General features: G+C 68.2%; 54 protein-coding genes and 1 pseudogene (2 of these 55 running past the window's edge). 30 read left to right on the top strand and 25 right to left on the bottom strand.

The window, feature by feature from the left end; translation table 11 throughout:
- Positions 1–2,160, top strand: the 3' portion of a protein-coding gene (locus KOF26_RS08645; protein WP_216323287.1) for a thiamine pyrophosphate-binding protein. The gene continues 186 nt to the left of window position 1, outside the view; only the last 2,160 of its 2,346 coding nucleotides appear in the window; its start codon lies beyond the left edge, outside the window; the stop codon is at positions 2,158–2,160.
- On the opposite strand, the gene KOF26_RS08650 is transcribed toward KOF26_RS08645, so the two are convergent.
- Positions 2,157–3,440: an NAD(P)/FAD-dependent oxidoreductase gene (locus tag KOF26_RS08650; RefSeq protein ID WP_253201283.1), complete on the bottom strand. Its 1,284-nt coding sequence runs from the start codon at positions 3,438–3,440 to the stop codon at positions 2,157–2,159. The genes KOF26_RS08645 and KOF26_RS08650 overlap by 4 nt on opposite strands.
- 2 nt (positions 3,441–3,442) lie before the next feature.
- Entirely contained in the window at positions 3,443–5,356 is a 1,914-nt protein-coding gene (locus tag KOF26_RS08655) for an NAD(P)-binding protein (protein WP_216323289.1), read from the bottom strand.
- 97 nt (positions 5,357–5,453) lie between these two features.
- On the opposite strand from KOF26_RS08655, the gene gabT reads away from it, so the two are divergent.
- Positions 5,454–6,716, top strand: a complete 1,263-nt coding sequence (gene gabT / locus KOF26_RS08660) for a 4-aminobutyrate--2-oxoglutarate transaminase (protein ID WP_216324019.1) — start codon at positions 5,454–5,456, stop codon at positions 6,714–6,716.
- A 143-nt stretch (positions 6,717–6,859) separates the two neighbouring features.
- Positions 6,860–7,936 (top strand): ABC transporter substrate-binding protein, encoded by a 1,077-nt coding sequence (locus tag KOF26_RS08665; protein ID WP_216323291.1) that lies wholly within the window; start codon positions 6,860–6,862, stop codon positions 7,934–7,936.
- A 3-nt stretch (positions 7,937–7,939) separates the two neighbouring features.
- Here the strand turns inward: KOF26_RS08665 and KOF26_RS08670 are convergent, their stop codons facing one another.
- Complete coding sequence (locus KOF26_RS08670) at positions 7,940–8,260, bottom strand: hypothetical protein (protein ID WP_216323293.1); 321 nt, start codon at positions 8,258–8,260, stop codon at positions 7,940–7,942.
- Between the two features lie 346 nt (positions 8,261–8,606).
- Between KOF26_RS08670 and KOF26_RS08675 the strand changes: the two genes are divergently transcribed.
- From KOF26_RS08675 to KOF26_RS08690, 4 genes and pseudogenes are all read left to right on the top strand, one after another.
- Entirely contained in the window at positions 8,607–8,864 is a 258-nt protein-coding gene (locus tag KOF26_RS08675; RefSeq protein ID WP_216323295.1) for a hypothetical protein, read from the top strand.
- A gap of 95 nt (positions 8,865–8,959) precedes the next feature.
- The gene (gene xylB, locus KOF26_RS08680) at positions 8,960–9,718 is read left to right on the top strand and encodes a D-xylose 1-dehydrogenase (protein ID WP_216324021.1); all 759 of its coding nucleotides are present in this window, start codon (positions 8,960–8,962) and stop codon (positions 9,716–9,718) included.
- Positions 9,719–9,721: 3 nt separating this feature from the next.
- A complete protein-coding gene (locus KOF26_RS08685) occupies positions 9,722–10,603 on the top strand; it encodes an SMP-30/gluconolactonase/LRE family protein (protein WP_216323297.1) in 882 nt (293 codons plus the stop codon).
- A gap of 33 nt (positions 10,604–10,636) precedes the next feature.
- Positions 10,637–12,058: pseudogene (locus KOF26_RS08690) on the top strand (sugar porter family MFS transporter); the annotation flags it as partial.
- Positions 12,059–12,186: 128 nt separating this feature from the next.
- On the opposite strand, the gene KOF26_RS08695 reads toward KOF26_RS08690, so the two are convergent.
- A complete protein-coding gene (locus tag KOF26_RS08695; RefSeq protein WP_216323302.1) occupies positions 12,187–13,965 on the bottom strand; it encodes an IlvD/Edd family dehydratase in 1,779 nt (592 codons plus the stop codon).
- Positions 13,966–14,031: 66 nt separating this feature from the next.
- Positions 14,032–15,111, bottom strand: a complete 1,080-nt coding sequence (locus KOF26_RS08700; protein ID WP_216323305.1) for a LacI family DNA-binding transcriptional regulator — start codon at positions 15,109–15,111, stop codon at positions 14,032–14,034.
- A 168-nt stretch (positions 15,112–15,279) separates the two neighbouring features.
- On the opposite strand from KOF26_RS08700, the gene manD reads away from it, so the two are divergent.
- The 4 genes from manD to KOF26_RS08720 are packed head-to-tail and all read left to right on the top strand — an operon-like array spanning position 15,280 to position 20,631.
- Complete coding sequence (manD, locus tag KOF26_RS08705) at positions 15,280–16,491, top strand: D-mannonate dehydratase ManD (protein WP_216323310.1); 1,212 nt, start codon at positions 15,280–15,282, stop codon at positions 16,489–16,491.
- Positions 16,492–16,493: 2 nt separating this feature from the next.
- Positions 16,494–17,774 carry an MFS transporter gene (locus KOF26_RS08710; protein WP_216324024.1) on the top strand — a complete coding sequence of 427 codons (1,281 nt, stop codon included), beginning with the start codon at positions 16,494–16,496 and terminating at the stop codon, positions 17,772–17,774.
- On the top strand, positions 17,771–19,186 hold the full coding sequence (uxaC, locus tag KOF26_RS08715; protein WP_216323313.1) for a glucuronate isomerase: 1,416 nt from the start codon (positions 17,771–17,773) through the stop codon (positions 19,184–19,186). Before KOF26_RS08710 ends, uxaC begins: the two co-directional genes overlap by 4 nt.
- On the top strand, positions 19,183–20,631 hold the full coding sequence (locus KOF26_RS08720) for a mannitol dehydrogenase family protein (protein ID WP_216323315.1): 1,449 nt from the start codon (positions 19,183–19,185) through the stop codon (positions 20,629–20,631). The genes uxaC and KOF26_RS08720 overlap by 4 nt, the downstream gene beginning before the upstream one ends.
- A gap of 82 nt (positions 20,632–20,713) precedes the next feature.
- Here KOF26_RS08720 and KOF26_RS08725 read toward each other — a convergent pair whose 3' ends face one another.
- The 5 genes from KOF26_RS08725 to KOF26_RS08740 all read right to left on the bottom strand — a co-directional run bounded on the left by KOF26_RS08725 (position 20,714) and on the right by KOF26_RS08740 (position 24,798).
- Positions 20,714–22,231, bottom strand: coding sequence for a fumarate hydratase (locus tag KOF26_RS08725; protein ID WP_216323319.1), 1,518 nt, complete (start codon positions 22,229–22,231; stop codon positions 20,714–20,716).
- Positions 22,232–22,312: 81 nt separating this feature from the next.
- Entirely contained in the window at positions 22,313–22,891 is a 579-nt protein-coding gene (locus tag KOF26_RS08730) for a hypothetical protein (protein WP_253201285.1), read from the bottom strand.
- Between the two features lie 10 nt (positions 22,892–22,901).
- Positions 22,902–23,216, bottom strand: a complete 315-nt coding sequence (locus KOF26_RS17125) for a tetratricopeptide repeat protein (RefSeq protein WP_253201286.1) — start codon at positions 23,214–23,216, stop codon at positions 22,902–22,904.
- Positions 23,213–24,088: a M48 family metallopeptidase gene (locus KOF26_RS08735; protein ID WP_253201287.1), complete on the bottom strand. Its 876-nt coding sequence runs from the start codon at positions 24,086–24,088 to the stop codon at positions 23,213–23,215. Before KOF26_RS08735 ends, KOF26_RS17125 begins: the two co-directional genes overlap by 4 nt.
- Positions 24,085–24,798 (bottom strand): hypothetical protein, encoded by a 714-nt coding sequence (locus KOF26_RS08740; RefSeq protein ID WP_216324026.1) that lies wholly within the window; start codon positions 24,796–24,798, stop codon positions 24,085–24,087. Before KOF26_RS08740 ends, KOF26_RS08735 begins: the two co-directional genes overlap by 4 nt.
- A 377-nt stretch (positions 24,799–25,175) precedes the next feature.
- Here KOF26_RS08740 and KOF26_RS08745 point away from each other — a divergent pair, with 377 nt between their 5' ends.
- Positions 25,176–27,071, top strand: a complete 1,896-nt coding sequence (locus tag KOF26_RS08745; RefSeq protein WP_216324029.1) for a ribonucleoside-diphosphate reductase subunit alpha — start codon at positions 25,176–25,178, stop codon at positions 27,069–27,071.
- Here KOF26_RS08745 and KOF26_RS08750 read toward each other — a convergent pair.
- The 5 genes from KOF26_RS08750 to KOF26_RS08770 all read right to left on the bottom strand — a co-directional run bounded on the left by KOF26_RS08750 (position 27,044) and on the right by KOF26_RS08770 (position 35,080).
- Positions 27,044–29,485 (bottom strand): hypothetical protein, encoded by a 2,442-nt coding sequence (locus KOF26_RS08750; protein WP_216323325.1) that lies wholly within the window; start codon positions 29,483–29,485, stop codon positions 27,044–27,046. The two genes, KOF26_RS08745 and KOF26_RS08750, sit on opposite strands and share 28 nt — an antisense overlap.
- Entirely contained in the window at positions 29,485–30,423 is a 939-nt protein-coding gene (locus tag KOF26_RS08755) for a hypothetical protein (protein ID WP_216323328.1), read from the bottom strand. Before KOF26_RS08755 ends, KOF26_RS08750 begins: the two co-directional genes overlap by 1 nt.
- Positions 30,420–31,430, bottom strand: coding sequence for a hypothetical protein (locus KOF26_RS08760; RefSeq protein ID WP_216323330.1), 1,011 nt, complete (start codon positions 31,428–31,430; stop codon positions 30,420–30,422). Before KOF26_RS08760 ends, KOF26_RS08755 begins: the two co-directional genes overlap by 4 nt.
- Positions 31,431–31,513: 83 nt before the next feature.
- Positions 31,514–32,980, bottom strand: a complete 1,467-nt coding sequence (locus KOF26_RS08765; protein WP_216323333.1) for an MBL fold metallo-hydrolase — start codon at positions 32,978–32,980, stop codon at positions 31,514–31,516.
- A 3-nt stretch (positions 32,981–32,983) separates the two neighbouring features.
- A complete protein-coding gene (locus KOF26_RS08770) occupies positions 32,984–35,080 on the bottom strand; it encodes a gluzincin family metallopeptidase (protein ID WP_216323336.1) in 2,097 nt (698 codons plus the stop codon).
- 229 nt (positions 35,081–35,309) lie between these two features.
- On the opposite strand from KOF26_RS08770, the gene KOF26_RS08775 reads away from it, so the two are divergent.
- The 4 genes from KOF26_RS08775 (at position 35,310) to KOF26_RS08790 (ending at position 38,404) form a co-directional block, all read left to right on the top strand.
- On the top strand, positions 35,310–35,867 hold the full coding sequence (locus KOF26_RS08775; protein ID WP_216323340.1) for a peroxiredoxin: 558 nt from the start codon (positions 35,310–35,312) through the stop codon (positions 35,865–35,867).
- Between the two features lie 52 nt (positions 35,868–35,919).
- Positions 35,920–37,164, top strand: coding sequence for a protein-disulfide reductase DsbD family protein (locus tag KOF26_RS08780; protein WP_216323342.1), 1,245 nt, complete (start codon positions 35,920–35,922; stop codon positions 37,162–37,164).
- A gap of 93 nt (positions 37,165–37,257) precedes the next feature.
- Positions 37,258–37,782 carry a sigma-70 family RNA polymerase sigma factor gene (locus tag KOF26_RS08785; RefSeq protein ID WP_216323345.1) on the top strand — a complete coding sequence of 175 codons (525 nt, stop codon included), beginning with the start codon at positions 37,258–37,260 and terminating at the stop codon, positions 37,780–37,782.
- 28 nt (positions 37,783–37,810) lie between these two features.
- The gene (locus tag KOF26_RS08790; protein WP_253201288.1) at positions 37,811–38,404 is read left to right on the top strand and encodes a DUF1109 domain-containing protein; all 594 of its coding nucleotides are present in this window, start codon (positions 37,811–37,813) and stop codon (positions 38,402–38,404) included.
- 16 nt (positions 38,405–38,420) lie between these two features.
- On the opposite strand, the gene KOF26_RS08795 is transcribed toward KOF26_RS08790, so the two are convergent.
- The 3 genes from KOF26_RS08795 to leuA form a co-directional block, all read right to left on the bottom strand.
- Positions 38,421–38,603: a hypothetical protein gene (locus tag KOF26_RS08795; RefSeq protein WP_216323351.1), complete on the bottom strand. Its 183-nt coding sequence runs from the start codon at positions 38,601–38,603 to the stop codon at positions 38,421–38,423.
- Positions 38,604–38,827: 224 nt separating this feature from the next.
- Positions 38,828–39,412 carry an outer membrane protein gene (locus KOF26_RS08800; RefSeq protein ID WP_216323354.1) on the bottom strand — a complete coding sequence of 195 codons (585 nt, stop codon included), beginning with the start codon at positions 39,410–39,412 and terminating at the stop codon, positions 38,828–38,830.
- 172 nt (positions 39,413–39,584) lie between these two features.
- Positions 39,585–41,246, bottom strand: a complete 1,662-nt coding sequence (gene leuA, locus KOF26_RS08805; protein ID WP_216323357.1) for a 2-isopropylmalate synthase — start codon at positions 41,244–41,246, stop codon at positions 39,585–39,587.
- Positions 41,247–41,520: 274 nt separating this feature from the next.
- Between leuA and KOF26_RS08810 the strand changes: the two genes are divergently transcribed.
- The 4 genes from KOF26_RS08810 to KOF26_RS08825 all read left to right on the top strand — a co-directional run bounded on the left by KOF26_RS08810 (position 41,521) and on the right by KOF26_RS08825 (position 44,618).
- Positions 41,521–42,519, top strand: coding sequence for an acyltransferase family protein (locus KOF26_RS08810; RefSeq protein WP_216323360.1), 999 nt, complete (start codon positions 41,521–41,523; stop codon positions 42,517–42,519).
- Between the two features lie 131 nt (positions 42,520–42,650).
- A complete protein-coding gene (locus tag KOF26_RS08815; protein ID WP_216323362.1) occupies positions 42,651–43,703 on the top strand; it encodes a ribonucleotide-diphosphate reductase subunit beta in 1,053 nt (350 codons plus the stop codon).
- 50 nt (positions 43,704–43,753) lie between these two features.
- Complete coding sequence (locus KOF26_RS08820; protein ID WP_216323366.1) at positions 43,754–44,083, top strand: hypothetical protein; 330 nt, start codon at positions 43,754–43,756, stop codon at positions 44,081–44,083.
- A 115-nt stretch (positions 44,084–44,198) separates the two neighbouring features.
- The gene (locus KOF26_RS08825) at positions 44,199–44,618 is read left to right on the top strand and encodes a glycine zipper 2TM domain-containing protein (protein ID WP_216323370.1); all 420 of its coding nucleotides are present in this window, start codon (positions 44,199–44,201) and stop codon (positions 44,616–44,618) included.
- Positions 44,619–44,661: 43 nt separating this feature from the next.
- On the opposite strand, the gene KOF26_RS08830 is transcribed toward KOF26_RS08825, so the two are convergent.
- Positions 44,662–45,255: a YdeI/OmpD-associated family protein gene (locus tag KOF26_RS08830; RefSeq protein WP_216324032.1), complete on the bottom strand. Its 594-nt coding sequence runs from the start codon at positions 45,253–45,255 to the stop codon at positions 44,662–44,664.
- Positions 45,252–45,473 (bottom strand): hypothetical protein, encoded by a 222-nt coding sequence (locus KOF26_RS08835; RefSeq protein ID WP_216324034.1) that lies wholly within the window; start codon positions 45,471–45,473, stop codon positions 45,252–45,254. Before KOF26_RS08835 ends, KOF26_RS08830 begins: the two co-directional genes overlap by 4 nt.
- A 275-nt stretch (positions 45,474–45,748) precedes the next feature.
- Between KOF26_RS08835 and crcB the strand changes: the two genes are divergently transcribed.
- The 6 genes from crcB to KOF26_RS08865 are packed head-to-tail and all read left to right on the top strand — an operon-like array spanning position 45,749 to position 49,385.
- Positions 45,749–46,126, top strand: a complete 378-nt coding sequence (crcB, locus tag KOF26_RS08840) for a fluoride efflux transporter CrcB (protein ID WP_216323373.1) — start codon at positions 45,749–45,751, stop codon at positions 46,124–46,126.
- Positions 46,123–47,226 (top strand): RluA family pseudouridine synthase, encoded by a 1,104-nt coding sequence (locus KOF26_RS08845; protein WP_216323376.1) that lies wholly within the window; start codon positions 46,123–46,125, stop codon positions 47,224–47,226. Before crcB ends, KOF26_RS08845 begins: the two co-directional genes overlap by 4 nt.
- Positions 47,226–47,822, top strand: coding sequence for an FMN-binding negative transcriptional regulator (locus tag KOF26_RS08850; RefSeq protein WP_216323379.1), 597 nt, complete (start codon positions 47,226–47,228; stop codon positions 47,820–47,822). Before KOF26_RS08845 ends, KOF26_RS08850 begins: the two co-directional genes overlap by 1 nt.
- Positions 47,819–48,481, top strand: coding sequence for an HAD-IA family hydrolase (locus tag KOF26_RS08855; protein ID WP_216323382.1), 663 nt, complete (start codon positions 47,819–47,821; stop codon positions 48,479–48,481). Before KOF26_RS08850 ends, KOF26_RS08855 begins: the two co-directional genes overlap by 4 nt.
- A complete protein-coding gene (locus KOF26_RS08860) occupies positions 48,478–48,702 on the top strand; it encodes a hypothetical protein (RefSeq protein ID WP_216323385.1) in 225 nt (74 codons plus the stop codon). Before KOF26_RS08855 ends, KOF26_RS08860 begins: the two co-directional genes overlap by 4 nt.
- Positions 48,699–49,385: an ATP12 family chaperone protein gene (locus tag KOF26_RS08865; protein ID WP_216324039.1), complete on the top strand. Its 687-nt coding sequence runs from the start codon at positions 48,699–48,701 to the stop codon at positions 49,383–49,385. Before KOF26_RS08860 ends, KOF26_RS08865 begins: the two co-directional genes overlap by 4 nt.
- On the opposite strand, the gene KOF26_RS08870 is transcribed toward KOF26_RS08865, so the two are convergent.
- From KOF26_RS08870 to KOF26_RS08890, 5 genes are read right to left on the bottom strand one after another with little or no spacing between them, the layout of a single operon-like run.
- Positions 49,371–49,955 (bottom strand): hypothetical protein, encoded by a 585-nt coding sequence (locus KOF26_RS08870; protein ID WP_216323388.1) that lies wholly within the window; start codon positions 49,953–49,955, stop codon positions 49,371–49,373. The genes KOF26_RS08865 and KOF26_RS08870 overlap by 15 nt on opposite strands.
- Before the next feature lie 34 nt (positions 49,956–49,989).
- Complete coding sequence (gmk, locus tag KOF26_RS08875; RefSeq protein ID WP_216323391.1) at positions 49,990–50,667, bottom strand: guanylate kinase; 678 nt, start codon at positions 50,665–50,667, stop codon at positions 49,990–49,992.
- A gap of 45 nt (positions 50,668–50,712) precedes the next feature.
- The gene (locus KOF26_RS08880) at positions 50,713–50,919 is read right to left on the bottom strand and encodes a hypothetical protein (RefSeq protein WP_216323394.1); all 207 of its coding nucleotides are present in this window, start codon (positions 50,917–50,919) and stop codon (positions 50,713–50,715) included.
- A 59-nt stretch (positions 50,920–50,978) separates the two neighbouring features.
- Entirely contained in the window at positions 50,979–52,370 is a 1,392-nt protein-coding gene (gene fumC, locus KOF26_RS08885; protein WP_216323396.1) for a class II fumarate hydratase, read from the bottom strand.
- Positions 52,371–52,407: 37 nt separating this feature from the next.
- A complete protein-coding gene (locus tag KOF26_RS08890; RefSeq protein WP_216323399.1) occupies positions 52,408–52,887 on the bottom strand; it encodes an SspB family protein in 480 nt (159 codons plus the stop codon).
- An 87-nt stretch (positions 52,888–52,974) separates the two neighbouring features.
- On the opposite strand from KOF26_RS08890, the gene hisB reads away from it, so the two are divergent.
- The 4 genes in view from hisB to hisF are tightly spaced (each overlapping or abutting the next) and all read left to right on the top strand, a layout consistent with a single transcriptional unit that may run on beyond the window.
- A complete protein-coding gene (gene hisB / locus KOF26_RS08895) occupies positions 52,975–53,571 on the top strand; it encodes an imidazoleglycerol-phosphate dehydratase HisB (RefSeq protein WP_216323403.1) in 597 nt (198 codons plus the stop codon).
- The gene (hisH, locus tag KOF26_RS08900) at positions 53,568–54,182 is read left to right on the top strand and encodes an imidazole glycerol phosphate synthase subunit HisH (RefSeq protein ID WP_216323406.1); all 615 of its coding nucleotides are present in this window, start codon (positions 53,568–53,570) and stop codon (positions 54,180–54,182) included. The genes hisB and hisH overlap by 4 nt, the downstream gene beginning before the upstream one ends.
- Positions 54,179–54,904, top strand: a complete 726-nt coding sequence (hisA, locus tag KOF26_RS08905) for a 1-(5-phosphoribosyl)-5-[(5-phosphoribosylamino)methylideneamino]imidazole-4-carboxamide isomerase (RefSeq protein WP_216323409.1) — start codon at positions 54,179–54,181, stop codon at positions 54,902–54,904. Before hisH ends, hisA begins: the two co-directional genes overlap by 4 nt.
- On the top strand, positions 54,901–55,257 hold the 5' portion of the coding sequence (gene hisF / locus KOF26_RS08910) for an imidazole glycerol phosphate synthase subunit HisF (RefSeq protein WP_216323412.1). It continues 408 nt past the right edge of the window; 357 of the gene's 765 nt are visible here — the first part of the coding sequence; it begins with the start codon at positions 54,901–54,903; the stop codon falls past the right edge of the window. Before hisA ends, hisF begins: the two co-directional genes overlap by 4 nt.

Below are 55,257 nucleotides of genomic sequence, written 5' to 3' on the forward strand. Positions count from 1 at the left end.
GCGCTCTATTTCCACGCGCTCCGCCCGCAGGACAAGGTGGCGGTCAAGCCGCATGCCGGGCCGGTGCTGCACGCCATCCATTATCTCCTCGGCAACCAGACGCTCGATCAGTTGCAGCGCTTCCGCGGCTTCGGCGGCGCGCAAAGCTATCCGTCGCGCACCAAGGACAAGATCCCGGTCGATTTCTCCACCGGTTCGGTCGGCCTGGGCGTCGCCGTCACCGCCTTCGCCAGCCTTGTGCAGGATTATCTGATCGCGCACGGGGCGATGGCCGAGGCGGATGCCGGGCGCATGGTGGCGCTGATGGGCGACGCCGAACTTGACGAAGGCAATATCTACGAATGCCTGATCGAGAGCTACAAGCACGATATCCGCAATTGCTGGTGGATCGTGGATTACAACCGGCAGTCGCTCGACGCGACGACGGCGGACCGTATGTTCAGCCGCTTCGACGACATCTTCCGCACCTGCGGCTGGCGGGTGGTGACGCTGAAGCACGGCAAGCTGCAGCGCGCCGCCTTCCGCCGCCGCGGCGGGCCGACGCTGGCGGCATGGATCGATCATTGCTCCAACGCGGATTATGCTGCGCTCACCTATCAGGGCGGCGCGGCATGGCGCGAACGGCTGCGGCGTGATCTCGCCGATGACGGACCGGCGCTCAGGCTGGTCGACAGCTATGACGACGACGCGCTCGCCGCCCTGATGACCAATCTCGGCGGCCATTGCCTGGAAAGCCTGGTACAGGCCTTTGCCGAAGCGGACGACGATCGCCCCACCTTGTTCATCGCCTATACGATCAAGGGCTTCGGCCTGCCGCTGGCCGGCCACAAGGACAATCATGCCGGCCTGATGAACCCCGGCCAGATCGACGCGCTGCGCCAGAGCATGGGCATCGCCGAGGGCGCGGAGTGGGAGGCCTATGGCGGGCTCGGCGACAATGCTGCGGCTATGCTGCAGGCGTTTGTCGCCGCATCACCCCTCGCCCGCGGGCCGGCGGCGCCCGCCGCCGAGGCCGTCCCCGTGCCCGACGCCTTGCCGGTGCCGGAGGGCAAGGAGCAATCCACCCAGGCGGCGTTCGGACGCATCCTGCTCGATCTCGCCAAAACCGGCCACCCGCTGGCGCAGCGCCTCGTCACCACCTCGCCGGATGTCACCGTGTCGACCAACCTCGGCGCGTTCGTGAATCAGTGCGGCCTGTTCCGCCGGCAGGAATTGAAGGACGTGTTCCTCGCCGCCCGCATCCCGTCCGCGCAGAAATGGGTCGGCCACAGCGCCGGTCAGCATATCGAGCTCGGCATCGCTGAGAGCAATCTGTTCCTGATGCTGACGGCCCTCGGCCTGTCGGCCCCGGTCTTCGGCACCCGGCTGCTACCGATCGGCACGGTCTATGATCCGTTCATCGCGCGCGGCCTGGATGCGCTCAACTATGGCTGTTACCAGAATGCCCGCTTCCTGCTGGTGGCGACGCCCTCCGGCCTCACGCTGGGGCCGGAAGGCGGCGCCCATCAGTCGATCCACTCGCCGCTGGTCGGCATCGGCCAGCCTGGCCTGACCTATTTCGAGCCGGCCTTCGTCGACGAGCTGGCGCTGATGATGCACTGGGCGTTCGGCCACATGCAGGCGCCCGACGGCGGCGCCGTCTATCTTCGCCTGACGACGCGGGCCATTGATCAGGTCGCCCGCGACGACGATCGCTGGAAGGCGGATGCGCTGCGGGGCGGCTATTGGCTGAAGCCGCCCGGCCCCGGCGCCGCCGCTGCCATCCTGTTCACCGGCGCGATCGCGCCCGAAGCGCTGGCGGCGTGGGAGAGCCTGCTGCCCGATCTGCCCGGCCTCGGCCTGCTCAACGTGACCTCCCCGGACCTGCTGCATCGCGGCTGGTCGGCCGCGCAGGCCGATCGCTGGACGACCGGGAGCCACGCCCCGAGCCATGCCGAGACGCTGCTTGGCGCGCTCGATCCCGGCGCCGGCCTGATCACGGTCGTCGACGGATCGCCCTCGACCCTGTCCTGGCTCGGCGGCGTGCGCGGCATGCGGGTCAGCCCGCTCGGCGTCGACCGCTTCGGCCAGACCGGCGACCTGCCCGACCTCTATGCCGAATACCGCCTTGATCCGGACGCCATCATCGACGCTGCCGCCAACCTGTTCCTCGCGCCCTAAAGCCGATCGCGCAGCGCGAAGAACGACATGGCCGCGACAAGCGTCGGCCAGCGCAGCCACCGCCCGCCGGGGAAGCGCGGCACCGGCAGCGCCGCCAGCCGATCCAGCGCGGCGCCGTCGGCATTGGCCAGCGCATCGGCGACGAGCTTGCCGAAATAAGGGGCAAGCACCACGCCGAGTCCGGAGAAGCCGCTGATGTTGGTGATCCCCGGCGCGACCTCGCGCACCAGCGGCAGGCGATTGGGCGTGATGGCGAGCATGCCCTGCCAGCCATAATCAATCCGTGCCTTGGCCAGCTGCGGGAAGATGCGCAGCATGTGCTCGCGCACCAGCCCGGCGATGTCGTTGGGCGCACGATAGGAATAGCTTTCCCCGCCCCCGAACAGCAGCCGGTGATCGGCGGTGGTGCGGAAATAATAGACCACGAAGCGCGAATCCGACACCGCCTCGCCATCGCGGATGAGGGCGCGCGCGCCGGCCTCGCCAAATGGTTCGGTGACGGCAATGTAATTGGCGATCGGCATCACCCGCGCCTCGACCGCCGGCACCAGCCCGCGCAGATAGCCGTTGCCGGCGATCACCACCCGGTCGGCGAGCACATGGCCGGCGGGCGTCTCCACCCGCCAGCGCCCGTCCTGTCTGGCGAAGCCGGTGGCCGGCGAAGCCGGGTGGAGCCGCGCCCCCGCGCCGAGCGCCGCCCGCGCGATGCCGAAAGCGAGCTTCAGCGCGTGGAGATGCCCGCCGCGCATGTCGAGCATGCCGCCATGATAATCATGGCTGGCGACGCGCGCCCGCACCTCCTCGCGATCGACGAAGCGCAGGCTGCGGTGATCATAGCGCTCGTTCATCAGCGCGACGTGCCGCCGCGTGTCCGCGACGATGCGCGGCTTGTGATCGACATGGAGATGACCCGGCACGAAATCGCAGTCCGCGCCCTGCCCGGTGATCAGCCAGTCAAGATGGTCCCGCGCGTCGAGCGCGATCCGCCACAGCGCCATCGCCGTCTCCGGCCCGAGCCTGCGTTCCAGCCATTCCTGATCCCGCCGCATGCCGACATGCACCTGCCCGCCGTTGCGCCCCGACGCCCCCCAGCCGAGCTGCGCCTGCTCCAGCAGCACCACCGCCATTCCCGCCCGCGCCAGGTGCAGCGCCGTCGACAATCCGGCATAGCCGCCGCCGACGACGCAGACGTCCGCAGTCTGGGCGCCGGCCAACGGCGCCGCGGCGGGCGGCGGGCCCGCCGTCGCCGCATACCATGAGGACGGATAGGCGGCGGCCAAGCTCAGGCGCCGAGCAACTCGCCCACCGCGCGATGCGCCTGGTCGATCGCCGAATCCGTGTAGGCGGCGCGTCCGGAATCGGCATTGGCGATGGCGATGCGGCCGTGGCGCTGGCGGCCGATGACGTTGGGCGCCTGATCCGGCGTGGTCTCTGCATCCCACAGCGGATTATATTCCGGTGCATAGCCGTGCGGCCAGCGGTTGACGGTGATCGCATCGATGTCGCGCGCCGGATCGAAGCCGCCGCCGGCCAACGCCCGGCCGAGCTGGTCACGGACATGATGCTCGAACGTCTCGAACGGCGTCGCCAGCAGTTCCGCGCGGCCGGCCCGGCATTGGTCATGCTCCGACAGGCCCGGCGAGCAGGGCGTGCGGGTCATATGGACGAGGATCGGCAGGTTCGGGCTGGCCGGCCCGGCATAGCCGCCGATCTCCGCCATCGGATTGAGCGAGGCGTTCTGAAAATAGCCGCCCGGAAACGACAGGCTCGATATCTTGAGCATGTCGAATGCCTGCCAGTTCGTCAGTGACACGCTGGTATAGACGAGCGGCACCTTGACCAGCTCGTGAAGCGCGGCCTTCTGTTTGTCCGGAAGATCGGGGCATAGATAAGGGATGATCATGTTCCAGCACGCCATCACGCAATCGCGCGCGGCGATCTTGTGGAGCTTGCCGTCGCGGCTGTAGACGATCTCGACGCCCTCCCCTGCATTGCGGGCGTGCACCACCGTGCTGTTCAACCGCAGCCGCGTCGGCTGGCCGTCGCGATCGAGCCTGGCATAGTCGACACGGGCGAGGATGGAGTCCGCGGCCGTCTTGCCGGGCAGCGCATCGGGGATCAGCGCGCGCACCAGCAGCCGGGCGACCGTGGCATTGCCGTCGGGGAAATGCAGCTCGTAGGAGCCGCCGGTCGCGGCATAGCCTTTGGGCGTGAAGCCCATCCGCTCGATCGCCCCCTTGGCGAGGTCGAGCCCCTCGAAGCCCGAAGCGCCCGTCCCCCACAGGTCCAGCGCCGAGACGCCGTCGATACCGACGCCCCACAGGCCGAGCGAGCGATGCTGGTAATAGGGCAGCACCGCCGGATCCGCCTTCGCCACCTTGATCAGATAATCCGCGTAGCTGATGCGCGAGAGCCGGTCCTTCTTCTGGTCGGAGGTAAGGCCCGGCATGTAATCGATCCGCGCGGTCTCGATCCGCTCGATGTCGCGCCGCGCCGCCGGTGAAAGCGGCGCGTCGGCGAGTGCCTCGGCCCAGGGCCGGCTGCCCAGGCCGGGGACGAGCTTGTCGGCGCCGAACGTCTCCTTGTCGAAAAAGGTCGCGCGGCCCATGCCGCGCTTGCGATAGAAATCCTTCTTCTGGATGACCTCCAGCGCCGGCACGTCGATGCCGATGCGGCGGATCAGCCTGTCGGCGACTGCGCTGTAGGGAAACGGGCTTTCAATGCTCTGCGTGCCGCCGTTCATCAGTTCGATCCGGCCGGCGCGCTCGAACTCGTTGCGCTTGGCGTGGCCGCCGAAATCATCGTGATTTTCGAGGATGAGGATGCGCGCGTCGGGCCTGGCGTCGCGATAGAAGATCGCTGCGGACAGGCCGCTGATGCCGCCGCCGACCACGATCAGGTCATAGTGTTCCTCCGCTGGCGCGTCCGCCGCAACCGCCATCGCCTGGCCGTCGCGCAGCGCGTGCGCGACTTCGAAGGATCCGGGGTGGGATCCGCGCAGGCCGGTGCGCAAGGGCGGATAGGAAGCGCCCGCCCCTCCCGCCGCCTGTTGCGCGGCGGTGCCGCCGCCGCAGCCGGACAACCCGCCTGCCATCGCAGCCGCAAGCCCGATGGCGCCGCCGTGCAAGATGTCTCGCCGGGTGATCGGACAGCCCATGCCGAGATCGCGGGCCGGTGTCTTTGGCGCATCGACCATGGCACAATCCTCCCCTTGCTCAGTGTAACTGTGATCACATATCAGAACATCCTTGGCAATCGCGGCAACCAAGGAGTCTCGGCCTGTGAGGTACACTATGGACCTGTTGCGCCGCCGGGCGGAAGCGGTGCCGCGCGGCGTCGCTACCGCGGCACCGATCTTCGCCGACCGCGCCGACAATGCCGAACTCCACGATGTCGAGGGCCGTCGCTTCGTCGATTTCGCAGGCGGCATCGCCGTGCTGAATGTCGGCCATCGCCATCCGCGGGTGATCGCCGCGGTCGCCGATCAGATGGCGCGCTTCACGCATACGGCGTTCCAGGTCGTCGCCTATGAACCCTATGTCGCGCTCGCCGAACGGCTGAACGGGCTCGCTCCTTTCTCCGGGCCAGCCAAGACGATCTTCCTCACCACCGGCGCCGAGGCGGTGGAGAATGCGGTGAAGGTTGCCCGCGCCGCTACCGGCCGCAGCGCCGTGATCGCGTTCACCGGCGGCTTCCATGGCCGCACCGCGATGACTTCCGCGCTGACCGGCAAGGTCTATCCGTACAAGGCGGCGTTCGGGCCGATGCCGCCGGAAATCTATCATGTCCCCTTCCCCGCCCCGGCGCTCGGCGTGACGGTGGAGGACAGCCTGCGCGCGCTCGCCTTCCTGTTCGCTGCCGATGTGCCCGCGAATCGGGTGGCGGCGATCATCATCGAGCCGGTGCAGGGCGAGGGCGGCTTCCACGTCGCGCCGTTCGCCCTGTTGCGGGAGTTGCGCGCGCTTTGCGACCGCCACGGCATCCTGCTGATCGCGGACGAGGTGCAATCGGGCTTCGCGCGCACCGGCCGGATGTTCGGCATCGAGCATAGCGGCGTCGAGCCCGACCTCGTCACCGTCGCAAAGTCGCTGGCCGGCGGCTTCCCCTTGTCCGGGCTGATCGGCCGGGCGGAGATCATGGACCGGGTCGAGCCGGGCGGGCTCGGCGGCACCTATGGCGGCTCGCCGATCGCCTGCGCCGCGGCGCTGGCGGTGCTCGACGTCATCGAGGAGGAAGGGCTGATCGCCCGCGCCGATGCGATCGGGGAGCGGCTTTCCGCGCGCATCGCCGATTATGCCGCCAGCAATGCCATGGCGCCGATCGCCAATCTCCGCGGTCTAGGCGCGATGGTCGGCTTTGACATATTGGACGCCGCGCGGGAAGCGCCCGACGGCCTGCGCGCGAGGCAGGTCTGCGCCCGCGCGCTCAATGAGGGGCTGATCCTGCTCAATTGCGGCGTGCAGGGCGAGACGATCCGCATCCTCGTGCCGCTCACCGCGTCGGATGCGATCATTGACGAAGGGCTCGACATGCTCGCCGCGGCACTCGCTGAGTGAGGCCATCCGCCGGGCGGCATGCGCGCCCGTCTGCCGCGGCCTCGCGGCGGGCCGAGGCGGCAGGCCGGCCGCACTTCGTTGACGCCTCGAATCTCTGTGATCATAGTTCGACGAGGACCGGCGCGGGATTGGGGGAACGCAGCATGATCGAGGATATCCTGCAGCCGTCGCGACGCGGCTTCCTCGCCGATCTCGGCGCGGCGGCGGTCGGGCTGAGCTTCACAGGCGGGCTTGCCGGCTGTGGATCACCGGGCAAGTCGCTCAATTTCTACAACTGGGATACCTATATCGGCGCCACCACCCTGAAGGATTTCAAGGCGGCGACCGGCATCAACGTCAATATGAGCCTGTTCGCGAACAATGACGAATTGTTCGCCAAGCTGCGCGGCGGCAATCAGGGCTATGACGTGATCGTGCCGACCAATGATTTCGTGCAGCGCATGATCCAGGCGGACATGCTGTTGCCGCTCGATCACGCCAAGATCCCGAACATCCGCAACATCGCGCCCGAATTCATCACCGCCGATTACGACCCGGGTCGCAAATATTCGATGCCCTACACCTGGCTCGTACTCGGTATCGGCTACCGCAAGTCGAAGGTCGATGGTGTTCCGGACAGCTGGAAATGGCTGTTCGACTCCGATCGCTACAAGGGGCGCATCGGGATGCTTGGCGAGGCCGGCGATCTGTGCCGCATCGCCCTCAAATATCTCGGCCTGCCGCCCGAGAGCCGGAACCCGGCCGATTTCGCCCGCGTCCAGCAATTGCTCATCAGGCAGAAGCCGAACATCGCCGTCTTCCACGAGGACAATGGCCAGGACCTGCTCCTGGCCGGCGATATCGACATCGTCCTCGAATATAATGGCGACATCGCGCAGGTCATGCGGGAGGACAAGGATCTCGATTTCGTGGTGCCGAAGGAGGGCAGCCAGCTCCAGTCGGATTGCCTGTGCATTCCGAAGGGCGCCCCCAACCCGGAGTTCGCCACCCGGTTCATCAATTACCTGCTCGACGCCAAGGCGGGCGCGGAGATCGCCAGCACGATCCGCTTCCCCACCCCCAATGCCGCCGCCAAGGCGCTGATGGGCGCGGATTACCGCGACAGTCCGGTGATCTTCCCGCCCCCGGCGGTGATGGCCAATTGCTATTGGGCGTCCTATGCCGGGGAGGCCACGGTGCGCCTTTACGAGGAAACGATCACGCGGGTGCGCGCCGCCTGAGCCTCAGGCGGAAAGCAGCGCGATCGCCTCCACCTGGGCGCGGCTGAAGCCATGGGCGAACAATTCCGGCACATATTGCTCGGCAATGCGCTGCGACCGGCGCGTCGCGAAGACGAAGCGGCGCAGCGTCTCCAGTCGCGGGTCGGACAGCGGCGTCGGGGGCACGTTGCCGGTGATCAGCCCGTAAAGACGCCGCAGCGCGCCGATGAGCGTGCCCTGCTCCGCCGGCATCGCCCCCGGGCGGGTGGCATCGCCGAGCGCGATTGACACGGCGCTCCATTCCGAGGGCGTGAGCCGGGGCACGCCAATCCTCTGCATCAGCATCGCGAGCCTCCTGTGCTCTGAAAGGAAACATCCGCCCGGTCGGGAGACGGGGAGAGGTCCCGGGCGGATGCTGACGAAGCATTTACGCGCCCGAACCGACCCCGATAATCCGCCGGCTGGTCATTTCACTGGTGACGAGAGCGCAATAATCGATCGCGTCGCGTCGCGACAGGAGGGGGCCTGCGCGCTCGTCGCACCCTATGGCACTTCGGCCGAAATCTCGGCGGGGCGGGCGCTATCGCGACCGCGAAGCGCTGTCCACCGGCCCGATGGCCGGTCGATATCCGCCACCCCAGGCGCCTACTCGCCCCGCCGGACGTCAGCGTCCGCCGGAAGGCAACAGCACATGCGTCGTCGTTTCGCCTCCCTCCTGCGACTGCGCCCGCTTGCCATTAGAGCGGCCGGGGTCGTGTTGGTCGTGCTCGCGCTGCTCGTCGCCCGGATGCTCAAGGCTGAGCTGATCGACAGTCCGCCGCATGACGCCACCGCGCTGGAATTCCTGCTCGCGTTGATGAGCTTCGTCCTGACCAGCGGCGGCGCCATGCTCCTGATCCACGGCGACGGCCTGTTGCGCAGCGAGGACCCTCCTTCGCGCCGCCGCTGATTGCAGCGACACTTGACAGGACTTTGGTCCGGCTCGAATGATAGCGCTATCAGATAGGAGCCGACCGCTTGACCGACGCTGCCGCCACCCCGCCCATGCGGGCCCGCTATCCAAGCCTCGCGGGCAAGCGCGTCCTCGTCACCGGCGGCGGCAGCGGGATCGGCGAAGGGCTGGTCGAGGCCTTCGTCGAGCAGGGCGCGCGCCTCGCCTTCTGCGACATTGCGGACGAGGCGAGCCGGGCGCTGGTCGCGCGGCTGACCCCCGGGGCCGCGCACGCCCCGCTCTATATCGGCTGCGACCTCACCGACATGGACGCGCTGCGCGGGATGATGGCCGAGGCCGAGCGGGCGCTGGGCGGGCTGGATATCCTCATCAACAATGCCGGCAATGACGATCGCCATACCATCGCCGAGGTGACGCCCGATTATTGGGACGATCGCGTCGCCGTGAATCTGCGCCACATGTTCTTCACCGCGCAGGCGGCGGTGCCGATGATGCAGCGTGCCGGCGGCGGCGTGATCCTCAATTTCGGCTCGATCAGCTGGCATCTCGGCCTGCCGGAACTGGTCCTCTACCAGACCGCCAAGGCGGCCATCGAGGGTCTGACACGCAGCCTGGCGCGCGACCTCGGCCGCAGCAATATCCGCGTCAACACGATCGTGCCGGGCAATGTCCAGACGCCACGCCAGATGAAATGGTACACCCCCGACGGCGAGGCCGAGATTGTCGCTGCGCAATGCCTGGACGCGCGCATCCAGCCGGCGGACGTCGCCGCCCTGGTGCTGTTCCTCGCCTCCGACGATGCGCGCGTCTGCACCGGCCATGATTATTTCGTCGACGCGGGCTGGCGCTGAGCGATGGCGCGCGCCGGCCGACCGGAAAGCATCTGCGGGCTCGGCGCCACGCTGGGCGAGGGGCCGGTGTGGCTGGCGGGCGACGACGCGCTGTGGCTGGTCGACATCAAGCAGGCCCGCATCCACCGTTTCGACCCGGCCGCCGCAGCGCTGCGGAGCTGGGAGGCGCCGGCGCCGGTCGGCTGGGTGATGCCGGCGGCGGACGGCCTGATGCTGGCCGGGCTCAAGACCGGCGTGCACCTGTTCGATCCCACCCGCGGCAGCTTCACGCCGCTCGTCGATCCGGAGCCGGGCCGACCCGGCAACCGGCTGAACGACGCCGCGACCGATCCCGCCGGCCGGCTGTGGTTCGGCACGATGGACGATGGCGAGGCGGAGCCGGCCGGCCGGCTCTATCGGCTGGACGGCGGGCGCGCCGTCGACAGCGGATTGCCGCCGGTGACGATCACCAACGGCCCGGCCTTCTCGCCCGACGGCGGCACACTCTATCACACCGACACGCTCGGGCGGATCATCTGGCGGGTGCCGGTCGCCGCCGACGGCGTGACGCTGGGTCGACCGACGGTCTTCGCGCGGATCGAGGACGATGCCGGCTATCCGGACGGCCCCACCGTGGATGCAGAAGGATGCGTGTGGACCGGGCTGTTCGGCGGCTGGGCGGTCAGGCGTTATGATCCGGATGGGCGGCTGATGCGCACCATTCCCTTTCCCGTCGCCAACATCACCAAGATCGCGTTCGGCGGCGAGGGTCTTCGCACCGCCTATGCCACCACCGCGCGCAAGGGGCTGGACGCAGCGGCGCTCGCCAGCCAGCCCTTTGCAGGCGATATATTTGCGTTCGAGCCCGATGTCGCGGGCCTGCCGGTGGTGCCGGCGATCATCTGAAATACGGACAAAGAAAAACCGACGAGAGAGAGGGCGATTTCGATGACAGAGGCGGAGGCGGGGCGCGTCAACATCGCGTTCATCGCCGCGATCGTGGCGGTGGCGACGATCGGCGGCTTCATGTTCGGATATGATTCCGGGGTGATCAACGGCACCCAGAAGGGGCTCGAAGCGGCCTTCGATCTCGGCAAGCTCGGCATCGGCGTCAATGTCGGCGCGATCCTGGTCGGCTCGTCGATCGGCGCGTTCGGGGCCGGCCGGCTGGCCGACCTGATCGGACGGCGCAGCGTGATGCTGCTGTCGGCGGTGCTGTTCCTGATCAGCGCCGTCGTCGCCGGCGCCGCGGACAGCAGCGCGGTGTTCATCGTCGCCCGCATTATCGGCGGCCTCGGCGTCGGCGCGGCGAGCGTGATCTCGCCGGTCTATATCTCGGAAGTGACGCCGGCGGCCATCCGCGGGCGGCTGTCCAGCGTGCAGCAGGTGATGATCATCACCGGCCTGACCGGCGCCTTCGTGGCCAATTTCGCGCTGGCCCGCTATGCCGGCGGCTCGACCGCAAGCCTGTGGCTGGGCGAGGCGGCGTGGCGCTGGATGTTCTGGCTGCAGGCGATCCCGGCGGCGATCTATTTCGTGGCCCTGCTCTTCATCCCGGAAAGCCCGCGCTATCTGGTGGTGAAGGGCCGCGCCGCCGACGCCGAGGCCGTGCTCGTGCGGCTGTTCGGCACGAGCGAGGCGCAACGCAAGGTCGCCGAGATCAAGGGCTCGCTCGCCGCCGATCGGCACAAGCCCAAGCTCTCCGACCTCATCGACCGCAACACCGGCCGCATCCGTCCGATCCTGTGGACGGGCATCGGCCTTGCCGTGTTCCAGCAGCTCGTCGGCATCAACGTCGTCTTCTATTATGGCGCGACCCTGTGGGAAGCGGTCGGCTTCAGCGAGGACTACGCGCTACAGACCAACATCCTCTCCGGCGTGCTGTCGATCGGCGCTTGCCTGGTGACGATGGGGCTGGTCGATCGCATCGGGCGCAAGCCTTTGCTGCTGATCGGCTCGGCGGGCATGGCGGTGACGCTGGGCACTGTCGGCTATGCCTTCTCGACGGCGGTCACCGCCGCGGACGGCGCCGTATCCCTGCCCGAGCCGTTCGGGCTGGTCGCGCTGATCGCGGCCAATCTCTATGTGATCTTCTTCAATCTCAGCTGGGGCCCGATCATGTGGGTGATGCTCGGCGAGATGTTCCCCAACCAGATCCGCGGCTCGGCGCTGGCGGTGGCCGGCTTCGCCCAGTGGATCGCCAACGCCGCGATCAGCGTCAGCTTCCCGAGCCTCGCCGTCTCGCCGGGGCTGACCATCACCTATTTCGGCTACACCTTCTTCGCCGCCGTCTCCTTCCTGTTCGTGCGCGCAATGGTGCACGAGACGCGGGGCCGGGAGCTGGAGGAAATGGCCGGATGAGGAGCCGCGGGGAAGCCACCGGCCTCCCCGCGCGTCGCTCGTCATGCTGAACGCGTTTCGGAGCCGGCCCGAACGTGCTTCAGAATGACGGCACAGGATCGGGGGGAGAGCGGCCGCCCTCCCGCCTCTCAGTGATTATGCCGCGGCGTCACCTCCGACACGCGGCGATACTTCACCGCCATCTCCAGTACGGCGCCCTCGGCGAGCTGGCCCACCTTTTCGCGATACAGCTCTTCCCATGGCGTGTGGCTGGGGATGATCGGCGGCGGACCCTCCGCCTTGCGCCGCGCAATTTCCTCGTCGCTGACCAGCGCGTTGCAGGTGCCGGCGTTGAGGTCGATGCGGACGGTGTCGCCATCGCGGATCCAGGACAGGCCGCCGCCCGCCGCGCTTTCCGGCGAGGCGTTGAGGATCGACGGGCTGTCCGACGTGCCGGACTGGCGCCCGTCGCCGAGCGTCGGCAGCCACTGCACGCCGCGCCGGATCAGCGCGTCCGGCGGCTGCATGTTGACGACTTCGGCCGAGCCAGGCCAGCCGATCGGGCCGGCGCCGCGCATGACGAGGATGCAATCTTCGTCGATGTTGAGCGCCGGATCGTTGATGCGGTGATGATAGTCGCCCGAACCGTCGAAGACGACGGCGCGCGCTTCGAACACGCCTTCCTCGCCCGGCCGGCTGAGATAGCGCTGCCGGAATTCCGCCGAGATCACGCTGGTCTTCATGATCGCGAAATCGAACAGATTGCCGGTCAGCGCCAGGAACCCGGCCTGCTCCTGCATCGGGTCGGCGAAGGGGCGGATCATCTCCCGATCCTTCGTCTCGCGGCCCGCGATATTGTCGCCGATCGTGCGACCGGTGACGGTCATGCAGTCGATATCCAGCTTGCCACCCTGCGCCAGTTCCCACAGCACCGCCGGCACGCCGCCCGCACGATGGAAACGCTCGCCGAGATATTTGCCGGCCGGCTGCATGTTGAGGATCAGCGGCAGATCATAGCCATGCTCCGTCCAGTCGGACGGGGAGAGCGCGACGCCGGCATGCTGCGCCATCGCCATGAGGTGCGGCTGGGCATTGGAGGAGCCGCCGACGACGCTGATCAGGCGGATGGCGTTGAGGAAGCTTTCCCGCGTCAGGATCTTCGACGGCCGGAGATCCTCATAGGCCATCTCGACGATGCGGCGGCCGGTTTCATAGGCCATCTGCCCGCGCTCGCGATAGGGCGCCGGGATCGCGGCGCAGCCGGTGAGCGACAGCCCCAGCGCCTCGGCGACGGCGTTCATCGTCGAGGCCGTGCCCATCGTGTTGCAATGGCCGGCGGACGGCGCGCTGTCGCAGGCGCGGTCGAGGAACTCGTCCTCGGTGATCTCGCCGGCGGCGAGCTTGCGGCGCGAACGCCAGATCACCGTGCCGGAACCGACCAGCTCCCCCTCGTGCCAGCCGTCCAGCATCGGGCCGCCGGACAGCACGATCGCCGGAATGTCGACGGTGGAGGCCGCCATGATGCCGGCCGGCGTCGTCTTGTCGCAGCCGGTGGTCAGCACCACCGCGTCGATCGGATAGCCGTACAGCGTCTCGACCAGCGCCATGTAGGACAGGTTGCGATCGAGCGCGGCGGTAGGCCGCCGGCAATTCTCGAAGATCGGCACGGTCGGGAATTCCATCGGGATGCCGCCGGCATCGCGAATGCCCTCCCGCGTGCGCCGGGCCAGGTCGACATGGATGCGGTTGCACGGGCTCAGATCATTGCCGGTCTGGGCGATGCCGATGATCGGCCGGCCGGATCGCAGCTCCTCCGGCGTCAGGCCGTAGTTCATGAAACGCTCCAGATAGAGCGCCGTCATGTCGGACCGGGCGGGGTCCGCGAACCAATCTCGTGAACGGAAGGGCCGGGCAGGTGTCCGAGTCACTGTATACGATCTCCCTGTCGTCGCCGGCCGGAAAAGCCCGGGGACGCCCGCCCCGCCGGGCGTTCGTCAGGCGCGATCGGTGAGCGTCGCGCGTGGCCTCCGCCGGGGAGCCGCATCCGATTGCCGCCGGACGAGCGTGAAGTCCAGCAACAAATGCGAGGAAATCTCGGGCCGTCCGGCACGCCGGCCGCGAATCTGGCGGACGAGAAGTTCGACCGCGGTGCGCGACATATCGGTGATCGGCTGGTGAATGGTGGTCAGTTCCGGCCAGATCGTCGTGGCCAAAGCCGTGTCGTCGAAACCGCATACAGTTAGGTCGCCGGGAACGTCCAGACCACGGCGATGGGCGACGGCGACGGTGGCGGCCGCCATGTCGTCATTGCTGGCGAAGATCGCCGACGGCGGTTCGGCGGCGTCGAGCAGGTGCTCGGCGGCATCGAGGCCGGAGCGATATGTGAACAGCCCCTGCCCGATCAGCGCGTCGGGCGCCTCCAGCCCGGCTTCGGCCATGGCGTCGCGGAAACCCTGCAGGCGGCGCTCGCTCGCCGTCTGGTTGGGGTTGCCGATGATGAAGCCGATACGGCGATGGCCGAGGGCGGCGATATGGCGGGTCATCGCCTTGGCCGCCTCATAATCGTCGATGCTGACGGCAAGCACGTCGCTCGGCGCGCGACCGGTGGCGACGGCCACCGCCGGCAACCCGGCCTCGGCAAGGATCGCGATCACCGTGTCGGAATCGCACAGCGGCGGCGGCAGGATGACCCCGTCAACTCCACCCCGAATGATGTGGCGCACCGCGGCCTCGGCATCGCCATCCACCGGCACCTGTTCGACGACGATCTGGATATTGCTGCGGCTCGCCTGCTCCAGCCCGCCGACGAGGAATTCGCTCAGATAGGCGGCGCTGGGGTTGCTGTAGAGCAGGCCGATGCGGATCTGCTCGGCGCCCGCCAGACTGCGCGCCGCGGCGTTGGGCGCATAGTTGAGCGCGGCGATGGCGATGTTCACCGCCTCGCGGGTCGCCGGGCGGACATTGGCTTCGCCGTTGATGACGCGGGACACGGTCATCGGCGACACGCCGGCGCGGGCGGCGACGTCGCTGATCGTCGGCGCGCTCTTCTGCCTTCGTGCGGTCTTCTGATCCATGCGCCCCTCGGTCTTTCGCCCGGCGCCTTAGCGCATCTGCGGCCGATCTTGCCAGCCGCGGCATATCGGCGTTGCCGGAACGGGGAAAGTGGCGGTACAGCTAAACCATGTTAGCGGTCGCATAAAGCCGATCGCCTGCGTTGAGACGACCCGAGGAGGTTTCCCCTGATGCCGAAGATTACCGGAGCGCGCGTCATCGTGACGTCGCCTGGCCGCAATTTCGTGACGCTGAAGGTGGAGACCGAAGACGGCGTCTACGGTCTCGGCGACGCGACGCTGAACGGGCGCGAGCTGGCGGTGGCCAGCTACCTCACCGATCACGTCATCCCCTGCCTGATCGGCCGCGATGCGCACCGCATCGAGGATATCTGGCAATTCCTCTACAAGGGCGCCTATTGGCGGCGTGGCCCGGTGACGATGTCGGCGATCGCCGCGGTGGACACCGCCTTGTGGGACATCAAGGGCAAGCTTGCCGGCCTGCCGGTCTATCAGCTGCTCGGCGGCGCCTCCCGCGAAGGGGTGATGGTCTATGGCCATGCCAACGGCACCACCATCGAGGAGACGGTGGCCAACGCGCTTCACTACAAGGAGCTGGGCTACCGGGCGATCCGCCTGCAATCCGGCGTGCCCGGCCTCGCCTCGACCTATGGCGTCTCCAAGGATCGCTATTTCTACGAGCCGGCCGACGCCGACATGCCGACCGAGAATGTGTGGTCGACGGAGAAATATCTGCGCTCCGTGCCGCCCCTGTTCGAGAAGGCGCGCGACGCGCTGGGCTGGGACGTGCACCTGCTGCACGACGCGCACCACCGGCTGACCCCGATCGAGGCGGCGCGGCTGGGCAAGGACCTCGAGCCCTATCGCCTGTTCTGGCTGGAGGACACGACCCCGGCCGAGAATCAGGAGGCGTTTCGCCTGATCCGCCAGCATACCACCACGCCGCTCGCGGTCGGCGAAATCTTCAACACCATCTGGGACGCGCGCGAGCTGATCCAGAACCAGCTGATCGACTATATCCGCGCGACCGTGGTCCATGCCGGCGGCATCACCCATCTGCGCCGCATCGCCGCCCTGGCCGATCTCTATCAGGTGCGCACCGGATGCCATGGCGCCACCGATCTGTCGCCGGTGTGCATGGCCGCCGCGCTCCACTTCGACCTGTCGGTGCCTAATTTCGGCGTGCAGGAATATATGCGCCACGCCGAGGAGACGGACGCCGTCTTCCCGCACGCATACAGCTTCGACAACGGCCTGATGCACCCGGGCGACAAGCCCGGCCTCGGCGTCGACATCGACGAGGTGCTGGCAGCGAAATATCCGTACAGGCGCGCCTATCTCCCGGTGAATCGTCTCGAGGACGGCACGATGTTCAGCTGGTGACCATGGACGCGGCGGCCCTCCCCCCCAAGCCGGCGGGCAGGGTCCGCTGGATCGTCTGCGCGCTGCTCTTCGCGGCGGTGGTGCTGAGCTATGTCGACCGGCTGGTGCTGGCGACGCTCAAGCCGGAATTGCAGAGCCGTTATGGCTGGAGCGAGACCGGCTATGCCGATCTCGCCATCTGGTTCCAGGGCGCCTACGGCCTCGCCTATGTCGCCTTCGGGCGACTGGTCGACCGGGTCGGCGCGCGCATCGGCTATGCCATCGCCGTCACCTTATGGACGATCGGCCATATCGCCCATGCCGCCTTCACCACCACCAGCGGCATGTTGATCGCGCGCGTGCCGCTGGCGATCGGCGAGGCCGGCGCCTTCCCGTCGGCGCTGGCCGCGACCTCCGAATGGTTTCCCCGACGCGAGCGCGCCTTCGCCATCGGCATCTTCAATGCCGGCTCCAACGTCGGCGCGATCATCACGCCGCTGATCGTGCCGATCATCGCGGTCAGTTTCGGCTGGCGCATGGCGTTCGTCGCCACCGGCCTGCTGACCGTCATCTGGCTGGCGGCGTGGCTTGCCTTCTACCGCCGCCCGCGCGAGCATCCGCGCCTTACCGCCGAAGAACTCGCCTGGATCGAGAGCGAGCCGACCGAAACGCAGCGCCCGATCCCGTGGCGCACCCTGCTCGGCCTGCGCCAGACCTGGGCCTATGTGCTCGGCCGGTTCCTGATCGATCCGGTGTGGTGGACGTTTCTGTTCTGGCTGCCGGACTTCTTCAACCGCCAATATGGCGTGAAGATGCTCGATTTCGGACCGCCGCTGGTCGCCGTCTATCTGATGGCCGATGTCGGCTCGATCGGCGGGGGCTGGCTGTCGTCACGCCTGCTCGGCCGCGGCTGGAGCGCCAACCGGGCGCGCAAGACGGCGCTGTTCGTCTGCGCCCTGTTCGCGCTGCCCATCGCCGTGGCGACGCAGGTGCCGAACATGTGGTGGGCGGTGCTGCTGATCGGGTTCGCCTGCGCCTGCCATCAGGGCTTTTCCGCGAATGTCTATGCCATTCCGGGCGACCTGTTCCCGCGCGGCCGGTCGGGATCGGTGGTCGGCCTCGGCGGCCTGTCCGGCGCGCTGGGCGGCATGCTGATGGCCAAGTTCGCGGGCGTGATCCTCGCGACGCTGGGCAGCTATGGCCCGATCTTCGCGGTCGCTGCCTGCGCCTATCTGCTCGCCCTTCTCGTCATCCACATCCTCGTGCCGCGCTACACGCCGGTGCGCGCGGAGCAGATCGCATGACCCGCCCCCTCGTCCTCCATCCCGACCGATTGTTCCCGGCCGAATCCCGCACCCGGGACATCGCGCGCGCGCTCCACGCCGGCGTCAGGGATCTGCCGATCGTCAGCCCGCACGGCCATACCGATCCGGCCTGGTTCGCCTATGACCAGCCCTTCGCCGATCCCGCCGCGCTGCTGATCGTGCCGGACCATTATGTGTTCCGCATGCTTTACTCGCAGGGGGTGCCGCTCGATGCGCTCGGCGTGCCGACAGAGGACGGCAGCCCGACCGAGGCCGATCCCCGCGCCATCTGGCGCCTGTTCGCGGATCATTATCACCTGTTCCGCGGCACCCCGTCGCGGCTGTGGCTGGACTGGGTGTTCGCCGAGGCGTTCGGCATCGAGGTGACGCTCGAGCCGGCTACCGCCGATCTCTATTACGATCGCATCGCCGCCGCCCTGGCGACCGAGGCCTTCCGCCCGCGCGCCCTTTACGAGCGGTTCGGCATCGAGGTCATCGCCACCACCGAGAGCCCGCTCGATCCGCTGGACCATCACCGCGTCATCCGCGAGAGCGGCTGGCGGGGCAAGGTCGTCACCGCCTATCGCCCCGATCCGGTGATGGACCCGGAGGCACCGGGCTTCGCCGACAATCTCCGCCGCTTCGGCGCGATTGCGGGCGAGGATATCGCGACGTTCGCCGGCTATCTGCGCGCGCATGAGAACCGGCGTGCCCATTTCCGCGCGGCGGGCGCCACCTCGACGGATCACGGCCACCCCTCCGCCTTCACCGCCGACCTGTCACGAGCGGACATCGAGGCGCTCTACGCGCGCGTGCTGGCCGGCCCGGTCGGGCCTGCCGAGGCGGAGCTGTTCCGCGGCCACATGCTGACCGAGATGGCACGCATGTCCATCGAGGACGGCATGGTGATGCAGCTCCATCCGGGGGTGTACCGCAGCCACAATCCGGCGGTGCTCGCCCGCTTCGGGCGGGACAAGGGCGCCGACCTGCCGGTGGCCGGCGAGTTCGTGCGCGCGCTGAAGCCGTTGCTCGATCGCTTCGGCAATGATCCGCGCCTGACGCTGATCCTGTTCACGCTCGACGAGGACGTCTATTCCCGCGAGCTGGCGCCGCTCGCCGGCCATTATCCGGCGCTGCGCCTCGGGCCGCCCTGGTGGTTTCACGACAGTCCGGAAGGCATGCGCCGCTTCCGCGAGCGGGCGACCGAGACGGCCGGCTTCTACAACAGTGTCGGCTTCAACGACGATACCCGCGCCTTCCTCTCCATCCCGGCGCGACACGACGTCGCGCGGCGGATGGACTGCGCCTTCCTCGCCCGCCTCGTCGCCGAACACCGGCTGGAGGAGGACGAGGCGCATGAGCTGGCGCATGCCCTCGCCTATGATCTGGCGAAGAAGGCCTACAAGCTGTGAGACTGTCGGAGGCCGCGCTCGCGGCGCTGCCCGCCGACGTGGTTCGCCCCGGCTATGAGCGCGGCCAGGTGCGGGCGGGCGTCGTCCATCTCGGCATCGGCGCCTTCCATCGTGCCCATCAGGCACTGGTGTTCGAGCGCGCGCTCGCCGCCGGCGACCTGCGCTGGGGCATCACCGGCGCCTCGCTGCGCTCGGCGGGCGTGCGCGATCAGCTCGGCCCGCAGGACGGCCTTTATATGATCGTCGAGCGCGACGGCGGGGACGAGCGGCTGCGCGTCGTCGGCGCCGTGCAGCGCGTGCTGGTGGCGCCGGAGGGCCCGCGCGCGCTCGTCGCGGCGCTGGCGGCGCCGGACACCCACATCGTTACCCTTACCGTCACCGAGAAGGGCTATCGCCTCGAGCCGGAGGACGATATCGCCGCGCCGCGCACCGCGCCGGGCTTCCTCGTCGCCGGACTGAAGGCCCGCCGCGTGGCCGGGCTGGCGCCGTTCACCGCGATTTCCTGCGACAATCTGCCGCATAACGGCCGGCGGCTGGCCGCGGCCGTGGAGGCGCTGGCGCGCGCCCATGACCCGGCGCTGGCGGAGTGGATCGCCGCCGAGGGCGCCTTCCCCGAGACGATGGTCGACCGCATCGTGCCCGCGACGACCGAGGCGGACATCACCGCGCTCGCCGCCCGCCTCGGCGTCGAGGATCGCGCCATGGTCAAGGCCGAGCCCTATCTGCAATGGGTGATCGAGGATCGCTTCTGCGGCCCCCGCCCGGATTTTGCCGCGCTCGGCGTGCAGCTCACGCGATCCGTGGCGCCGTGGGAGGAGGCCAAGCTGCGCCTGCTCAACGGCGCACATAGCGGCATCGCCTATCTCGGTGGGCTGGCCGGTATTGAGTTCGTCGACGGTTTCGTGGCGCGGGAGGAAGGGCGGCGTTTCGTCGAGGCCCTGTGGGACGAGGCGGCGGCGACCCTCGTCCCGCCGCCGGGGCTGGACGTGGCCGCCTATTGCGCCGCGCTGATGGCGCGCTTCGCCAACCCGGCGCTCCAGCACCGCACCCGCCAGATCGCCATGGACGGCTCGCAGAAACTGCCGCAGCGGCTGCTCGCCCCGATTGCGGCCCGGCGGGCACGCGACCAGTCGATCGAGGCGCTCGCGCTGGCGGTGGCGGCGTGGATGCGCTGGCAAGGCGGGCGCGACGAGCGCGGCGAGGCGTTCACCGTGGACGATCCGCTGGCGGCGATGCTGGCGGCGCGGCTCGCCGGGGTCGGCGATCCGGCCGGTCAGGTGGCGGCGCTTCTGTCGGTGGACGCAATCTTCCCGCATGCGCTGGCCGCCGACGCGGTGTTCCGGGAGGCGCTGGTGCGCCACCTCACCACGCTGGCGGAGCGGGGCGCGATGGCGGCGCTGGAGCGCTTCACGGTCATTCAGAGCCCGTCGTCACCCCGGACTTGATTCGGGGCCCATCCATCCGCGGGCGCAGGTGCCTGTGGACGCATGGATGCTGAATCGCGTTCAGCATGACGGGCTGAACGGGTCAGGCGTTCTCCAGCAGCCGCTCCTTCGCGATCTTCTCGCGCCACACCAGCGGACCGGTATGGTGGACGCTGGTGCCTTCGGCGTCGACGGCGACGGTGACCGGCATGTCCTTCACCTCGAACTCGTAGATCGCCTCCATGCCGAGGTCCGCGAAGCCGACCACCCGTGACGCCTTGATCGCGCGCGAAACCAGATATGCGGCGCCGCCCACCGCCATCAGATAGGCAGATTTGTGGCGACGGATGCTGTCGATCGCCACGGGACCGCGCTCGGCCTTGCCGACCATCGCCAGCAGGCCCTGCTCCAGCATCATGTCGGTGAACTTGTCCATGCGCGTCGCCGTGGTAGGGCCGGCCGGGCCGACCACCTCGTCACGCACCGGATCGACCGGGCCGACATAATAGATCACCCGGCCCTTGAATTCGACCGGGAGCGGCTCGCCCCTCGCCAGCATGTCCTGGATGCGCTTGTGCGCGGCATCGCGGCCGGTGAGCATCTTGCCGTTGAGGAGCAGGCGGTCGCCCGGCTGCCAGCTCGCGACGATCTCAGGCGTCAGGCTGTCGAGGTCGACGCGGATCGCCTCCTTGCTCGGCGTCCACTCCACCTTCGGCCATTCATCGAGGCTCGGCGGCTCCAGATAGGCCGGGCCCGAGCCATCCAGCGTGAAGTGCGCGTGGCGGGTGGCGGCGCAGTTTGGAATCATCGCCACCGGCTTGGAGGCGGCATGCGTCGGCCACGTCTCGATCTTGACGTCGAGGATGGTGGCGAGGCCGCCCAGCCCCTGCGCGCCGATGCCGAGCGCGTTGACCTTGTCGAAAATCTCGATGCGCAGCCGCTCGACGTCATTCTCGGGCCCGCGCGCCTTGAGCTGGGCCATGTCGATATCGCCCATCAGCGATTCCTTGGCGAGCGTCATCGCCTTTTCGGCGGTGCCGCCGATGCCGATGCCCAGCATGCCCGGCGGGCACCAGCCGGCGCCCATCTTGGGGATCATCTCCAGCACCCAGTCGACGATGCTGTCGGAGGGGTTGAGCATCGCGAACTTGCTCTTGTTCTCCGAGCCGCCGCCCTTGGCCGCGACGATCACCTCGACATGGTGGCCGGGCACCATCTCGACATTGAGGACCGACGGCGTGTTGTCCTTCGTGTTCTTGCGGGAAAAGGCCGGATCGGCGACGATCGAGGCGCGCAGACGGTTCTCCGGATGATTATAGGCGCGGCGCACCCCCTCATCGACGACCTCCTGCAAGGAGCGGTCGCCGTCCAGCCGGCACTCCTGGCCCCATTTCACGAACACGGTGACGATGCCGGTATCCTGGCAGATCGGGCGATGGCCCTCGGCGCACATGCGGCTGTTGGTGAGGATCTGCGCGATCGCGTCCTTCGCCGCCGGGCCCTGCTCCGCCTCATAGGCGGCACCCAGCGCGCGGATATAATCCATCGGGTGATAGTAAGAGATGTACTGGAGCGCGTCGGCCACGCTCTCGATCAGGTCGTCCGGCTTGATGGTCGTCATGCTATTCCGTTTCCGCTAGGCACCGCGGGGGGGCATTACGCCGAGCGTCCGGGGATCGCAAAGCAGGAAAATGGCCAGCCGTCACAGCGCGAGCGAGTTCAGAAGCGCGCGATATTTCGCGATGTCGCGGTCGAAGAAATAGAGCGACGGCGCTTCGTAGGTGACGAGGTAGAGCGCGCCATCCACCATCGTGCCGATCGCCTCGCCCTTGCGCTGTACCTCGTCGGTCGACCGCGTGAAGCTGTAGGTGAAGCGGATCGCCTTGCGGGTGCCGAGGGTCGCGGGCTGCTGCGTGTCGATACTCATCTGAACGACCGCGCCCTGTGCCCGATAGGTCGTCTCGAGCAACGCCGGAATGTCCGTCAGCAGCATCGTCGCCGACACTTGCGGCAGGGGCTGGCGCTTCCTGTCCACCTGGCGGAGCAAGGTCCTGCCGCGACCGATGCCGCCGTAGAAGCTGATCTTGTTGAGCAGGTCGCCGTCGATCGTCCACACCTCGACATTGTTGCCACCGACGCGGCTCAGCCGGTTCCACTCGCCGACCGGCGTTGCCGCGAGCTTCGACCTGGCGATGCCGGGCCGCACACCGGGCGAAACGAGCGAATTGGCGACCGCGGGCGTGGCGGCGGCGAGCGCGATCAGGAGCGGGAGGAGCTTCATCTTCATGCCTTCAGTTGGCGAGCAAGGCCTGGATCATCCGCGCGTCGGAAGCATCCGGCCGGGCGGCGAGATAGGCGGCGAGCGCCTCGCGGGCATCCTCGGTCCGGCCGTTGCGGAGCAACGCGAGGCCGAGGCCGCGGTCCAGCTCCGGCGCGGCATAGCCGGCGGCCTTTGCGTCGCGATACCAGATGCTCGCCATCTGCAGATCACGGGGATTGCCCCGCGCCCGATAGAGCTCGCCGCGCGCGAACAGCAGCTCGCCCGTCCAGCCACGTTCGTCGGCGAGCGCGCCGAGGATGAAATCCGAGCCGCCGAAATCATTCATCCTGATCTGGGCGGCGAGCAGGCGCGGCAGATAAGGGGCGAGTGCGGCGCGATATTCGGCCGCCCGCGCGTCCGTGCCGCCCGGCGTCTTCCCGGCGGCGGCAGCGAGGTAGGTGGCGCGCGACAGCTCGGTCGGATGGCTGTCGAAGAAGCCCGACCTGTAGACATGGCGGACCTTCTGGCCGCGGCCGATGGCGGTTGCGTCCTGCTCGGCCATGAGCTGTTGCCAGACAGCGGACGCGGCGGCGGTCGGATAGCCGGACGCCGCCATATTTTGAAACCGATCATGTCGGCCTCGGTCTCCTGCGCGCGGCCGTAGCGGAAGATCGAGCCCGACAGCAGCAGCTGGGCGTCGCTGGTGCCGGCACCATAGCCATAAGCCGCGCCCACCGCGCCGAGCGCACCGATCCAGGCCATCGCGTCGGTGGTCCCGCGCCGCATCTTGAAGTCCTTGAGGCTGTGACGCAGCTCGAAATGGCCGAATTCATGGCCGAGCACAGCCGCCAGCTCCGCCTCGCTGCGGGCGCGCAGCAACAGGCCGGACCACACTTCCATGCAGCCATTGGGCCGCATCATCGCATTGAAGAGGGGAATATCCATGACGTAGACGCGCACGCCCTCGCAGCGCGCGCGCCCGACCTCGCGGCACAGCACGTCGCGGACGTAGGTTTCGAGGTTGCCGTCGCGGATGCGCCGTGGGCTGTCGCGCAGCATCCGCTCACGCTCGTCCGATTCCATCCACAGGCCGCGTTCGTCGACGCCGGTCGGCTCATAGCCGGGCGTGTAGGCGGGCAGCGCGTCGGAAGGCTGGGCCGGCGCAGGCCGCGGGGCCAGCGCCAGCAGCGCCAGGACGGCGAGCCGCGCCAGCGTCATGGCGCGGCCTTTCCGGGAAAGCCTCCGAGCAACTGCGCGACACGCTTGGCGGCGCCCTCTGCGGTGCGGACATCGCCGCCCATCTGCCGGTCCGCGTTCAGCCACACCAGCTCGCCGGTCGTGAGGTCGATCAGTCCGGCATGGCCGACATGCACGCCGGAAGTGATGCCGACGCCGCCCATCGCCGCGACGATCTGGAGCATCTTGCGCCCCGTCGAGCCATATTCGTCATGAGTGTTGATGAACAAGGCATAGTTCGCCCCGCTCAGCGAGCGGAGCTTGCCGATATCGGCGCCGACACCCCATTCGAAGCCCTTGTCGCGCTTTTTGGTGGGCAGGCGGTTGCCGGGGAAGAACTGATATTCGATCACCGAATCCGCGACCGCGCCGAACAGCTGGGTATATTGGGTGAGCAGCGGGCCGTCGCCGCTCGCCCCCTCCTCATAGTCGACCACGACATTGCCGAGCTGCGACTGGGCATCGTGGAGCGCCTGCGTGAGATGCCGGCGGGCCTGGTCCGTCCAGTCCGCATTCGGCTCGTTCATGCCGCCGGTCGATTGCGCGCCGACGCGGATGCTGGGCCGCATCAGCACGATCCGCACCGTGCCCGGCTGGAGGGTGAAGCCGGGCTTGCTGCCGGTCTTCTCCTGCGCCGCGACGGGTGCGCAAAGCAGGAACATCGCGGCGAGATACGCCACATGGCGGGGCATGAATGTCATGGCGAATAGTCATTACGGCAACGTTATGACAATTTTGAAGTCTTTTTTTCGGGGGCCCTGCGGTGCCGGCCCCTCGACGAACCCCATGGAAACCGGGCTGTTCAAGTGGCCAGATGGGCGGAGCGGGCGTTATCCACAGAATTTAGCGCTTGGCAGCGCGACTCCCTTTCGGCACAATCTGTGGTGTCGGCGATCGGGGGCCGGCACAAGATTGAGTTTCGCCGCCGGCGCTCCATATGGGGTTGCCGCCCTTGCCGACGCTGCTTCGCGGCGCGGAGGCGCGCGCGCGGGTCGCAATCGCTGTGGCGGATGCTAGGCTCGCCAGGCCTCGCACTCGAGTCGAACGGAATAGGAACGGGAGCGGGATGATGGATCTTTCAGGCAGCAGCGAAGCGAGCATGGCCGACAGCACCACCCTCGATCTTTCCACGCAGGAAGCGACCGCCGCCGCGACGCCGAAATTCGGCGCCCGCCCGCCCTACCCGGTCGAGGTCGACCACGGCCGCGACGCCCTGCTCACCGATTTCGGCAAGGAGACGCTGAAGGACCGCTATCTCCTCCCGGGCGAGAGCTATCAGGATCTGTTCGTGCGCGTCGCCTCGGCCTATGCCGACGATGCCGCCCACGCCCAGCGCATCTACGACTATATCTCACGCCTGTGGTTCATGCCGGCGACGCCGGTGCTGTCCAACGGCGGCACCGGGCGCGGGCTGCCCATCTCCTGCTACCTCAATTCCGTGTCGGACAGCCTGAACGGCATCGTCGACACCTGGAACGAGAATGTCTGGCTCGCCTCTCGCGGCGGCGGCATCGGCACCTATTGGGGCAATGTCCGCGGCATCGGCGAGCCGGTCGGCCTCAACGGCAAGACCTCGGGCATCATCCCATTTGTGCGGGTGATGGATTCGCTGACGCTCGCCATCTCGCAAGGCTCGCTGCGCCGTGGCTCGGCGGCCTGCTATCTCGACGTCTCGCATCCGGAGATCGAGGAATTCCTCGAGATCCGCAAGCCGTCCGGCGATTTCAACCGCAAGGCGCTCAACCTGCACCATGGCGTGCTGATCACCGACGAGTTCATGGAAGCGGTGCGCGCCGGCAACAGCTTCGAGCTGCGCAGCCCCAAGGACGGCTCCCGGCGCGGCGAGGTGGATGCGCGCGCGCTGTTCCAGAAGCTGGTCGAAACCAGGCTGGCGACCGGCGAGCCCTACATCGTCTTCATCGACCATGTGAACAACACCATGCCCAAGTTCCAGCGGGACGTGGGGCTCAAGGTGTCGACCTCCAATCTCTGCTCGGAGATCACGCTGCCGACCGGTGTCGACCAATATGGCGTCGATCGCACGGCGGTGTGCTGCCTGTCGTCGCTCAACCTCGAGACATGGGACGAGTGGCAGGGCGACCGCCGCTTCATCGAGGATGTGATGCGCTTCCTCGACAATGTGCTGACCGATTATATCGAGCGCGCCGAGCCCGGCATGGAGCGCGCCAAATATTCCGCCGCCCGCGAACGCTCGGTCGGCCTCGGCGTGATGGGCTTCCACAGCTTCCTGCAGGCGCGCGGCCTGCCTTTCGAGGGGGCGATGGCCAAGTCGTGGAACCTCAGGATCTTCAAGCATATCCGCGCGCAGGTCGACGAGGCCTCGATGGCGCTGGCCGTCGAGCGCGGCCCGTGCCCGGACGCCGCCGACATGGGCGTGATGGAGCGTTTCGCGTGCAAGATGGCGATCGCGCCGACGGCCTCGATCTCGATCATCTGCGGCGGCACGTCCGCCTGCATCGAGCCGATCCCGGCCAATATCTACACCCACAAGACGCTGTCCGGCAGCTTCTCGGTGAAGAACCCCTATCTCGAAAAGCTGCTGATCGCGAAGTCCAAGAATTCAGACGCGGTGTGGAACACGATCCTCGAAAAGGGCGGCTCCGTCCAGCATCTCGACTTCCTGACACAGGACGAGAAGGACACCTACAAGACCAGCTTCGAGATCGACCAGCGCTGGCTGATCGAACTGGCCGCCGATCGCACGCCCTATATCGACCAGTCCGCCTCGCTGAACCTGTTCATCCCGGCGGATGTCGAGAAGTGGGATCTGCTGATGCTGCACTTCCGGGCATGGGAGCTGGGCATCAAGTCGCTCTACTATCTACGCTCGAAGTCGGTGCAGCGCGCCGCCTTCGCCGGCGGCGTGGAGAGCGACAACACGCCCGATCTTCGCCAGATCGAGGTCGAGGCCAAGGACTATGACGAATGCCTTGCCTGCCAGTGAGGCGGCCTGTCCTGGTCATCCCGCAGATCGGCCGATAGGCGGTCCTGAAACCACTCGAAGGACAGTTGATCATAGGGCGGGAGCGGCAGCCCCGAACCCATGACGATGGCGAGCTCCTCGAGCGCCCGCTGGCGCGCGGCAGGCCTGTCCCCGGGCGCGGCGGTCAAGGTCAGGATCAGCCTCTTGTAGATGCCGGTGGTATATTTGCGCGTCTCGCCGGCGGTCAGTGGCTCGTCGAGGCCGGCGGCGACCCGCTCGATGTCGATCGCGCGGAGCAGGCCCGGTGAGCCGAGAGCGGGTTTCAGCCACCGCGTCAGCACCAGGATCGCGGCGAGGTTGGTGTCGATCTGCCGCCGCACGCCGTTCCATACCGCATCCTCGGCATTCGCCTCGTCATCGATCAGCCGCTGGGCCTCGTTGAGAAGCGCCGCGGCGCGATCGAGCTGGCCGGGGATCGCGGCGGGATCGAGGAGCGGCTCGGGATTGTCGCGCCCGACCGGCTGCAGCCCGAGCGCCTCGGTCTGCAAGGCGCCCGCGACGATCAGCGCGGCAGTTTCCACCGTCGCGCGGATCCATTCGCGCCGCTGGCCGGCGGCGAGATGATGGTCCGCGCATGACCGGAGCAGCGCCTCGGCCTGACGGAGATCGCCGGGCGAGGCGAGCGTGAAGCGGAGCGCGATGGCATAGACATAGCGCGCATCGAAGGCTTCCGCCGCACGAGGCCCCGCCGCCCCGGACTCCTCGCAGGCGCGGCTCGCGAAATCCCGCGCCGCCCGCCACCGCCCGATCGCGAGGCAGACGCAGGCGAGGAACAGCTGGACATGGGCCTCGCCGGCCCGGCGGGCAATGACCTCGCTCGGATCGAAATCCAGCCTGCCCTTCGCGATCACGCGCAGATAATCGAGCAGGTGCCGCTTGCCGATGATGTCGCTGAACTGCTCGTCGTCGAACAGGTGGAGCGGGACGCGCATCTCGATGAGGCCGGGCGCGGTCACCGTCGCGCGCACATCCATCGCCTCACGCACCGCGCCGAACACGCCTTCCACGGTCAGCTCGGCATGCTCCTTGAGCAGGTGGCGCAATCCGCCGATGATGAGCTCACGGCCCTGGGTGCGCAGGTCCCCGGTGCGGACCACCTGCGAGATCGCGTCGAACGTCGCCTTGTCGCGCGCCTGCATGCGCTCGATGTTCATGCTGAAGGCGAGCGCGGAGGCCTGCGACCAATGCGACTGGAACTCCTCGAACTTGGCCTGGGCGATATGGCGGGCGGGACGACCGGCGCCCTTGCCGTCCTCGATGCTGCCGCGAAAGGCGAGCGAGCGGGCGATCTCGTCGCTGCCGGCAACCGCCTGCGTCTCGCCCTCCTCGCCGAGATCGATGCCGACGAGCAGTTCGTCGAGGACCACCTTGAGTTGCCCGAACACCTCCAGCATCGCGCGATCGCCGCTCATGTTGCTGAGGTTGAGCAGCGGCACGAACTCGCGCGGATGGCGGACGAAGACGCGATAGGCGCTGTTCGGCGCGCCGTCGTCCTGATCGGCGACATAGGCCTCCACCGCGCGCCGCAGCGAGGCGTCGGCGGTGACCAGCAGGCAGCGATCGGCCGGGTCGTCGGCGATTTCGAGATCGACGATGCGCGAAATCACCGCCAGCGTGCGCGCGTCGCTGAGCTGGTTGATGGTCAACTCGTTGCGATGCGGATCGGCGCGACCGGCGGCGGCGCGCTGCTTCTCGAGTTCGGCGCGCGCCGCCCGGATCCGGCGGAACCACCCCGCTTCGAGGCGGGGATTGGATTCGAGCAGGTCGGCGTTGAACCACGACCGCGAGTCGATGCGCGCGATCGTCCCCGCCTCGACGCAGCGCTTCAGCTGGATCGCCTCGGCGAGCGGGCCGCGCACCAGCTCCGCGACCTTCTCCGGCAAGGTGGTGACCAGCGCGTGGATTTTTTCCTGGGCGGGAATATCGGCCTGGCTGAGCGCCTGGGCGAGCGCATCCAGCTCGCTCGCGCGTTCCTTCATATCCTGTTCGAGGCGATCATAATCCTCGTCGCTCAGCGCATCGAGCCGCTGGCCGAGCCGCGTCGCGAAGCCGATCACCTCGTTGAAATGATCGGGCGAGATCAGCGCGGGCTCGCCCTTCGGCTGCCCGGGCAGCGCCCCCGAGAGCAGGAATTCCGCCGTCATGGTGACGGTGGAGACCCGTGTCTCCGGATCGAGCCAATGGGCGAATGCGCCGAGATGATGGGTGTGCTGGCTGGGATCCATGAACATGCGGATCACGTTGGCATCCAGCACATAGTGGATCCTGCCGCCCCGGGCGCTGAATGCGGTGTCGTTCTCGTTGAGCCTGATGGCGTGGCGCAGCACGGCCGCTTCGCGCAGATAGCGGATCAGGGGATCGGCGGTGTCGCTCATCATTGCCGTCGACCGCGCCCACTCGTGAAGCCGGCGACGAGCGTCCGGAGCTGTTGTTCCTGCGCGCCGCGCGGCGGGGGCCCGGCCTGGCCGACGAAGGTGAAATATTGCTCGTCGGCGTCGCCCTGGGACAGGGCGGCGCTGTCGACGCTTCGCACCGTCCACAGCTTCCCGCCGAGACTGACCTCGACGCCATTCCATTTATGCTGCGGGTTGAGAAGGGGCATCAGCCATGTCTGCACCCAGGACAGGTCATTATCATAGGTCATGTAAGCGATGTCCGGGAATATGACGTCGCCGCCCACTGCCAGAACCAGCTGGCGCGCGAAACTCTTCGGCAGCACCTTCGGCGGCTCCAGCTCGGCTGCGTACATGCCGAGCCAGTCCAGCCAGCGCGGCGCGTCGTCGCGGACGAGGTGCAGCACATGGTTGAGGGCGATCCCGTCCGACAGCAGCCCGGTTCGGCGCAGACTGGCCATGAACCGGTCCTGCGGGTCGCTGCGCGGATAGACCAGCACTGCAGCGGCGATGGTTTCGACGCAGTCGGCGAAGCGATCGCGCAGCGTGTCGTTGCTGTCGATCCGGCTGACGAGATGGTTGGCGGCCTCGATCACGCCGGCCGCCGGCTTCAGGGAGATGGCCAGCGACCACAGCATCCGGGTGAAACCGGGATCGTCCGACGGGCGCCACGCGCCGAGCAGGCGGGCGAGCGCAATGCGCACCCGCTCGAAAGCGGCGCGGTCGATCCGGTCGAGCGCGAAATGCAATTGCTGGAGCGCGGGCTCGCTGCGCGAGAAGATCAGCGGCCGGAAGGCTAGCGTCTCCGTCTCCGCATCGGCCGGCCCGGGGATCGCCGCCACGCCCTGGGACAGCCACAGCAGCAACTCCTCGTCGCCCCATGCCGCGATGCGGCTGCCGAGTTGATCCAGCCCGATCATCCGCCGGCCGACAGGGCGTCGGCAACGCGCTGGCGGATCGCCTCGATCGCGCGCGGGGGATCGCTGGCGATCAGCGCGCCGAGCACCGACGGACCCGGCGGCATCGGCGAGGTCTGCACGGTGCCGAGATAGAAGCAGGTGAATCCTTCGTCGAAAGCCGGGCCGGGCATCACCGCCTCGGGACCGCCATCGCAATCGCTGCATCCCGAGACGGCCGCCGCGAAGTCCAGCGTTCGCCCCCAGGCATCGAGCCGCGGCGACGAGCGACGATGCTTGAACCACCAGTGGTCGATGCCGTCCCAGACGGTCGGCCGGCCGAGCTTGGCGGGGTGGAGATGCGGCAGCGGACGGTTGGAGCGGAAGCCGAAGACCGGCGCGCCGATGTCGACAAGGCCGAGGCCGAGCCAGTCCCGCATGCGCGTGGCGCGTTCCTGGGGGCTGGTCTGCCCCAGCACCGTGTCGCCGACGACGCTGCGCGTGATCCAGATCGGGAACGGCGTGGCGTTTGCGCCGATGCGGGAAAGCTTCAGGCCGCTCGCCGCGCCTTCCTTATTGATGATCTCGGCGATCGCCTCGCCCTGCTCGTCAGGGATGAAGCGGAAGTCGGTGCCAAGCCACAACGGGCCGAGCTCCGCCTTGAGCGCGGCGGCGAGCCTCGTCGAACCGAAGGCCAGGTCGTGAAGCTTGCCGAGCGTCATGAACGTCATGATGTGGTCGTCGCTCGCCTCGATCAGCGCGGCATATTGCAGGTCGATCGGCCGCCCGTCCTCGCCGGCCGGCGGCGTGAACACCACCGAGGCGATGGCGGTGCGCGCCATGGCTCCGAAGCCCTCATCCTGGCGATCGACCCGATCCAGCCGGGCGAGGCAGGCCTCGGCGAACAGGCGCAGGCGGCCGGCGTCGATGCTGCCATCTTCCAGACCATCGGCGATATTGACGAGAATTTCTTGCCCGCCGGGAATGGCAGTGCATAGAACATCCGCCAATCTATCGACGGTCGTCGCCATTTCTTCCCCCTGGCAGTCCACGGAAAATCAGGCCGGACGATCCCGGAGTCAATCGCAAATAATCATGCTTCGGAAGTGGCCAATCAACTGGCGTCGTACTCGATCCAGGCAGGGCCGAGCTTTGCATCGGGTGCGGGATCAATGCGTATCCGCGCCTCGAAATCGGGCTGGGCGGCAAGCACGGCGGGGTCCGGGGGCCGATCGCCGCGCAGCACGCGGCCGCGGCATTTCTCGACCAGCCGCTCATACATCGCCGAGAACGGCATCCCCCAGCGGCGCCGTTCGGCAAGCTCTTCCATCACCGGCACCAGCGCGGTCAGCCGGTCGCTGGTCATCAGCTCCAGTCCCAGCGCGCGCAGCGTGGCGTTGTGGCTGCCGTGATGCCCGACCTTGTAGAGCGTGGTGCGGGCGAGCAGCTCACCGGCAGTGACGCGAAGGCCGGTGCCCTGATCGTCGGCGGGATAATTCTGTTCGTGCCATGACAGCCAGTTGCCGACCTGCGCGTCGGCGGCGAACAGCATGATGTCGCCGCCCGGCGACAGCTCGAAGGCGAGGACCAGGCTCGCATTGTTGGTGTCGCTGTCGAGCTTGATGGCCAGCTGGCTGACCGCGCCGTGCCACGCCGACCCGATCATCCGCTCCGGATCGTCGAGATACTTCTGGCGGACGCGCCAGAGCGCGTGCGCTGCCGCCGGATCTTCCGGCGCGGGGCCGGGATTGCCTTCGTCAAGGAACGGCTTGTCGGCGACATGCCCATAGACGGAGCCGAACGGCATGTTGAGCAGGCTCCTGCCGCTGGCCGGGGCGAAATTCTGCTCGATCTCGAAGGCTTCGCGCATCCACGCCCCGAAATAGGTCTCCCCCTCGCCAAGCTTCCGGCTCGGCCGGTCCCGGAACAGCAAATCCTCGTCGTGCGGGGGGCCGAGCACATAGGCGCGCAGGCCGAGCTTGCCGGGCGTCGTGCGGACGGTGCCGGGCTCCAGATAATCCTCCGGCGCGGGCCGTACCCGCTCCTTGAGGCCGTCGATGATCTGGGCGACGGTGAGGCCGGCCGTGCTGACGGCGAGGCCGTCCTGCGGGCCGAGGAAATCCTCGAGCCCCTCGCCGCCGCCGGCAAGCTCCTCGCCGGCGAGCCGGATGCGCTGGACGCCGGCCTGCACGGCCTTGCGCGTCTGGGCGAAGACCTTGCGGAGCGCGTCGGCCTGTTCATTGCCGGCCCGCTCGGTCCACGCCAGCCACAGCGTGCCGATCGTCAGCCCGCCGTCGAGGAACAGCGAGCGGGCATGGCCGAAGCCGGAGACATGATCATAATGCTCGTGGGTGACGACCAGCAGATCGATATGGCCGCCGGTGATGGCGGCGATGTCGGCCGTCACCCTCGCGATCCGCGCCGCTTCGTCCGGCACGTTTTGCAGCACCCCGCAATCGATGAGGATGTTGGCGGCGGCGACACCGTTCCGGCCGTCCGCGTTCGCGTCGAACAGGCGGAGCAGGAAGCAATCGCCCATCAGCCCCTGATACATGCGCACCGTGACCCTGGGATCGGCCATCGCTCAGCCCCGGTGGATCATGGCGAACGGCTCCTTGTCGAGCTGCGGGCCGGAATGGGGATAGAGCAGTTCCGGCCGGCCATCGCGGCCCATTTCGAACTGCCGCTGCCGGTGCAGCCGGGCATCGTCTTCGGTCTGGATCGACTTGCGAACGGAGTGGCGGAGCTGGCCGTCGCGCAGGTCGATGAGCAGGGTCGAGCCGCCGCGGAACCAGAAATCGGGCCTGCCCTCCACCGGCTCGCCGCGATCGGCGCGCGCCTGCCGGGCGGGATCGAAATAGCCGTCGCGCTTCTGCACCACCTGCAGCACCAGCTGGTTCAGCTCCTGTCCGTCCGGGCCGGAGCGGCGGGCGACTCGCGCCGAATAGATCTGGACCAGCGGCTCGCGCTCGCCATCCTTGCGCCGCGTCCGCCAATGCACCGTCTCGAGCGGGCGTTCGCCGCGGGCCTTGAGCTGCCCGGTGCTCTGCAATTTCACGCCGAGCAGCCGTTCCCAGAGATGATCCTCCTCGCTGTCGATGTTCAGCCAGCGATGGGCATTGATCTGGTTGGTGCGCACCACGCGGGCGTTGATCTCGCGGAAATTGCCGCCGGGCTTGGAGAAGTCGATCGGGCGCCCGTCCTCGTCCTTCATCTGTCCGAAGCTGTTGTCGAAGACGAGGCGTTCCAGCAGGTTGGTGAACAGGCCGCGTCCCTGCTGGCCGGTGGGCAGATCATTCGAGTCCGGCCGGTTCCACACCAGGCTGTCAGGGGACATTGAGAGGCTGCCCTCGGGCACGATCCCGCGGCGGCGGAACGCCTGCGCGAAGGCGACGCGGTAGCAGAACGGGTCTTCCGGCACGAGATCGGTGTCGGCGGTGATGATCGCGCGCAGATACTCGCCGAACGTCATGTCGACCGGCGGGACATAATCGAGCGCGCGCACGCACATCCTCAGCACATGATCGGCGATCTTGGCGGCCTCGCTGGCGAGCCGCCCGACAAGGTCGGGGGACAGATCGTCGCCGCTGCGCAGCCCGCCATCGCGCGCCAGCCGCATCAGATCGGCGGTGCGCCGCTCATAGATGGTGACGAACGCATCGAACACCGCGGCGACGAGGAAGCCGCCGCGATCATGCGCTTCCCGCACCCGGTCGGTAAGGGTGGTCGCCGCCGTACGTCGCGCGCGCTCCTCCGGCGAGGCGTTGGCAGCGGCCTGGGCGTCCTGCTGAACGAGATCGAGCGCGGTGCGCAACGCCCCGGAGCGGCGGCCGAGCGCCTTGCCGAATTGCCCGGCCAGGCTGTTGAGCAGCGATGTCGTGCGCAGGCTTCCGGCATTCTGGGCGATCTGCTGGCGCAGCACGTCGACCATGGTGAAATGCTGCAGCAAGGCGACGATGTCGGCGAAGCCCTCGTGAAAGGCGAGCGTGTCGAGATTGCTCCGCTGCACCGACCGGCGATGGACGCCGTGCAGCAAGGCGTGGGTGGTTTCGTGGGCAATGATGTCCTGCGACAGGCAGGTGAACACCCAGCGATCACCCATCTGCACATCCTGCGGCTGGAAATAGCCGAACAGGATTGCCGTCTTGTCGGGGCTGTAATAGGCGTTCCGCTCCCGCAGCGCGTGCGGATAGATGCGCAGCCGCTGGACGACCTCGGTGCGCTTCTCGGCCCGCGCCTCGACCGTCTCCGTCCTCGTCGGCGGCGGCAATTCGCGCGCCCAGTAGATCGTCCGGCCGAGCGCGCGCTCGAAGCTGCGCACCGTCTTCATCGCCACCGCGTAGACCATCTGCTGATGGAATTGCGGCCGCCCCTCCGAGGCCGGCAGGCCCTCCTGCAACAGCGCCGGATCGTTGAGGTCGACCGGATCGTAGAACAGGCCGCTGGCCGGATCATGATCGATGACCTCGATATATTCGCCGCAGGGGCCGGGCGTTACCGGATGTTCCCAAGGCTGCTCCCACGGCAGCGAAATCACCGCGTTGTTGATATTGGCGGTGGCCAAGTCCGTCGAACTCTGCGGATCGAAGGCATAGGCTCTCAGCTTGCGGGTCGCGGGCTTGGGATAAGGTGCCGGCCGGTGCTTCTGCCAGTCATAGGACGGCTTTTCGGACGTCGCCATCGAAGCTCCCATAGTCAGGGTTTGAATCGGGCCCGCACAGGCTGACGATTTCTTCGGGCTGGCGCGACAATAGCAGGCAAGATCCGCACCCGGAAGTGGACGAGCCAACCGCAGCTCCTCCGATTTTTTTCGCGAGCCGGCCGCAACTTTTCGGCGCATGCTGGCGAACCCGTGGTTGAAGGGGGCGGCGATGACCGGCCCTCGGCCTAATCGAGTGGGAGCACAGCAGATGAAGTTCCGGAACAATATCGCGATCGCGCTGGCCGTCGGATTCCTCGCCGCCGCCACGCCGACCATGGGCTCGGCTGCACTTCCCGAGGGCGCCCGGGCGCCCGATTTCAAGCTCGAGGCGGCGCTCGGCGGCAAGCCGTTCAGCCTCTCGCTCCAGAACGCCCTGAAGAAGGGTCCGGTGGTGCTCTATTTCTTCCCCGCCGCCTTCACCCAGGGCTGCACGATCGAGGCGCACCTGTTCGCCGAGGCGAGCGACCAATTCCACCAGCTCGGCGCGACGATCGTCGGCGTGACGGCCGGCAATGTCGAGCGCGTCGCCGAATTCTCCAGCGTGGAATGCCGCGACAAATTCGCCGTGGCGGCCGATCCGGGCGCGAAGATCGCGGCCGAATACAAGACGACGATGCAAGGCCCGAAGGGCACGCTTTCCGAGCGCACATCGTTCGTGATCGCCCCCGACGGCAAGATCCTGCTCAGCTACACCGACCGCAATCCGCAGGCGCATATCGAGAAGACGATGGCCGCGGTGCGGGCGTGGAAGGCCGGTCACGCCTGATCCGCACCCGATCCACGCCTGACCGCATCCTGTCCCTTCGCGAGGCCAGTCCATGTTGCTTGCCATCCTGTCCGCCTTTCTCGGCGGGGTGATCCTGAACCTGATGCCATGCGTCTTCCCGATCATTTCGCTGAAGGCGTTCGGGCTGGTCGGCAACGGGGGCGATCCGCGGCGTCTGCGCTGGGAGGGGGCGGCATTCTTTGCCGGCACCCTGCTGGCGATGCTGCTGCTCGCAGGCACGCTCATCCTGCTCCGCGCGGGCGGGCAGGCGGTCGGCTGGGGCTTCCAGCTCCAGTCGCCGGTCGTCGTCGCCTTGCTGGTGCTGGTGATGATCGCGGCGGCGCTCAACCTCTCCGGCCTGTTCGAGGTCGGCATCGGCCTCCAGCGCGCCGGGCAGGAGCTGGACGGGCGGGACGGGCTCGCCGGCGCCGCCCTCACCGGCGCGCTGGCGGTGGTCGTCGCGACGCCCTGCGCCGGGCCGTTCATGGCCGGCGCGCTCGGCTATGCGCTGGTCCAGCCGCCACTGGCGGCGCTGGCGGTGTTCGCGGCACTGGCGACGGGCGTGGCGGCGCCGTTCACGCTGCTCTCTTTCATTCCCGCCCTGGCCCGGCGGTTGCCGCGGCCGGGCGCATGGATGGTCACCCTCAAGCAGTTGCTCGCCTTCCCGATGCTCGGCGCGGCGGCGTGGCTGCTGTGGGTGCTCGCCCAGCAGACCGGACCGGCGGGCCTGGCGCTGATGCTCGGCTGCGCGGTGGCGCTCGGCCTGGTGTGCTGGCTGTATGGCATCGCCCAGCGGCGCGGCATGTCCGGAAAGCCGGCGCGCGGCGTGACCCTTGCCGCCGCCACGGGGCTGGCCGCGATCGGCGCCGCCATCGCCCTGCCCGGCGGAGCGCTGACCGCCGGCAAGCCGGCCGAAATGGCCACCGCCGCCCCCGCCGAACTGCACCCCGTCGCCTGGTCCCCGGAACGCGTCGCGAAGGCGCGCGCCGCCGGCCGACCGGTGTTCGTCGATTTCTCGGCGGCCTGGTGCCTGACCTGTCAGGTCAACGAGAAGGCCGTGCTCTCGACCGATGCCTTCAAGGCCGCGATCGCGCGCAGCGGGGCGACCTACATGGTCGCCGACTCGACCAACTATGACCCGGCCATCGAACAGGCTATGACAGCGCTCGGGCGCACCGGCCTGCCGCTCTATCTCGTCTATCCGGCCAGGGGCGGCGCGCCCGTCGTCCTGCCCCAGCTGCTGGCGATGAAGGACGTCGCCGCCGCGCTCGATGCGGCATCGCGCAGGAAGGCCTGAGACGATGACCAATGCCGGATCGCATCAGCCGAGGTCGCCATAGCCACCGCCTCGCGGAACGAACTGCCTCCGCAGGAGGCGTGGCCAGATCTGATGCGCCGGGCGCAGGACGGAGATCAGGCGGCCTACCGGGTGGTGCTGCGTGCCGTCGTGCCGGCGGTGCGGGCCTATGCGCGCCGTCGCGTGTTCGACGAGATACTGGTGGAGGATGTGATCCAGGACACGCTGCTGACCATCCACCGGCTGCGGCACACCTATGATCCGGCGCGGCCCCTGCTGCCCTGGATCGCGGCGATCACCTCGGCCCGCGCAGTCGATGCGCTGCGCCGGCACGGGCGATCACGCCGGCGCGAAGTGGCGGACGAGGTGGCGCTGGCCGCCGCCGTCGACATGGCGGCGCTGGAGACATTGGAGACGGCCGGCGCCGACCAGACGCTCGGCCGGCTGCTCGGCGTGCTGCCGGAGCGGCAGCGCCGGGTGGTGGAGATGGTCAAGCTCAGGGAGATGACGCTGGACGCCGCCGCCGATGAAAGCCGCCTGTCGGTCGGTGCCGTCAAGTCGCTGCTGCACCGCGCCTATGCAAGACTTCGCGAACACGGGATGCATTCAAATGGTTGATCACGACAGGTTGATCGATGCGCTGTCCATGACCGCCCAGCCCGTGCGGCGGATATCCCCGGCCTGGGCGCGTGCGCTGATGTGGATGCCGGTCGCGCTGCTGCTCGGCTATCTCTTCACCCGCCCGCTGCACCGCGCCGCGCTCGACTGGTCGGCGCCCAATGCCGGCATCGCCATCGCCGGCATCCTGCTGTCGCTGGCGCTGGGCGCCGGCGCCCTCGTCGCCGCCTTCACCGTCAGCGTGGCGGGCAGCGCGGCGCGCCTGCGCGGCGGGATGATGGCGGCGTTCGCGGCGTGGCTGGTCTGCGCCGCGCTCGCCATCGGCGCCTCGGCGCATCCCGCCGGCAAGCTCGGCCAGGGCAGCTATTGCTTCACCTTCATCCTTGTCGCCGGCCTGCCGATGATCGGTGCCGTGCTGCTCGCGCTCCGCCGGACGCGCTCGCTGGCGCCGCTCCGCTCGCTGGCGCTGGCCGGCGGCGGAATCGGCTTCCTGTCGTTCGGGCTGCTCGGCTTCTGCCATCCGGTAGGGATGTCCGCGGTCGATTTCGCGATGCACCTGGCCGCGGCGCTGGCGCTCGCCATCGTCACCGTGGCGCTCGGGCGAGCCGCCGTCGCCGCCTGATATCGACCCGCGCGGGCTATTCCTCGTTGCGGGGCCGGGTATGGACGCGGCGCGTGCCCTGCCACACCTCATAAGCGCGGATCGGCTCGGCGCGTTCGGCCTGGCGGATGGCCTCCTCGTCAGTTTCCGCGAGGAGATCGGCACCGCTGCTGATGCCGCCGCCCCCGTCTGACAAAGTGTAGAGCCGATAGTGCAGCATTGCCCATCCCGGATTCATACCCCGGTTCAAGCACTTGTGACTCCACCCTGCCGACGACGCCGGGGAATCGCGACCGCCGACCTGCGTTCATAGGGCAATTTCGCCCGACTTGCCAAAGTCTTTATCAAAAGCGATCGGCCGGGCAGAAATCCATCCGCCCGGCCGATGCCGTCCAGCCAAATCATCCCGGCTCCTGGCGGCAAAATCCGCCCAGTTCAGCCGCGTTAGAAACGCACGCCGGCGCCCACGCTTACACGCTGCCGCGCACTGTCGGTGTTGTAGTTGGTGTAACGATATTCGGCGTTGACGTAGAATCTGTCGGTCAGCGAAAATTCGCCGCCGCCGCCCACGGTATAGCCGTCAGTGTGGAAGTGATTGTAATAGCTGGACTGTCCCGGCGGGGCGATAAACGCCTTGCGCTGCTCGCTATTTGCATAGCCGCCCTTTGCGTAGACGAGGAAACGCGGAGTGACCAGGGCGCCGACACGCACCGAGGCGTTGAGCTCGTTGAAGCTCTTATGCGTCACTGTGCCAAGATCGCCGACGCCCGGCGTGATATTCTCCTGACGGGCGCGCCAGTAGCTGAATTCCGGGCCGATCACGATGCGATCGCCGATCATGCCATCCCAGCCGACCGTGCCGCCATAGCCGAGCCCGTCATCATGCGAACCTTCGCTCTGGAAACGATCGAGGCCGACATTCCCCTCGACGCGGAAGCCGCGAAAGCTGGTGGTGGCGCCTTGCTCCTGGGCGAGCGCGGGCGCGGCGATGCCGCCGACGAGGGCGGCAATGATCAGGGTGGTACGCAACGCAACTCTCCATACTGATGAACCCCTGTGGGGCCACCCAATGGCCGGCCGGCGTTGCAGTTCCCGAAAAAATGGCCGGCGCGCGGGAGTTGTTGCGCCTCGGCCACAGTCGGAACGCTGGATTCCGTCGCGCCCCGCGCCGCCGGATCATCGCCGGCGGCGCAGCGCAGGCTCAGGCGGCGTTGGCGGCGGAGAGCACCGCCTTCACGCTCGCGGTGGCGACGTCGGGATCGATGCCGGCCCCATAGACCAGCGATCCGTCCGGTCGGCGCGCCTCGACATAGGCGGCCGCCTGCGCATCGGTGCCGGCGCCGATGGCGTGCTCGTGATAATCCACCACCTCCAGCGCTACGCCGCAGCTGCCCAGCGCGTCGAGCACCGAGGAGATGAGGCCGTTGCCGCGCCCTGACAGGGATTGCTCGCGCCCGTCGAGCGTGATCCGCCCGGCGAAGCGGCGGTCCTTGTTGCCGCCGGGGCCATAATCCTCGTGATAATCGATGAGCTGGAAGCGCCCGCCGCCGTCCAGTCCATATTCCTTGCGGAATACCGCCCAGATGTCGGCGGCATTGAGCTCGCGACTGGTCTCGTCGGCAAGCGCCTGCACGGCGCGACTGAAATCGCCTTGCATGCGCCGCGGCAGCTTCAGCCCCTGATCCTGTTCCAGCACCCAGGCCACGCCGCCCTTGCCGGACTGGGAATTGACGCGGATCACCGCTTCGTAGCTGCACCCGACATCGGCCGGGTCGATCGGCAGATAGGGCACGTCCCAGATCTGGTCGTTGCGCTGCGCCTGGGCGGCGAAGCCCTTCTTGATGGCGTCCTGATGGCTGCCCGAAAAGGCCGTGAAGACGAGGTCGCCGGCGTAAGGATGACGCGGATGCACCGGCAGGTTGGTGCAATATTCCACCGTCTTGCGCACCGCGTCGACGTCCGAGAAATCGAGGCCGGGCGCGATCCCCTGGGTGTAGAGGTTGAGGCCGAGCGTGACGAGATCGACATTGCCCGTCCGCTCGCCATTGCCGAACAGGCAGCCTTCCACCCGGTCGGCGCCGGCCATCACGCCGAGCTCCGCGGCGGCGACACCGGTGCCGCGATCATTATGCGGATGGAGCGAGATCACCACCGAATCCCGCCGCGAGATGTTGCGGCAAAACCATTCGATCTGGTCGGCATAGATATTGGCCGTGGCCGCCTCCACCGTCGCCGGCAGGTTGAGGATCACCGGCCGGTCCGGCGACGCATCGAGCACGTCGCACACCGCCTCGCAGACCTCGAGGCTGAACTCCAGTTCGGCGGTGGAGAAGGTCTCCGGCGAATATTCGAAGCGCCAGTCGGTGCCGGGACGCCTGTTCGCCTCGCGCGCCAGCAGCGCCACGCCGTCGGTGGCGATCTTCTTCACCTGCGCGCGGTCCATGCCGAACACGATCCGCCGCCACGCCGGCGAAACGGCGTTGTACATGTGGACGACGGCGCGCTCGGCGCCCTCGAGGCTGTCGAAGGTGCGCACGATCAGGTCCTCGCGCGCCTGGGTGAGCACCTGCGGCCAGACGTCCGCCGGAATGCCGGCGCGGACGAGTCCCTGGATGAAGTCGAAATCGGTCGCGCCGGAGGCCGGGAAGCCGACCTCGATCTCCTTGAGGCCGATGCGCACCAGCATGTCGAACATGCGGCGCTTCTTCTCGGCATCCATGGGGTCGATCAGCGCCTGGTTGCCGTCGCGCAGGTCGGTGGACAGCCAGCGCGGGGCACGGGTGATGGTGCGCGACGGCCATTGCCGGTCGGGCAGGTCCACCTGCGGAAAGGGGCGATATTTTACGCTAGGGTCGGCGAGCATCTTGGCCGCTCCGATGATGATGATCCGTCAGTCCATTGTAGGGCGTCACAGGCGCGCCCGGGCCAACCCGACCCCGCGCGCGGGGCCGGCATCAAAGTCGAAGAAGCGAGGCCCCGATGCGGATCATCGGCCCGACATGCCGCGGCGGCAGGCGACTTGTCAACCGCTCGCCGTTCGGGCAACGCCGCAGGGCGGCATTTATCTCGGGGGCCAGTCCGTGATCATGAGGACTTGGTTGGGCGTGGGAACAGACGCTTCCGGAACAAGCAGGCGCGTGGAATGGATTGATATCGCGCGCGGAATCGGCATCGTCCTCGTCGTCTACGGCCATGCGCTGCGCAGCCTCTACCCCACGACCCCGCCGCACACCGGCTGGCCGGTGTGGCAGGACACGCTCATCTACTCGTTCCACATGCCGCTGTTCTTCGTGCTGTCCGGGCTGTTTATCGGGCGCGGCCTCGCCCGCGGACGCGGGCCGTTCATCCAGAACAAGCTGTTGACCGTCGCCTACCCCTATTTCCTGTGGTCGCTGATCTCGGGGGTGACCGAGGTTCTCGCCGACCAATGGGTCAACACGCCGCTGTCGCTTTCCGACATCGCCCGCATCCCCATCCAGCCGATCGAGCAATACTGGTTTCTCTATGCCCTGTTCGTCGACCAGATGATCATCTGCGCCCTGTTCACGCGGCGCCGGTTGCTGATCGGCGTGACGTTGCTCGGGGTGGTCGCGGTCATGGCCTTCGGTGCCGGCGACATCTTCACGCGTTCGCTGGGCTCGCTGCCTTATGTCGTTCTGGGCATGCTCGGCGGCGGCGCGCTGGGCAGGGCGGCGGAATGGCCGGTCCGGCGACTGGCGGCGATGGCGCTGGCGGCATGGGCGACGTTCGCGCTCTACCATCTCGCCGGGCCGACCGGGCTGGCGGGAGCCCTGGCCCACTATGGCGGTGCGCTGGCCGGCACGCTCGGCACGGTGGCGCTGGCGATGCTGATCGGCCGCGCCGGGCTGGGCCGGATGCTGAAGCTGCTCGGCCAGGCCTCGATGGCGATCTACGTCATGCACACCCTCGCCTCGGCGGGGCTGCGCATCCTGCTGATGCACGGCCTTCACCTGCGCGAGCCGATGACGCTGCTGGTGCTGAGCACGATCATCGGGCTGCTCGCGCCGTTGCTCGTTTGCCGGTTTGCCCAGCGCCACGGCCTCGCCACGCTGCTCGGGCTGGACCGCGGCGCCCGCCACGCGCAAGCCCCGGCCGCGATCCCCGCGACGAGCTGACGCGCGGCCCCGCGGGGGCGGCTCAGCACTGTGGAAAACCCACCCGTCAAGCCTAGACTTTGTGGTGAAAGGGCGTAGCCTGACCCTATATACCGCATAGTTTCCGTTTTGTTCGCAGGAGCCTGTTCCCGATGCCCCTCCTCCAGGCCAGCCGCCAGTACAAGCCCTTCGAATATCCCTGGGCGTTCGAATATTGGAAGCGCCAGCAACAGGTCCACTGGATGCCGGAGGAGGTGCCGCTGGGCGAGGATTGCCGGGATTGGGCGCAGAAGCTCACCGATCACGAGCGCAACCTGCTCACCCAGATCTTCCGCTTTTTCACCCAGGCCGATGTCGAGGTGCAGGATTGCTACCACGAGAAATATGGCCGGGTGTTCAAGCCGACCGAGATCAAGATGATGCTCGCCGCCTTCTCCAATATGGAGACGGTGCACATCGCCGCCTATTCGCACCTGCTCGACACGATCGGCATGCCGGAAAGCGAATATGGCGCCTTCCTTTCCTACAAGGAAATGAAGGACAAGCATGATTATCTCGCCACCTTCGGCGTGGATACGGACGAGGACATCGCCCGCACGCTGGCGATGTTCGGCGGCTTCACCGAGGGGCTGCAGCTGTTCGCCAGCTTTGCCATGCTGATGAACTTCCCGCGCTTCAACAAGATGAAGGGCATGGGCCAGATCGTCTCATGGTCGGTGCGCGACGAGAGCCTGCATTGCGAAGGCATCATCCGCCTGTTCCACGCCTTCGTGAAGGAGCGGGACTGCCTGACCCCGGCGATCCGCAAGGACATTCGCGACACCTGCCACCATACGGTGGAGCTGGAGGATGCCTTCATCGATCTGGCGTTCGAGATGGGCCCGGTGCCCGGCATGACGCCCAAGGAGATCAAGCGCTATATCCGCTACATCGCCGACTGGCGCCTCGGCCAGCTCGGGCTGAAGCCGCTCTACATGGTGGACGACCATCCGCTGCCCTGGCTCGCCCCGCTGCTCAACGGCGTCGAGCATGCCAATTTCTTCGAGACCCGCGCCACCGAATATTCCAAGGCGGCGACGCGCGGCAACTGGAACGAGGTGTGGGACGCCTTCGACCGTCGCTCCGCCGCCAAGCGGGTGCCAGCGGCAAACGAGGACATCAATGAAGGCGGGCTGTTCGGCTCCTCGGGGGTGGCTGCGGAGTAATCGGCAACCGCTTGGGCTTCTCCTCGTTTAACCGGCGAAGGAGATTCATGATGAAGACCAAGCTGACCCTCGCCGCGCTGGCCCTGGCCATCGTCGCGCCCGCCCTCACTCCGCCGGCTGCGGTCGCGCAGAATTATGATCGCCGCTACGATCGCGAGCATCGCCGCGACCGTGATCGCGACCGCCGCGACTATGATCGCTGCAAGCGCAGCAGCGGCACCACCGGCCTGATCGCCGGTGGCGCGGGCGGCGCGCTGGCCGGCAACGCGCTGGGCGGCGGCACGCTCGGCACGGTTGCCGGCGGCGTCGGCGGCGCGCTGCTCGGCAAGCATCTCGACAAGAAGCACGACGCCGCGCAGAACCGCAAAAACGGCTGCTGAACCAGACGCTTGCGCATAACGATCATCACTCTTCCGAAATAATTTCGTTGCCCAATGCAACGGGCAGGGCCAACACCGCGTCGGGCCGGCTTGAGGAAGAAGAGGAAGATCGTTCATGCGCAAGCTGATCCTGGCCGCGTCGTTGCTCGCATCCACGCTCGCGCCGCTCGCCGCGGCTGACGCCCAACCCCGGCGCGGCAACGACAATTGGCAGAACTGGAAACGCTACGACTACAACCGCCCTGATCCGCGCCACGGCAACACTTACGACGCCAGCCGCTATTATCGCGATGGCCGCTATTACAAGGAGCGCCGGCTGGGACGAAACGACCGCATCTATCGCGGCTCCAACGGTCGCTATTATTGCCGCCGTCCGGACGGCACCACCGGCCTGATCATCGGCGGCGTGCTGGGCGGACTGCTCGGCAACTCGCTCGATCATGGTCGATCCCAGACTTTGGGCACGCTGCTCGGCGCGGGCGGCGGCGCGCTACTCGGGCGCGAGATCGATCGGGGCGGCATCCGCTGCCGTTGAACCGGTCCGTTGACCGCCGGCCCGCGGCTGCGGGCCGGCGGGCTCAGCCGCCATATTTCCAGTTGAGCCTCTTGCCCTCGGCAAGCTGGGCAAGCGTCGTCTCGACCCGCCGGGCACGTGTTTCCGGCCGTTTGGCGCCCTCGATCCACTGCGCATAATCGCGCTGCGCCGAAGGCGGCAGGCCCTCCCAGAAATCGGCCATCGCCTTGTTCGCCGGAAAGGCGGCGACCAACTCGGCAGGCGTCGCGGGTGCGGGCCTGGCATGCGTCTTCGCGCGCGGTGCCGGGCCACCCTCCGTGAGCGCCATCGCGTTGCGAACCAGGGCGGCGAACGCCTCCGGCGGCGGCAGATCGTCGATCCGCGTCAGGCGACCGAACTCGCCCATGGCGCCCGTCGCAGCCGCGCGGTCACCCGCGACCTCGGCGTGGCGCCAGAAGCCGAACGCGGCATGCGCCTTGAACCCGGCCATCATCGCCAGCGGCCGGCAGCGATATTCGAAGAATGGCGAGGACCATTTGACCGTCTCGCCAATCTCAGCGCTGACGGCCTCCATGCGGACGCGAATCTCTTCGAGGATCGGCCGGGCAAAGGGCTGCCGGGCCGCAATATAGGCGTCGACGCGGGGGTCGCGGCTCAGAAAATCCCCCCGCCCAGTATCAGTCGCAGCACGCCGACGGCGATGACCAGCAGGTTCAGCGCGCGACCCGATTTTTGCGAGGAGAACAGGCCGACGCCGAGGCCCAGCACGGCAAGCGGGATGATGAACCAGTTCGCCCAGCCAAGCAGCGGCAGGAATGCGAACAGCGCCAGCACGAGGCCGACGGCGCCAATGGCGATCGAGAGAAGATTGAACATGGCCCGAATTTGGCGCGCCCCCCGCCGCCCCGCAAGCCCATGCCCCAATTGTGGCCACAATGCCGCAATCTGGCCACAATTCGTCGAATTGTCATCGCCGGGTCATCGCCATCGCGCGATCCCGCGCCTATCATGCGCTCATGGATCGCATCTGGAACCGCCGCTGCTCGACCCCGCTGTTGCATCGCCTGATGTACTGGGCGCTCCGCCGCGGCTGAACGCGCGTCGCCGCGGCAACGCTGGCGCAGCCGGGGGGCAGGCGCTACAGCACGCCCATGCCTCCTCTCCTTCTTGTCATGCTGGGCGGGGCGATCGGCTCCGGTTTCCGTTATCAGGTCGGCCGTTTCGCGCTGCAGCAGCTCGGCCCCGATTATCCATGGGGCACCTGGGCGGTGAACCTCGCCGGCGGCTTCCTCATGGGGATGCTGGCCGGCTGGCTGGCGCGATCGAGCGACGGCGGCGAATCCTTTCGCCTGTTCCTCGGCGTCGGCGTGCTCGGCGGCTTCACCACCTTCTCCGCTTTCTCGCTGGAGACTTTTTCGATGATCGCGCGTGGCGATCATTTCGGAGCGGCGGCCTATGCGGTGTCCTCGGTGGTCGGCGCGGTGCTGATGCTGTTCCTCGGCATCGGCGTGATGAGGGTAGCGGCATGAGCGAGAACGAGGCCGGGGTCCGGCAATTCACCATCGCTGCCGATGACGACGGCATCCGCCTGGATCGCTGGTTCAAGCGGCACATGCCGGACGTGAGCTTCAACGTCGTGTCGCGCTGGGCACGCACCGGCCAGCTGCGCGTTGACGGCGGCCGTATCGCGCCCGGCGACCGCATCGCCGAGGGCCAGGTGCTGCGCCTGCCCCCGCCCGAGGCCGCACCGGCCGAGACGACGCCCCGCCCCAAGCGCGATCGCAAGCCGCTCGATCCCGAGCAGGAGGCGTTCGCCCGGTCGCTGGTCATCCATCGCGACGCGCAGGCGATCGTCATCAACAAGCCCCCCGGCCTCGCCACCCAGGGCGGCACCAAGACCGACACCCATGTCGACGGACTGCTCGACGCATTGCGCTATGATGCGGAGGGCCGGCCGAAGCTGGTCCACCGGCTCGACAAGGATACCTCCGGCGTCCTCCTGCTGGCGCGCACGGCGCGGGCGGCGGCGTTCTTCGCCAAATCATTTTCCGGGCGCACGGCGCGCAAGGTCTATTGGGCACTGGTCGCCGGCGTGCCCTCGATCGAGGACGGCATGGTCGAGCTGCCTATCGCCAAGCAGCCAGGCACCGGCGGCGAGAAGATGCATGTCGACGAGAAGGAGGGCAGCGCGGCGCGCACCCGCTATCGCGTCATCGAACGCGCCGGCAATCGCGCCGCCTGGGTCGAGCTGCAGCCCTATACCGGCCGCACCCACCAGCTGCGCGTGCACATGGCCGCGATCGGCCACCCGATCGTCGGCGACGGCAAATATGGCGGGCCGGACGCCTTCCTGACCGGCGGCATCAGCCGCAAGATGCACCTCCATGCCCGCCGCCTGCGCGTCGATCACCCGGACGGCGACCGCATCGACATCAAGGCGGACCTGCCCGGCCATTTTGCCGAGAGCCTCGCCACATTGGGCTTCGAGCTGGCCGATGGCGATGCGCTGCCGCTCGACGAGGTCAAGTTCGCCGAGACCGCCGAGGGCAAGCGCCGCGCCGTCTCCGCCGCCGCCAAGGCCCGTCGCCGCGAGCGCAAGGGCGAGCGGCGCGGGCGCGGACGCGGCTGATGCATCCCAATGCGGCCTTCCGTTTCGCGGACGAGGGGGCGATGCGCGCCTTTGCCGGCGAGCAGGGCTTCGCCCATCTGTTCTGCCACACCGTAGAGGGGCCGATGGTCGCGCATGCGCCCGTGGTGGTCGCGGACGACGGCAGGCTCAGCTTCCACATCGCGCGGGGCAACCGCCTGACCAGGCATCTCGACGGAGCGCGGGTGATCGCCAGCATCGCCGGCGCTGACGCCTATGTCAGTCCGGACTGGTATGGCAGCGCTGATCAGGTGCCGACCTGGAACTATGTCGCGGTGGAGGCGGAGGGCACGGCCCGGCTGCTTGACCGCGACGGGCTGGTCGCCCTGCTCGACGCGCTGTCGGCCGTGCATGAGGCGAAGCTGGCGCCGAAGCGGCCATGGACGCGCGAGAAGATGACCCCGGGCCGCTTCGAGGCGATGCTGCCGGCGATCCTCGGGTTCGAGATCGCGACACCCGCCTGGCGCGGCACGTCGAAGCTCGGCCAGAACAAGAACGCCGCCGAGCGCGCCGGGGCCTCGGCCGGGTTGCGCGCCGCGGGCGCCGTGGCCATCGCCGAGCTGATGGACGGGCTGTGAGCAACCGCCTCGCCGTGTTCGACTGCGATGGCACGATGCTCGATTCGCAGGCGATGATCTGCACCGCGATGGCGCAGTGCTTTGTCGCCAACGATCTTCCCGATCCCGGTGAGGCGGCGACGCGCCGGATCGTCGGCCTGTCGCTGCCGGAGGCGATGCAGGTATTGCTGCCCGGTGCCGAGCCGGCACTGCTGCTGCGCCTCACCGACAGCTACAAGCGTGCCTTCCACGCCATGCGCCTGCGCGGCGAGATCGAGGAGCCGTTGTTCGCCGGCATCGCCGAGGCGATCGACACGCTGGACAGGGAGGGCTGGCTGCTCGGCATCGCCACCGGCAAATCGGATCGCGGCCTGCGTCACGCGCTCGAGGCGCATGGACTGGAGCGGCGCTTCGTCACCCTCCAGACGGCCGACCGCCACCCGTCAAAGCCGCATCCGGCGATGTTGCACGCAGCCATGGCCGAGGCCGGCGCCGAACCCCATATGACGGTGATGATCGGCGATACCAGCTACGACATCGCCATGGCCAAGGCGGCCGGCGCCCATGCGATCGGCGTCGGCTGGGGCTATCATCCTGCCGAGGAGCTGTTTGCCGCGGGCGCGGATGCGGTGGCGCTGGTGCCGGGCGACCTCCTTCGACACATCAGGGAGATGGCATGACACCGACCCCTCCATCCGAGCGCGAGGCGCAAGCCCGGCTGATCATCCTGCTGACGGTACGCGCCATGGGCGTGATCGCGATGCTGGTCGGGCTCGGCGTGTGGCTGGGCGGCTATCAGGGCCATGGCGGGCTCGGCACGGCGGCATTCCTGCTCGGTGCCTTCTGCTCCTTCCTGCTGCCGGCACTGCTGGCACGACTGTGGCGCAGCCCGAAGCCGTGAAGCGCTTCTATGTGAAGGCTGAAGCCGGCGCCGATGGCGGCGTGCTGCTCGACGGGCGGCCGGTGCGCACGCCGGCGCGCGCGCCGCTGGCGCTGCCCAACACCGCGCTTGCCGAGGCAGTGGCGGCCGAATGGGCCGGCCAGGGCGAGGAAATCGCGCCGGCGACGATGAAGCTGACCGGCCTCGCCAATGCGGCGATCGACCGGGTGGCACCGGATCCGTCGGCCTTCGCCGCCGGCCTTGTCGGTTATGCGCAGAGCGACCTCACTTGCTATCGCGCCGATGGACCGGGGAGCCTGGTCGCGCGGCAGGCGGCGGCGTGGGATCCGCTGCTCGACTGGGCGCGCCGCCGCTACGACGTGCACTTCGCCGTCACGGCCGGCATCATCCATATCGCCCAGCCGCCGCGCACGCTCGAACGGCTCGGACAGGCGGTGGCGGCACGCTCGCCCTTCGCGCTGGCCGGCCTGTCGCCGCTCGTCACCATCGCCGGATCGCTGGTCGTCGCCCTGGCGGTGGCGGAGGGCGCGATCCCCGCCGAGCAAGGCTTTGCCGCGGCGATGCTCGACGAGCTGTGGCAGGCCGAGCAATGGGGCGACGACGCGCTCGCCCTGGAGGCACGTGAAAACCGGCGGCAGGATTTCCTCGCCGCCGCCCGCTTCCTCGCCCTATTGGAGGGTTGATGGGGCCTCCGGCTGGCCCGGGCGCGGCAGGAACCAGCGCACCAGCACGAAGCCGCCGGCGACCAGCCCGATGAAATCGCCAAGCGCGGTGTAGATCCAATAGCCCCACGGCATGTAGGAATTGAACACCGGCTGGGCGACGATGAAATACAGCGTTGTCGCCGCCGCGAACAGCAGCAGGACGCGCAGCCGATCGGCAAAGAACGCCACCCGGCCGGCGATCAGGTGGAGCGCCAGCCCGATCATGAAAATGGTGAGGATCGACAACACCAGTCCCGCGATCAGCGCGCCCGTATCCATCGGGGCGGCGCCCGCCGGGCTGAAATGGATGAGCGCCACCGGCCCCTTGCCCATCATCACCGTGCCGGCCGGCGTATCGGGCCAGGGCACGTAATAGGTGCCGGCGCCGATCGGCGCGAGATTGCGCGCCAGCGCCGCCTGCACGTCGGCATTCTGCGCGTCGCTGGCGACGCGGAAGGTGATCTTGCCGAGCGGCGTGCCCCAGAAGACGAAGCCGACGAGAAACTGGGCGAGCCCACCCAGCAAGCTGCCGATTATCAGGCGGATCATCCCGCGTCCCTCCCTGTTCAGGACGCGGATGCTATCACCGCGTCAGCGTTCGTACGAATCCGATCAGGCCGAGCTGGCGCTGGCGCTTGAGACGCTCGGCGCGCAGCACCAGGCGGACCTGCGCGAAGCAGCGTTCGACATCGTCGTTGATCAGCACATAGTCATAGCCGTCCCAGTGGCTGATCTCGGCGGCGGCGCGGGCCATGCGGTTCTCCACCACCTCCGCATCGTCGGTGGCGCGCGCCGTCAGCCGGCGCTGCAGTTCCTCCATCGACGGCGGCAGGATGAACACCCGCACCACATCGGCGCCGGCTTGCTGATAGAGCTGCTGCGCGCCCTGCCAGTCGATGTCGAACAGAACGTCGCGCCCGCCCTTGAGGATCTCCTCCACCGGCTTGCGCGGCGTACCGTAGCGGTGATCGAAGACGTGCGCCCATTCCAGGAACTCGCCATCGGCGACCATCCGCTTGAATTCGGGCACGTCGACGAAATGATAGTCGCGGCCGTCGACCTCGCCGGGCCGGATCGGCCGGGTGGTGGCGGAAACGGACATGTCGATGCTCTCATCCGCGGCCAGCAGCATGCGCGAGATGGTCGACTTGCCCGCGCCCGAGGGCGAAGACAGGACGAAGAGCAGCCCGCGGCGGTCATGCTCGACGGCATGGCGGCGGCGGCGCGGGGGGACGGCAGCGGTGTCGACGGCCTCGGTCATGCCCGCATCTGCCCGGAGGCGGCAGGCGCCGTCAATCTCCGCTGATCAAACAGCCGGCCGCGTCCGGCCGTCGCGGCGGCGATCATAGGCTTTCTTGGCGAGATAGCCGCCGCCGAGCACGAGGCCGAGCGGCCCGAGCCGCCTCAGCGCGCCGACGGCGACCGCGCCGAGGACCGCGCCCTTGACGCCGCCCTCGCCATCCCGACGATCAATCTCGCGGCCGACCAATGCACCGATAAGCTTGCCGATCATCTCGCGTGTCTCCTTGTTCGGGAGAAGAGCGAAACAACCGGCCTCCGGTTCCTTGGCCGTCAACGGCCGACCATGGTTTCGGGTCGCACGAGCCGGTCGAACGTCTCGCCGTCGACCAGGCCGAGCTCCAGCCCGGCCTCCTTCAGCGTCAGACCCTCGGCGTGGGCGTGCTTGGCGATCCTGGCGGCATTGTCATAGCCGATCTCCGGCGCCAGCGCGGTCACCAGCATCAGCGAGCGGTCGACCAGTTCGGCGATGCGCCGCCGGTCCGGCTCCGCCCCCTCGACGCAGCGCTCCGCGAAACTGTCCATGCCCGTCGCAAGCAGATCGATCGAGCGCAGCACGGCGGCGCCGATCAGCGGCTTGAACACGTTGAGCTCCATATGGCCCTGCATCCCGCCGATGGTGATGGCCGCGTGATTGCCGATCACCTGCGCAGCGACCATCGTCAGCATCTCGCACTGGGTCGGATTGACCTTGCCCGGCATGATCGAGCTGCCCGGCTCATTCTCGGGCAGGTGCAGCTCGCCCAGGCCGGACCGCGGCCCGGAGCCGAGCAGGCGCAGATCGTTGGCGATCTTGGTCAGCGCCACCGCCAGCACGTTGAGCGTCCCCGACAGGTGGACCAGCGGATCGTTGGAGGCCAGCGCCTCGAACTTGTTGTCGGCGGTGCGGAACGGCAGGCCGGTCAACATCGCGATCTCGTGGGCGATCGCCTCGCCGAAGCCGCGCGGGGCGTTGAGGCCGGTGCCGACCGCGGTGCCGCCCTGGGCCAGCGCGGTCATGCCGGTGAGCACGGCCGGCTCGATGCGCTGGTGGCAGAGGTGGAGCTGCTGGGCATAGCCGGAAAATTCCTGGCCGAGGGTCAGCGGCGTCGCGTCCTGCAAATGGGTGCGGCCGATCTTGACGATGTCACCCCATGCCTTCGCCTTCGCATCGAGCGCGGCGAGCAGTCTTTCGAGCGCCGGGAACAGCCGGTCGATGGCGGTGCGCGCCGCCGCGATGTGCAGCGCGGTGGGGAAGCTGTCATTCGAGGATTGGCTGCGATTGACGTCGTCATTGGGGTGGACGGGAGTCTTGCCGCCGCGCTGGCCGGTGAGGATCTCGTTCGCCCGGCCGGCGATGACTTCGTTGACGTTCATGTTGCTCTGGGTGCCGGACCCGGTCTGCCAGATGACGAGCGGGAACTGGTCGTCGAGCTTGCCCGCGACCACCTCGGCCGCTGCCTGCTCGATGGCGTCGGCCTTTTCGGCGGCGAGGCCGTGTGCGCGGTTCACCCGGGCAGCGGCCTGCTTCACGATCGCCAGCGCGTGGACGATGGCGATCGGCATGCGCTCGGCCGGCCCGAACGGGAAATTATGGATGGAACGCTCGGTCTGCGCGCCCCAATAGGCGGCGGCCGGCACCTCGATCGGGCCGAAGCTGTCGGTTTCGGTGCGCGTTTCGGCCATGTCGTCGTCTCCATCGGGACGACCGCACCGGCCGCCCTTACTTCTTGCGGGTGAAATCCACCGAGACGACGTTCGAGCCGTCCTCGACGGGCGTGGCGACCGGCGCGTCATTGCCCGCCGGCTCGTGATCCGTGGCCTGTTCCTCGGCCTGGGCCTGGAATTGCAGCGCGAAATTCACCGCCGGATCGACGAAGCCGGTGACGGCGGCGAACGGGATGATCAGCATCGCCGGCATCTGGTTGAAGCTGAGGCCGACCTGGAAACCGTCCTCGCGCACCTTCAGGTCCCAGAAGCGATTCTGGATGACGATCGTCATCTCGTCCGGGAAGCGCTGGACCAGATGGGCCGGGATATCGACCCCGACGGCCTGCGTCTTGAAGGTGATGTAGAAATGGTGCGTGCCCGGCAAGCCGCCCGCCCGCTCCACCTCGCCCAGCACCCGGCCGACGACAGCGCGCAGCGCCTCCTGCACGATCTCGTCATAGGGAATCAGGCTGTCGGCCGTAGTGTCGCTCATCCGCGCTTGGTGAACGCCCCTGTCGCACTGGTCAAGCGCGTTACACGCGCTATAGCGACGCGCGCACTATTCGGAACCGTAAGCGCCATGAGCCGCACCGCCACGATCAGCCGCGATACCAGCGAGACCCGCATCTCGGTCACCGTCGATCTCGACGGGACGGGCCGCTACGACGTCAAGACCGGCATCGGCTTCCTCGACCATATGCTGGAACAGCTCAGCCGCCACTCGCTGATCGACCTCACGATCCGCTGCGACGGCGACCTGCATATCGACGCGCACCACACCACCGAGGACTGCGCCATCGCCATCGGCCAGGCCATCGACAGGGCTCTGGGCGACCGCCGCGGCATCATGCGCTACGGCACCGCCTACGCCCCGATGGACGAGGCGCTGACGCGCTGCGCCATCGACATTTCCGGGCGGCCCTATCTCGTCTGGAAATCCGGCTTCAGCCAGCCGCGCCTCGGCGACATGGACACCGAGCTGTTCGAGCATTTCGCGCTCAGCCTCGCCCAGAATGCCGGCCTGACCCTGCATGTCGAGACGCTCCACGGCCGCAACAACCACCATATTGTCGAAAGCGTGTTCAAGGCGATGGCCCGTGCGTTGCGCCAGGCGGTCGAGATCGACGCGCGCAAGGCCGATGCCATCCCCTCCACCAAGGGAAGCCTCGGCGGATGACACTGGCGCTGATTGATTATGGCGCGGGCAATCTGCGCTCGGTGGAGAACGCGCTGATCGCCGCCGGCGCAAGCGACGTCCTGGTCACCGCCGATCCCGAGGCGCTGCGGGCGGCAGACCGCATCGTGCTGCCCGGCGTCGGCGCGTTCGCCGCCTGCATGGGCGGGCTGGACGCCATCCCCGGCATGGTCGACGCGCTTCACGAGGCCGTGACCGGCCCGGCGGCGCGGCCCTTCCTCGGCGTGTGCGTCGGCATGCAGCTGATGGCCAGCGCCGGCGAGGAATATGGCGCGACCCCGGGCCTCGGCTGGATCCCCGGCACGGTGCGCGCGATCGCGCCCGCGCCCGGCCTCAAGGTGCCGCACATGGGCTGGAACGACGTGACGCCGTCCACGCCGCATGCGCTGATCCAGCCCGGCGAGGCCTATTATCTCCACGGCTTCGCTTTCGAGGCCAGCGACCCCGCCGACATCCTCGCCGTGACCGATCATGGCGGGCCTGTCACCGCCGCCGTCGGACGCGACACGATGATCGGCGTCCAGTTTCACCCGGAAAAGAGCCAGGCCTATGGCCTCGCCTTCCTCGCCCGCTTTCTCGACTGGAATCCATGAGCCTCATCGTCTTTCCCGCCATCGACCTCAAGCAGGGCCAGGTCGTCCGCCTCGCCGAGGGCGACATGGCGCGCGCCACCGTCTACGGCGACGATCCCGCCGCCCAGGCCCGCGCCTTCGCCGAGGCCGGGGCGACGCATCTTCACGTCGTCGATCTCGACGGCGCCTTCGCCGGCGAGGCCGTGAATGCCGGCGCGGTCGAGGCGATCGTCCGCGCCTTTCCCGGCAAGCTGCAACTCGGCGGCGGCATCCGTACGCGCGCCGCGATCGATCGCTGGTTGTCGCTCGGGGTCGAGCGGGTGGTGATCGGCACCGCGGCGCTCACTGATCCCGAGCTGGTCCGCGCCACCGCCCGCAATCTCCCCGGCCGCATCGTGGTCGGCGTCGATGCGCGCGACGGCATGGTCGCCACCCATGGCTGGGCGGACGTGTCCGACGTCGCCGTCGCCGAGATGGCGGAGCGCTTCGCCGATGCCGGCGTCGCCGCCCTGCTGTTCACCGATGTCGGCCGCGACGGATTGCTCAAGGGCGTCAATGTCGAGGCGACGGCGGCACTCGCGGCGGCCTCCTCCATCCCGGTGATCGCCAGCGGCGGCGTGGCCGGGATCGGGGATATCCACGCCCTGCTGCCCCATTCCAACATCGAGGGGGTGATCACCGGGCGCGCGCTCTATGACGGACGGCTCGATCTCGCGCAGGCGCTGGCGGTGGCGCGGGGATGACGGTCCGCACCCGCATCATCCCCTGCCTGGATGTCGCCGGCGGCCGCGTCGTCAAGGGCGTCAACTTCGTCGACCTCGCCGATGCCGGCGATCCGGTGGAGCAGGCCCGCGTTTACGACGCGCAGGCCGCCGACGAGCTCTGCTTCCTCGACATCACCGCCAGCCACGAGGAGCGCGGCACCATCCTCGACGTCGTCGCCCGCACCGCCAGGGTCTGCTTCATGCCGCTCACCGTCGGCGGCGGCGTGCGCTCGGCCGAGGATGCCCGCGCCCTGCTGCTCGCCGGCGCGGACAAGGTGGCGGTCAATTCCGCCGCCGTCGCCCGGCCTGAACTGGTGCGCGACATCGCCGAG

Source organism: Sphingomonas quercus (genome assembly GCF_018863195.1).
In the GTDB taxonomy this organism is placed as follows: Bacteria; Pseudomonadota; Alphaproteobacteria; order Sphingomonadales; family Sphingomonadaceae; genus Solisphingomonas; species Solisphingomonas quercus.

Excerpts from the sequence above, each read along its gene's own strand:
- KOF26_RS08655 (WP_216323289.1), bottom strand. The coding sequence starts at position 5,356 with ATGGTCGATGCGCCAAAGACACCGGCCCGCGATCTCGGCATGGGCTGT.
- gabT (WP_216324019.1), top strand. The coding sequence starts at position 5,454 with ATGGACCTGTTGCGCCGCCGGGCGGAAGCGGTGCCGCGCGGCGTCGCT.
- KOF26_RS08665 (WP_216323291.1), top strand. The coding sequence starts at position 6,860 with ATGATCGAGGATATCCTGCAGCCGTCGCGACGCGGCTTCCTCGCCGAT.
- KOF26_RS08670 (WP_216323293.1), bottom strand. The coding sequence starts at position 8,260 with ATGCTGATGCAGAGGATTGGCGTGCCCCGGCTCACGCCCTCGGAATGG.
- KOF26_RS08675 (WP_216323295.1), top strand. The coding sequence starts at position 8,607 with ATGCGTCGTCGTTTCGCCTCCCTCCTGCGACTGCGCCCGCTTGCCATT.
- xylB (WP_216324021.1), top strand. The coding sequence starts at position 8,960 with ATGCGGGCCCGCTATCCAAGCCTCGCGGGCAAGCGCGTCCTCGTCACC.
- KOF26_RS08685 (WP_216323297.1), top strand. The coding sequence starts at position 9,722 with ATGGCGCGCGCCGGCCGACCGGAAAGCATCTGCGGGCTCGGCGCCACG.
- KOF26_RS08700 (WP_216323305.1), bottom strand. The coding sequence starts at position 15,111 with ATGGATCAGAAGACCGCACGAAGGCAGAAGAGCGCGCCGACGATCAGC.
- manD (WP_216323310.1), top strand. The coding sequence starts at position 15,280 with ATGCCGAAGATTACCGGAGCGCGCGTCATCGTGACGTCGCCTGGCCGC.
- KOF26_RS08710 (WP_216324024.1), top strand. The coding sequence starts at position 16,494 with ATGGACGCGGCGGCCCTCCCCCCCAAGCCGGCGGGCAGGGTCCGCTGG.
- uxaC (WP_216323313.1), top strand. The coding sequence starts at position 17,771 with ATGACCCGCCCCCTCGTCCTCCATCCCGACCGATTGTTCCCGGCCGAA.
- KOF26_RS08725 (WP_216323319.1), bottom strand. The coding sequence starts at position 22,231 with ATGACGACCATCAAGCCGGACGACCTGATCGAGAGCGTGGCCGACGCG.
- KOF26_RS08730 (WP_253201285.1), bottom strand. The coding sequence starts at position 22,891 with ATGAAGCTCCTCCCGCTCCTGATCGCGCTCGCCGCCGCCACGCCCGCG.
- KOF26_RS17125 (WP_253201286.1), bottom strand. The coding sequence starts at position 23,216 with ATGAATGATTTCGGCGGCTCGGATTTCATCCTCGGCGCGCTCGCCGAC.
- KOF26_RS08735 (WP_253201287.1), bottom strand. The coding sequence starts at position 24,088 with ATGACGCTGGCGCGGCTCGCCGTCCTGGCGCTGCTGGCGCTGGCCCCG.
- KOF26_RS08740 (WP_216324026.1), bottom strand. The coding sequence starts at position 24,798 with ATGCCCCGCCATGTGGCGTATCTCGCCGCGATGTTCCTGCTTTGCGCA.
- KOF26_RS08745 (WP_216324029.1), top strand. The coding sequence starts at position 25,176 with ATGGATCTTTCAGGCAGCAGCGAAGCGAGCATGGCCGACAGCACCACC.
- KOF26_RS08750 (WP_216323325.1), bottom strand. The coding sequence starts at position 29,485 with ATGAGCGACACCGCCGATCCCCTGATCCGCTATCTGCGCGAAGCGGCC.
- KOF26_RS08755 (WP_216323328.1), bottom strand. The coding sequence starts at position 30,423 with ATGATCGGGCTGGATCAACTCGGCAGCCGCATCGCGGCATGGGGCGAC.
- KOF26_RS08760 (WP_216323330.1), bottom strand. The coding sequence starts at position 31,430 with ATGGCGACGACCGTCGATAGATTGGCGGATGTTCTATGCACTGCCATT.
- KOF26_RS08765 (WP_216323333.1), bottom strand. The coding sequence starts at position 32,980 with ATGGCCGATCCCAGGGTCACGGTGCGCATGTATCAGGGGCTGATGGGC.
- KOF26_RS08770 (WP_216323336.1), bottom strand. The coding sequence starts at position 35,080 with ATGGCGACGTCCGAAAAGCCGTCCTATGACTGGCAGAAGCACCGGCCG.
- KOF26_RS08775 (WP_216323340.1), top strand. The coding sequence starts at position 35,310 with ATGAAGTTCCGGAACAATATCGCGATCGCGCTGGCCGTCGGATTCCTC.
- KOF26_RS08780 (WP_216323342.1), top strand. The coding sequence starts at position 35,920 with ATGTTGCTTGCCATCCTGTCCGCCTTTCTCGGCGGGGTGATCCTGAAC.
- KOF26_RS08785 (WP_216323345.1), top strand. The coding sequence starts at position 37,258 with ATGCGCCGGGCGCAGGACGGAGATCAGGCGGCCTACCGGGTGGTGCTG.
- KOF26_RS08790 (WP_253201288.1), top strand. The coding sequence starts at position 37,811 with ATGACCGCCCAGCCCGTGCGGCGGATATCCCCGGCCTGGGCGCGTGCG.
- KOF26_RS08795 (WP_216323351.1), bottom strand. The coding sequence starts at position 38,603 with ATGCTGCACTATCGGCTCTACACTTTGTCAGACGGGGGCGGCGGCATC.
- leuA (WP_216323357.1), bottom strand. The coding sequence starts at position 41,246 with ATGCTCGCCGACCCTAGCGTAAAATATCGCCCCTTTCCGCAGGTGGAC.
- KOF26_RS08815 (WP_216323362.1), top strand. The coding sequence starts at position 42,651 with ATGCCCCTCCTCCAGGCCAGCCGCCAGTACAAGCCCTTCGAATATCCC.
- KOF26_RS08820 (WP_216323366.1), top strand. The coding sequence starts at position 43,754 with ATGAAGACCAAGCTGACCCTCGCCGCGCTGGCCCTGGCCATCGTCGCG.
- KOF26_RS08825 (WP_216323370.1), top strand. The coding sequence starts at position 44,199 with ATGCGCAAGCTGATCCTGGCCGCGTCGTTGCTCGCATCCACGCTCGCG.
- KOF26_RS08835 (WP_216324034.1), bottom strand. The coding sequence starts at position 45,473 with ATGTTCAATCTTCTCTCGATCGCCATTGGCGCCGTCGGCCTCGTGCTG.
- crcB (WP_216323373.1), top strand. The coding sequence starts at position 45,749 with ATGCCTCCTCTCCTTCTTGTCATGCTGGGCGGGGCGATCGGCTCCGGT.
- KOF26_RS08845 (WP_216323376.1), top strand. The coding sequence starts at position 46,123 with ATGAGCGAGAACGAGGCCGGGGTCCGGCAATTCACCATCGCTGCCGAT.
- KOF26_RS08850 (WP_216323379.1), top strand. The coding sequence starts at position 47,226 with ATGCATCCCAATGCGGCCTTCCGTTTCGCGGACGAGGGGGCGATGCGC.
- KOF26_RS08860 (WP_216323385.1), top strand. The coding sequence starts at position 48,478 with ATGACACCGACCCCTCCATCCGAGCGCGAGGCGCAAGCCCGGCTGATC.
- KOF26_RS08870 (WP_216323388.1), bottom strand. The coding sequence starts at position 49,955 with ATGATCCGCCTGATAATCGGCAGCTTGCTGGGTGGGCTCGCCCAGTTT.
- gmk (WP_216323391.1), bottom strand. The coding sequence starts at position 50,667 with ATGACCGAGGCCGTCGACACCGCTGCCGTCCCCCCGCGCCGCCGCCGC.
- KOF26_RS08880 (WP_216323394.1), bottom strand. The coding sequence starts at position 50,919 with ATGATCGGCAAGCTTATCGGTGCATTGGTCGGCCGCGAGATTGATCGT.
- fumC (WP_216323396.1), bottom strand. The coding sequence starts at position 52,370 with ATGGCCGAAACGCGCACCGAAACCGACAGCTTCGGCCCGATCGAGGTG.
- KOF26_RS08890 (WP_216323399.1), bottom strand. The coding sequence starts at position 52,887 with ATGAGCGACACTACGGCCGACAGCCTGATTCCCTATGACGAGATCGTG.
- hisB (WP_216323403.1), top strand. The coding sequence starts at position 52,975 with ATGAGCCGCACCGCCACGATCAGCCGCGATACCAGCGAGACCCGCATC.
- hisH (WP_216323406.1), top strand. The coding sequence starts at position 53,568 with ATGACACTGGCGCTGATTGATTATGGCGCGGGCAATCTGCGCTCGGTG.
- hisA (WP_216323409.1), top strand. The coding sequence starts at position 54,179 with ATGAGCCTCATCGTCTTTCCCGCCATCGACCTCAAGCAGGGCCAGGTC.